The sequence below is a fragment of the Nocardiopsis tropica genome, assembly GCF_042660575.1.
GTDB classification, from domain to species: Bacteria; Actinomycetota; Actinomycetes; order Streptosporangiales; family Streptosporangiaceae; genus Nocardiopsis; species Nocardiopsis tropica.
In genome coordinates this window covers 228,673-286,343 of sequence record NZ_JBHSUF010000010.1, presented here as the reverse complement: position 1 = coordinate 286,343, position 57,671 = coordinate 228,673, and the positions used below count along the sequence as shown (strand labels likewise).

Sequence of the window (57,671 nt, the reverse complement as noted above, 5' to 3'; positions counted from 1 at the left end):
CTCGCATCCTCCGCCCTGCTCGCCCTGCTCGTCGTGGGCCACCTCGTCCTCGCGGGCTCCGACATCGGCCTGGGCATGCTGATGCCCCACGTGGCGCGCGATCCCGGGCAGCGCCGCCGCGTGGTCGCGGCGATCGCCCCCTACTTCCTCGCCTCGGAGGTGTGGCTGGTCGCCGCCGTCGGGGTCATGGCGGGGCTGTTCCCCGTGCTGGAGCACCACGTCGTCGCCGAGCTGCGGCCGGTGATCGCGGTCCTGCTCGCGGCGTGGCTGGTCCGGGACGCCGGTCTGTGGCTGCGCGCCCGCGTGGACCGGCCCGGCTGGCGCCTGGCCTGCGACGCCGCGGTCGTCGCGGGCAGCTGGACCGTCGCGGCGATGTGGGGCCTGGCGGTCGCGGGGCTGCTCACCGGCGGCCTCACGGCGAGCGCGTTCACCGTGCTGTGCACACTCGTGGTGACGGCCCTGTTCGCGCTGCGCGGGGCGGCCTTCGGCGCGGAGCGCCTGGTCGGTCCGACCGACGCGGAGAGCGCGGACGTGGCGGCACGGGTCACCCGCCCGCTGTCCCGGCTGGCCCTGGGCGCGACGGCGGCGGCCGCCGCGGCCGCACTCCTCCCGGGCGGTCCGGAGCCCGCCCCGGCCCTGCTCGCGGCGGTCCCGGTCGCGGTGCTCGCGGCGGCCCTGGCGGCGACCAGCGGCCTCGCGGGGCCGATGCTCTCCCGGCACACGTCGGCGCTCGCGATCGCCGTTCCGGGCCTCATGGTGGCCTGGTCCGCGCACCTCCCGTCGTCGCCGGTCCCGTCCGTGACCGGGATGTTCGTCTGGGCGATCCTCCTTCCCACAATTCCGGTCATGCTCATCGGCCAGGTTTGGCTCTACCGAATGACGCGCCGACCAGCGGCCGGGGGGACCTTCTTCGCCTGACCCCTGGCGCCGCTGCCTCCCAGCTCGCCGCGGTCGCGGACAGCCGGTGACGGACGTGTGCACGCCGGGTCACGCCCCGGCAGGGTCCCCGTGGCGGGTTGGGGAGGCCCGTGAGGGGGCACGCCAGCTTGCGGGAGACACGCCCGCGACGCCCCTCCCGTCCCGGGGGGATACCCGGCGTGATCGCGCGCGGGCGCTGCCGAGCCCCGAGGAGTGACTGTGACCCACCCCCTGACCACCCCCCCGGACCTGGCCGGATGCAGCTGCGGTACGGGCTGCGGATGCGGATGCCAGAGCGGCGGTTCCTGCAGCTGCGGCGGCGGCTGCGGCTGAGGACCGCCACGAGACAGCGGGCCGTCCCCTCGGGGGCGGCCCGCCCGCGTTTCCAGCGGGCCACACACCCCCGACAGGTCGCGACAACGGGCGACGCCGGAGATACGCTGTGTCACTACGTGAAGCTGCGTATCCACCCACCGGGGGAGATCAGCGATGTCACCGTTCACCACGCCGGCGCCGCGGAGGGGCGGCCTCTCCGAGCACGCGAGGCTGCTCCGGTGCGTACAGGGCATCCAGGAGCGCTCCGTGCGGGCGGTCCCCTGGGAGCCGGACACCGTCGGCCTCCCGGACGGCGGCTCCGACAGCGCCCTCGCCAGGATCAACGACGTCGCCTTCTACGCGAACGCCCGCGACGAGGTGGCCGCTCTGGCAGGCGTCTGCGCGGACCTGCTGCGGCTGCACCGGCCGGAGGAGCGGGAGGGCGCCGACGGGCACCGCTGCGGGGGGTGCCGCCAGACCTGGCCCTGCCCCACCTTCGCCGAACTCGCCCGCCTCCTGGGCTGAGCGGCGCCGCGACGGACGTCGCCCGCCGGCGTCGGGGCGCGATCCGACGTCGACGGGCGACGGTCCTCTCTCACCTGCCCGTCCGCTGACGACCGGCGACCGAACCGCCGGGCGCCCTCACCGGGCCAGGTATACGCAGAGGTTAATACTGGAACGCGTTCTACCGCAAGACCCGCGCGAAGAACTCGTGCAAGAAGGACATGGGGCCGACTCGACGGCCTGCCGGGTGCAACAGGATCTACCGACGACCGCGGGCGCGGCGGGGCCGGGGGCCGCACGGCGGGTGCCCCGGCCGCACCGCCGGACACGGGCACGACGCCGCGGAGAACGGGGCGGGAAGGGGGCGGGGCGGAGGGTCCGCCCCGGCGGGAGCCCTGTCGGCGCGGGGCGGGCGGGGCGGAAGGCGCGGCACCGGCCGGAGTGCGGGAAGGCCTGGCCGGAGGGCGGGAGGCGCCGGACCGGAGACGACCGGTCGGCGCGGGGTCGGCGCCGGCTCCCCGGGGGGCGGGGCGGCCGGGCCCAGGGGCGGGGGACAGCCCCTGGGACCGGCTTCGGGGGGCGGCAGGGCGCAGCGGCCCGGAAACCGCCGAGAGTGGTGCCCTCCCCGTGCGCCGAGGCGCGCCCTGCTCCACAGACGTTAACGATTCAGCGGTAACACGAACACCCTCCTTCAGATAACCGGAACGTCTCGATTCCTCCCGGCCATATCAGGAGACACGCGCTGAACTGCGGTGACACAGAGCCATGGCGCCGTTTCACTCCCGAAACCCCAGAAATCACAGAACTCACGGGAGCCCCGGCGGGGCACGCTGCGGCCCCTTGGGGCGGGCTCCACCGACAAAAGGCCGACATCCATAAAACCGGAAAGGGAAACAATCCGTGACTTCCCATGGAAAGGTTGCACGGGGTTGCGATTCCGGATCCGAGCAAGTCGTTTGCACCCCGGGCGTCCGCCCGGGCCGTGCTCAGCTTATTCGCGTGGCCAGCAGATAGGCGGAGGGGTTGTCCGCGTCAACGATATCGGTGACCCTCCACACCTGCCCTCCCACACTGAACACATCTCCTACGTGGACGTCGATCATGGGCGTGGGTCGCCACTCCTTCGGTCCGCCGATCTTGGCCACCGGTCGGCCTTCATCGTCGATCCAGAAGCTTCCCCCACCGACCGGGCCGCCCGCGAAGCGGTCGTTCCGGCCGTAACTGATCTTCTCCTGCGCGCCGACTTCGTGAACCACAGTGGATTCAGTCCCAACCGTCTCGGTTTCCGTTGAAAACGCAGCCATGTTAACGCGGTCCAGGCAATTGCGCATGGCGATTTCGCGTCTGGCCGACGTTTCAGAAGAATAGCTGACAAAGGTAATGCGCGGGCCGGGACCAAAGTCCCGACCCGCGCAGGAAACCGTCCTTGCCGAAAAACCTCAGTCCCGGTCGGCCGTGCCCCGTCCGCCCTTGAGCCGTCCCACCAGGGTCTCGAACGCCGAACTGAAGGGGTGGTCGTGCACCATGTAGGTCCACGTCATCGACGGGCGCTTGACCCCCACCCCGCTGACGTCGAGCTCGCCGTCCTCGGCCTCCAGCTCCTCGAAGCTCTCCGCGGCACGGGCGCGCGCGTCGTCCAGGAAGCCCTTGAACACCGGCACGGCGTCGCGGTTGAACTCGTCCAGGGGGTCACGGCGCCCGAGGAACCGGAGGTGGATGCCCTCCCGCAGCTCCGACAGGAACGCGTTGTGGTCGGTCCAGCCCCGGTCCAGGTGGTACAGGGTGATGAGCCGGGCCGCCTGGGCGACCTTCTCCTCCCCCACCTCCTCCACGAGCGCCCCGTGGTGCTTCTTGCGGTCCAGCCCGATGTGCCGGTCGCCCTGGTCCCCGGTCAGGACCATCTCGCGGTGCTCCAGGACCACGTCGCGCTGGACGTCGATCAGCTGGTTGTACCGCCAGGTGTTGCGGTGGATCTCCAGCAGCTGCCCCTCGGCGACCCGCTGCGCGTGGTCGACCATGTGCAGCCACCCGCTGTCGGTGATCTCGCCCTCGGCGGTGGTCTCGTACCCCGTGGTCTCGGGAGCGTTGTTCACCACCAGGTCGTCGTCCATGCTGACGAAGAAGATGGAGTCGCCCGGGTCGCCCTGGCGTCCCGCGCGTCCGCGCAGCTGCCCGTCCAGGCGGCTGCTGGGGTAGCGGCCGAAGCCCATCACGTACAGTCCGCCGGTCTCGACGACCCGTTCGCGGTCGGCCATGTCGCTGCCGCCCAGACGGATGTCGGTGCCGCGACCGGCCATCTGGGTGGAGACGGTGACGGCGCCGTGGGTGCCCGCCTCCGCGATGATCGACGCCTCGTCGGCGTCGTTCTTGGCGTTGAGGACCACGCAGTCCAGGCCGGCGTCGCGCAGGCGTTTGGCGAGCAGCTCGGACTCCGCGACGTCCTGGGTCCCGATGAGGATCGGTCTCCCGGACTTGTGCACCTCCTCCGCCTTCGCGACGAGGGCGTCCTCCTTCTCCTCGCGCGTGGCGTACAGGCGCGTGCCGTGGTCCTCGCGCACGTTGGGCTTGTTGGAGGGGATGACCGCCACCTCCAGCTCGTAGAACTCGCGGAGCTGCTCGGCCACGGCCATCGCGGTGCCGGTCATACCGCCGCGCGTGGGGTAGCGGAGCACCAGCGACTGGACCGTGATGGAGTCCAGGACCTCGCCGGTCTCGCTGACCGCGACCTTCTCCTTGGCCTCGACGGCGGCCTGGAGGCCGTCCGGCCACCGCTGGAGGAGGGCGATGCGGCCCCGGGACTCGTTGATGAGCCGGACCTCCCCGTCGCGCACCACGTAGTGGACGTCGCGCTGGAGCAGCACGTGCGCGTGCAGGGCCAGGTTGACCTGCGGGAGGACCGACGTGTCGTCCTCCGAGTACAGGTCGACCCCGCCCAGGGCCTTCTCGACGGCGTCGATGCCGGCGTCGGTGAGCTGGACGTTGCGTCCCTCGCCGTCGATCTCGAAGTGCAGGCGGGGCTTGAGCCCGCGGACGATGTCCGCCATCTCCACGTCGGCGGCGACGCTCTCCGCGGCCCCCGCGAGGACGAGCGGGACCCGGGCCTCGTCGACGAGGACCGAGTCGGCCTCGTCGATGATCGCGATGTTGGGCGGGGGCACGACGCGGTCGCCGATGTCGGTGACCATGCGGTCGCGCAGGACGTCGAAGCCGAGCTCGCTGACGGCGGCGTAGGTGACGTCGCAGGAGTAGGCGGCGCGGCGCTCCTCCTTGGTGGAGTCCTCGGTGATCCACCCGACGGTGACGCCGAGCATGTCGTAGACGGGGCGCATCCACTCGGCGTCGCGCCGGGCCAGGTAGTCGTTGACGCTCAGGAGGTGCACGCGCTGGCCTCGCAGTGCGAAACCGGCCGCGGCGAGGGCGCCGGCGAGGGTCTTGCCCTCACCCGTCGCCATCTCCGCGACGTGGCCGTCGAGCAGCGCCATGACACCGAGGAGCTGCACGTCGAAGGGACGCTCGTCCAGTGAGCGCCGGGCGGCCTCGCGGCCGACGGCGCACAGCGACACGAGGTCGTTGCGATCGTAGGGGAGTTCGGCGTTGCCGAGTTCGATGGCCTTCTCCGTCAGCTCGGTGTCGTCGAGCTCACGCAGACCATCCTCCTCGGCTTCGATCGCCGACAGGAGCTTGGTATAGGGCCGCAGGTCCACCGCACCGGGCTTGCCCAGTAGGCGGCGGACGCTTTCCGCCATTCGTCCGAACACCACCACAGGGTAACGCCGGACACAACCCCTTGGAGAACCCCGGGGCGCCCTCGTGCCGGGCGGGACCGGGGGCCCGGCCCCCGTGCACGGGGCGCCCGCGCGTCACACGAGCTGGCGGCGGGTGCGCTGGCGTGCCTCGACGGCCATGGCGTGCTTGACGAGGGTCATCAGGACCCGGACGACGGACTGCTTGTCGCGGGCGTCGCAGTAGACGACGGGCACCTCCGGGGTCAGGTCGAGGGCGTCGCGCAGCTCCTCCGCGCTGTACGGGGCCTCGGGGTCGAACTCGTTGACGGCGACGACGAAGGGCAGCCGGTACTGGCGCTCGAAGTAGTCGAGCGCCTGGAAGGTGTCCTCCAGGCGGCGCGTGTCGGCCAGGATCACCGCGCCCAGTGCGCCGCGGACCAGGTCGTCCCACATGAACCAGAACCGCTGCTGGCCCGGGGTGCCGAACAGGAACAGGGTCAGGTCGGTGTCCAGCGAGATCCGCCCGAAGTCCATCGCGACGGTGGTGCTCGTCTTGTCCGGGGTGTGGGAGAGGTCGTCGACACCGGCGCTGGCGGCGGTGACCGCGGCCTCGGTACGGACGGGCGGGATCTCCGAGACAGCGCCGACGAACGTGGTCTTCCCGACCCCGAAGCCCCCGGCGATGATGATCTTGGTGGACAACGCGGTGGGGGCGTGGACGTTGTTCGTGCTGTTGGCTGGATCGATCACAGTTAGTCCTAGCGAGAGTGCCGGGCCAGTACGGACGATACGGCTCACACGGCCCGGTCCTGAGGGGTGCGGTGTGCTCCCGGGGTCCGAACCCTCTCGGGAGGCGCCGCCCCTGGAACCTAACACCGGAAAGAGGCCGCTAACGGCGTTTTGGGAACAGTGGTGCAAGAGACCACATTCCCGGCTGCGCAAGGCCCTGCGGCCTCCGGGACAGCGGGAACGGCCACGGGGGCCCGAGCCGTCCCGTGGCGGCGGGTCCGCACCCCAGGACCGGCCGTAACCAGGTAAGCACAGACTTCTACCCCGGAAGGTCGACTTTACGACATTGTGAGCGGTCATTTTCGGCCGCTTTCGGCCGCGCCGATCCCTGTCCGGAGCCGTCCACGGAGTCTACGGTGGAGGACAGGGCCCCCGCGCCACGACGCTGTCGCGGTGCGGTCGCGGTACGGACTCCTGGCACGAGGACGCGACCGCCGCGGGAGCCCCCGCGGCGCCCCGGGGCGGCCGCGCACCGACGTCTCGCTCTTCGGCGTCGGTCCGGTCGACGCCTCAGGTCGGCGTTCCGGCGCCCCACCGGCCCACAACCGTCCACGTGGGCCGGTGGCGGCTGGACCGACCGCGCACGCCCCCGCCCCGCCCACCGCGAGGGCCCCGCCGCACGGGCCCCGGGGACCCGGCGCGCCCCGGCCGCTCCCGGGACCGCTTCCCCTGGTTGGCCGTAGGATGGGCTCGCCCTCCCCCCGCCGGACCCGCACGCGCGACCCCGCGCCGCCGTCCGGCCGGGGCGAGCCGAACCGACCCGACCCTCCCAAGGGAGCCGAGAAACCCACATGTCCGATCAGCGCGTCGTCCGCCCCACTCCCATCAGCGGTTTCCCCGAGTGGACCCCACAGGTCCGGGCCGTGGAGCAGCGTTGGCTGGACCATATCCGGGCCGGGTTCGAGTCCTTCGGCTTCGCGTCGGTGGAGACCCCCTCGGTGGAGAACCTCGACGTGCTGACCGCCAAGGGCGAGACCTCCCAGGAGGTCTACACCCTGCACCGGCTCCAGGCCGACGCCGAGGACGACTCCGACGCGCGGCTCGGACTGCACTTCGACCTCACCGTGCCCTTCGCCAGGTACGTCGCCCAGCACTTCAACGAGCTGACGTTCCCGTTCAAGCGCTACCAGATGCAGCGCGTCTGGCGGGGCGAGCGGCCCCAGGAGGGGCGCTTCCGCGAGTTCACCCAGTGCGACATCGACGTCATCAACGTCGACTCCGTCCCCCTGCACTTCGACGCCGAGCTCCCCCGCATCGTCCACCGCGTGCTCAGCGGGCTGGACATCCCCGCCTGGACGCTCAACGTCAACAACCGCAAGGTCCTCCAGGGCTTCTACGAGGGCCTCGGGGTCAAGGACCCGGTCGCCGTCATCCGCGCCGTCGACAAGCTCCACAAGATCGGCGACGGCGGCGTGCGGGACATCCTCCTGGCCGAGGGCCTCGGCGGCGAGCAGGCCGACGCCTGCCTCGCCCTGGCCCGCGTCAAGGGGTCCGGCGAGGAGGTCGCCGCCCGGGTGCGGGAGCTCGGGATCTCCTCCGACCTGCTCGACGAGGGGCTCGACGAGCTCGCCTTCGTCATGGGAGACCTCGCCGACCTGCCCGAGGGCGCCGTGGTCGCCGACCTGTCCATCGCCCGCGGCCTGGACTACTACACGGGCACCGTCTACGAGGCCTCCTTCGACGACGACCCCGGGTACGGGAGCATCTGCGCGGGGGGCCGGTACGAGGACCTCGCCGGGCAGTTCATCCGCCGCAGGCTGCCGGGGGTCGGCATCTCCATCGGCCTCACCCGCATCTTCGCCAAGCTCGTCGCCGAGGGGCGGATCACGGAGGGGCGGACCTGTCCCACCGACGTCATGGTCGTGGTCCCCGGCGCCGAGCGCCGACGGGACGCCCTGCTCACCGGCGAACTGCTGCGCTCCCGCGGGTTCAACACCGAGGTCTTCCACTCCACCGCCAAGGTCGGCAAGCAGATCCAGTACGCCGCCAAGAAGGGCATCCCCTTCGTGTGGTTCCCCCCGTTCGACGCCGACGGCGCCCACGAGGTGAAGGACATGGGGTCGGGCGTCCAGGGTCCGGCGGACCCCGGCACCTGGTCCCCCGACTCCGGCGCGGACAGCGCAGGGTAGTCGACCCGTAGCACCCCATCGACCGGCATGGGCGGTTTCCGGCCGCTCATGCCGGAACCGGCCATCAGCGAGACAGCCCGGGGCGGGGGATGCCAGACTTGGAACGGCTTTCTCCGCGTCGACGCGTCCCCGGGCGTGCCCCGCGGGCCGATTCGGAGTCCTACTGATCGAGGCCATGTCTCATCCTCGCCACAACCTGCCCCTGTCCGCCGGCGAGTTCATCAGGTTCGTCGGGCGCGAGCGCGACATCGTCGACCTGAGCCGCCTCCTCAACACCGCCAGGATGGTCACCCTGACCGGAACCGGCGGCATCGGCAAGACGCGCCTCGCCCTCCACCTGGCCGAACGCGTGATGCGCCGGTTCCCCGACGGCGTCCGCTTCATCGACCTCAGCGAGTCCTCCACCCACGACCAGGCACTGCGCACGGTGGCCAAGAGCCTCCAGGCGGTGGAGGACGACGAGCGCACGATGACCGACGCGATCATCACGTCGCTGCGCACCCGCGACCTCCTGCTCCTCCTGGACACCTGCGAGCACGCCGTGGGGCCGATGGCCCGGCTGTGCCAGGCGGTCCTGCGCGACTGCCCCCGGGTACGGATCCTGGTCACCAGCCGCCAGCCCCTGCACGTCCCCCAGGAGAGCATCTGGCGGGTGCCGCCGCTCTCGCTGCCCGCACGGGCCACGCCCACCGACCCCTACGCGGCCGACCCGGCGCCCATCCCCCGTCGCGACACCCAGCGCTACGAGTCGGTGCGCCTGTTCGTCACCCGCGCGCACGCCGCCCGCGCGGGGTTCGAGATGACCAGGGAGAACTCCGGCTACATCGCGGAGATCTGCCGGATGCTCGACGGGATGCCCCTGGCCATCGAACTGGCGGCCGCACGGGTGCGGGTGCTGTCGGTGCAGCAGATCCTGCGCCGCCTGGACGACCGGTTCCAGCTCCTGACCAGTGACGGCTCGGGCGACCTGCCCCCGCGCCAGCGCACCCTGCGCGCGGTCCTGGAGTGGAGCCACGACCTGCTCACCGAACCGGAGCGGCTCCTCCTGCACCGGCTGTCGGTCTTCTCCACCTGGTACCTGGAGGCCGCGGAGGACGTGTGCTCCGGCGAGGGCGTCGACGCCTCCGACATCCTGCCGCTGCACTTCTCCCTCCTGGACAAGTCCCTGGTGGTGGTGGACACCGAGATCGACGGCACCGCGCACTACCGGCTGACCGAGACGGTGCGCGCCTACGCCGCGGAGCGCCTGGCCGAGGACGGGGACCTGGACGCGCGCTGGGAGCGCTACCTCCGCTTCTCCGTCACGCGCCTGGAGGAGGGGGCCAAGAGCTTCCGGGCTCCGCTGGCGTGGAGCGAGCGCCTGTCGTACCTGAGGCTGCTCGACCACCACCGGGAGAACCACTCGCGCATGGTGGAGTGGGCGCTCTCCCAGGGGCGCGTGGACGACGCCCTGAGGGTGTGCGTGGCCCTGCGGCCGTACTGGATGGTGCGCGACCTGGCCTCCGAGGGCAGCCGCGTCCTGGAGCGGGTCCTCGCGGCCGACCCGGACGACCAGTCCCCGTCCCTGCGGGCGCGGGCCCTGGCCCTCCAGGCCGAGCTGCGGCTGGAGCTGGACCCCGCTCCGCGCGTGTCCACGCTCGCCCGGTGCGCGCTGGAGGCCGCGCGTGCCTGCCGCGACGCGGGGGCCGCCGCCTCCGCCCTCACGACCACGGCCTCCCTGGCCCTGCGGTCGGGCCGGCCGGACGAGGCGCTGGAGCACGCCGAACGCGCCGGACGCTGGGCCGAGCGGGTCGACGACCCGATCACCGAGGGGACGACCCTCGGGGTGCTGGCCCAGGCGGCCAGGCGGGGCGGGGAGCCCGACCGGGCCGTGGCCCACCTGGAGCACGGCATCACGCTGGCGGAGGGCCTCGGCGACCGGTGGAGCGTGGCCCGCGGCCTGCACGGGCTGGGCTCGATCGCCGCGGAGCGCCGGGACCTCGCCCGGGCGCGGGACCTGTTCACCGAGGCGCTGGCGGTCTTCGGCGAGCTGGAGGCGGCCCCGGCGACCGCCCGCTGCGCGCGGGACCTGGGCCGCCTGTTCCTGGCGGGGGGCGAGCCCCTCAAGGCGCGGGAGCCGCTGTCCACGTGCCTGCGGGTGAGCTTCACGTCCGGCCGGCGGATCGCGGTCGCCCGCGCGTTGGAGGCCCTGGCCGAGCTCGCGCTCGCCGAGGACGAGGCCGAGAGGGCCGCCGCCCTGGCGGGCGTGGCCGCCGGCCTGCGCACCTCCCTGGACCGTCCCTCGGCCGAGACGCTGCGGCTGCGCTCCTGTGTGGAGCGCCTCGTGGGCGGCGCCCGGACGTCCGAGGCCTGGAACGCGTGGCGGTCGCTGCCCCTGGAGCAGGTGCGCGACCGGGCCCTCGCCTTCCCCCGGCCTCCCGCCCCGAGGGCCTCGGGGCCGGAGTCGCTGACGCCCCGGGAACGGGAGATCGCCGAACTCGCCGAGCGGGGCCTGTCCAACCGCGAGATCGCCGAGCGGTTGACCATCAGTCAGGCCACTGCGGCCAGACATATAGCGAACATCTTCAGAAAACTCTCGATTTCCTCCAGGACGCAGTTGACCGGTTGGGCTGCTTCCCGCGACGGTGGCTGAGAGGGGCCCGATCGCCCGGTAGCACTTGCACAGTGCGCGTGCACCCGCTAAGACAGAAACCCCGACCTCCACCGCACCCCTCGATGACGTCCCCCTTGCCCACCGACCCCTCAGCCCTGGTGAGGAACCCCCCGACCGCCCCTACCTGTGAAGGCCATGGCACCTTTGACCGCGCCAGCGCGGCACAACCTCCCCCGACCGGGCACCGGCTTCGTCGGCCGTGAGCGGGACCTGAGCGACCTGCTCCGCCTGCTCGGCTCCAGCCGGTCCGTCACCCTGTGCGGAACCGACGGCATGGGCAAGACACGGCTGGCCCTGCGCCTGGCCGAGCAGTCGACCGTGTCCTTCCCCGACGGGGTGTGGCTGGCCGACCTCACCGACGCCCACACGACGCTGGAGGTCTACGCGCGGGTGTGCGCCGCGGTCGGCGTGATCGAGGAACCCGGGCAGCCCCTGGCGGCCACGGTGGCCGAGGCGCTGCGCTCCCGGCGCCTCCTGCTGGTGCTGGACTCCTGCGAGCACGTCCCCGACGAGGTGACGGAGGTCGGCGAGGCCCTGCTGGCGGCCTGCCCGGCGCTCTCCATCCTCCTCACCAGCGAGGAGCCCGTCCGGCTGGCGGGCGGGACCGTGTGGCGGATGACCCCGATGGCGCTTCCGGTGGCCGCGCGCAACGCCCCGCCGCCGGACCCCGCCGCGTCCGACGCGGTCCGGCTGTTCCTCGACCGCGCCCGGGCGCGCGACCCCCGCTTCTCCGCCACTCCGCAGGAGACGGAGACCGCGGCCGTGGTCTGCGACCTCACGGGCGGGGTGCCCCTGGGGATCGAGGTGCTCGGGGCGCTCGCGCCCGTCGTCGGGCCCGGCGCGCTCGCCGAGGGCCTGCGCGCCCACCTGGCCTCGCCCGAGTTCCAGCCGGGGCCGGGCCAGGCGATCTCGCGCAGCCAGGTGCTGCCCCTGGTGCTGGACTTCGTGTACGTCCACCTCCCCGAGCCGGAACGGGTGCTCCTGCGGCGCCTGTCGGTGTTCCGGGGCTGGGACCTCGAACTCGCCGAGCAGGTGTGCGCGGACGAGTCCCTGCCCGAGTCGGCCGTCCTGGATCTCCTGACGTCGCTGCTGGACCGCTCGCTGATCACCGTGACCGGTGAGTTCGAGGGCAGGGTCCGCTACAAGCTGCCGGAGGCGGTGCGCCGCTTCGCCGCCGGACGCCTGGCCGCGGCGGGGGAGGCCGACCTCTACCACGAGCGGCTGCTGGACCGGATGCTCCGCCTGGTCGAGGACCTGGGCCTCAAGCTGGAGTCGAGCCGGCCGATGCCCTGGAGCGAGCGCGACGCCGGCCGCCAGCGGGTGATCGCCGAGTACGACACCCTGCGCTCCCTGCTGGGCTGGACCCTGTCCCGCGGCGCTGCGGAGTCCGGGCTCCGGCTGTGCGTGAGCCTGGTCGCGCACTGGGTGAGCCACCAGTGCCACGCAGAGGGCGCCCACTGGATGGACCGGCTGCTGGAGCTGGAGGAGTCGGACAAGGCGCCCTCGCGGGCGCGGGCCCTGGTCGCCCGGGCCCAGCTCGCGCGCGTGCGCCGCGACCACGGCCTGGCCGTGGCGCTGGGCGAGGAGGGGCTGCGGCTGTGCCGCGAGGCCGGGGACGACGCGTTCGTGCGCACCGCGCTCAACGTGCTGGCCCTGGTGGAGGTGCGCGACCGCGTGTCGGACCAGGCAGCGGTGCGGGTGGAGGAGGCGCTGAGGCTGTGCAGGGAGGCCGGTGACCAGTGGGGCGAGGCGATCGCGCTGGGGACTCGCGCGGCCCTGGTCGCCCAGCAGGGCGACTACCCGACGGCGGACCACCACTACAACGCGGCCCTGACCCTGTTGCGGGGCATCGACCACCGGTGGGGCGTGGGCGTCACGCTCATCGGGCAGGCCCGGGCCGCGGAGGCCAACAACGACCTCATCACCGCCGACCGCTGCTACCGCGAGGCGCTGGACACCCAGCGGATGATCGGAGCGGCGGCGGAGGAGGCGCGCTGCCTGGCCGGGATCGGCCGTGTGGCGCACGCGCAGGGGTCCACGAGCCAGGCCTACGACTACCTGAGCGAGGGGCTGCTCCTCAGCCACTCGACGGGGCAGCGGGCCGAGGCCGCGCGTGCGCTGGTCGCGATCGCGCGGGTGGTGTTCGGCGCCGGGCTGCGGGAACCGGCCTGCCGCCTGGCCGGCGCCGCGACGGGTGTGCGCGGACAGCTGGGCCTGTCGGTGCACGAGGCCCCGTGGCCGTTCACGGACGTGGAGCGGGTCCGCCGGCGCCGCCGCCAGCTGGTGTCGTGGTGGGAGCAGGGCCGCGGGCTGGACCTGTCCGAGGTGGTCCGCGAGGCCGAGCGCCTGGCCGAGGAGGGTCGGCGTGCGCCGGCGCGCCGGCGCACGCCGACCGCACCGTCCGCCGCACCTCGGGCGCCGGGGCGGGGTCGCGCCCGCCGGCCCCCGGAGGGGCCCGTCCCGGCGCCCGAGTCGGTGACCCCGCAGCAGCGGTTGACCAAGCGGGAGCTGGAGATCGCGCGGCTGGTGAGTTCGGGACGGAGCAACCCCGAGATCGCCCGGACGCTGTTCATCACCCCGTCGACGGCGGCCAGGCACGTCGCCAACATCAACCGCAAGATGGGCTTCCACTCACGCGCGCAGATCACGGCGTGGATGGAGCAGCACAGAGCAGCGGGCTGATCGCCCGGTCTGCCCGCTTACGCCCTCTCTCGTGCGGGCGCTCTCTCCCCTGCGGCCAGAATCTACATATGCATCTGCATAGCAATATGCATGTGCATCTGACTGTGAACGCGCTAGGGTTCAAGCCATGGGACATCACGTTCGTGGCACTCTCGTGACACGGTTCCGTGAGTCCCAGAAGCGGCCGTCGGAGCCCGGGCCGAACACCGGGATCCCGGCGGACCGTCAGCCCCGGGAAGGTTCCCGGGGCCGGTGGGGAACCGCGCCGGAGCGGGGTGCGTCCTGGGGAGGGACGTCGCACCGACCGCCCGGGGCCGCGCTTCCGGGCTCGCCACGTGGAGGGGGCGTGACGAGCCCGGAATGCGGCACCACCGCAGGATGGGCCGACTGGGGGTACGTATGGGGGTAGGGCTGTCTTCAGGAACCGGGCGACCGGGACGCCATCTGCCGCGTAGGGACGACCCGATCGGATCCCTGACCGGCGGCCTGTGCGAGCGGCTGCGGCTGCGCTCGTCGCGGCCGGGGACGCTGCGGACCGCCGGACACCGGGTGGACGCGCTCACGTTCGCCGCCACCGTCGAGCAGGCCGCGGCCGGGCTGAGCCGCCGGGGCATGTGCTTCGGCGACGTGGTGGGGGTTCTCGCGCCGGTCTCACCCGACCGGTTCCTGGCCACCTACACGGTGATGGCCGTGGGCGGCCGGGCGCTGCCGCTGTCGACCGCGTCCGACCTGGACACCCAGTGCGCCGTCCTGACCGAGACCGACGCCCGGCTGCTGCTGGTCAGCCCCGAGCTGGCGCAGACGGCCCTCGAACTCGCCGAGCGCTCGCGGGTGCGGCAGATCATCTCCTTCGGCCCGTCCCTGGGGGCGACGCCCTTCGAGGACCTGTTGCAGCCCAGCCCCGACGGCAACGGGTACAGCCCGGCGCGCGGGCTGTTCGACAACGGCATCCTGGGCTACGAGCAGACCAGCGGCGGACTGCTGACCACCCTCTACCCGCACAACGACCTGATGGCCCGCTTCTCCGAGCTGCGGAACCTGCTGCACCTGACCGCCGACGACGTCGTTGCGGTGGACGAGCGGGGCGACGAGGCCACGCGGGTGGCGCTGGTGGCGCTGGCGCTGTGGACGGGGGCCTGCGTGGTGACCGGCGCGGACTGCCCCCCGCCCGAGGGGCGCCAGGTGACCGTGCTGTGCGCGCCCGAGCCGGCGCGGGTCGCCTTCCCGTACCCCGACAGCGCCGACTGAGGACCCCGAAGGGGCGCCGGGGCCGGGTTCCGGCCCCGGTGTGCGGCGTGCGCGCCGCCGGGGGGCCGGGGCCGCCCTGGGTCAGTCCCCGGACTCGGTGAGCTCCGCGACCGAGGACTCGCCGTCGAAGGCGGGGACGGGCACGTGGCCGTCCTCGATCTCGAACCAGGCCACGTGCGTGGCCTCGCTCCAGTACTCGCCGCTGCGGGTGGCGCAGCTGTCGACGATGAGCTTGCCCCGGCCGTAGTCGTCGCCGTCCTCCCGCGTGTGGACGCCCTCGCCGTCGCGCTCGCCCTGGTCGGCCACGGCGACGCGCAGGCGTCCGGCGTCGGAGCGGATGAACAGCGTCATGACGCCTCCGCTCTGCCCGGAGCGGGAGTGCAGCAGCGCGTTGGTCGCCAGCTCGCTGACCGACAGCTCGGCGTCGTCCAGTGCGCCCTCGGTGTGGCCCATGCGGGTGAGGAACTCGCGCACGCGCGCGCGGATCGACCGCACCGCGGTGAGGTTCCCGGCACAGCTCCACACCGTGTGGTCGGTGGACCCTCCCGTGAGGTCGCCCGTCTCGAACCCCGGTGTGGTCGGAACCGTGCTCCCCGGTACCTCCGCGGGCACGTATTCCCGGAGTTGCCTCGCCTCAGCCATCCGGTCACTCCAATCACCCGCGACGGGCGCGCGGGTTGCGCCGCCTGCACTCACCTTAGACAAGGGTGTGCTGGGTCCAGAACAGCACACCTGGGTTCACCCCGCCTGGTATTGGCCACAAAACCCCGTCACGTGTCATCCCCGATGAGGACAAAGGAAACAGTCCGGACCCCAGAGTCGGCCATGTGAGGTGTAACACGTTGGCAATGCGCTCGCGGGCGGCCCGTCCCCCCGACACGGACACGACCAGTAACGATATGCGCTCCCGCGCACCGGCCGGGACGCCGCCCGCCGCGGCGCCCGCAGCCGGAGGCGAGCGCGGGAGGCCCCTCCGCCCACGGTTTTCCGCCGGCACGGGGCGGCCCTCCCCGCCGCGCCCGGACGGGGTGGGCCGAAGGCGGCTCCGGCCGCACGGCCGGACCGGGACCCCACCCCGGACCGACCGCCTTCCGCTGAACAGACATATGGCTACATAAGCCAACAAAACGGAAATTGCTCGCACTAAACACCACGGTTTCGCTTCCCCGCGACATCGATTGGAACACAACCCGGACGCCCCCCGGAGCGTCGTTCGCCGCGAACCGGCGGTGGGCGCCATGCGCACACCGCCGCTCGGAGCGCACACCGAACGGCGCGGAAACCCGCAGGCCAGAGCTGGTTCCGGCGGGACACCCCCCTCTCTCCGCCGTTACGGCCCCGCAACACGGCGTTCACGGCCCGCACCGCCTCCGACCTCGTTTGACGCTCCGTGAAGGGCGAACAAGTATCGATCAGGTCCGATGCCGGGCCGCGCCCCTCCCCGGGTGCCGCCCCTCCCGGCCTCGAACGCCCTGCGGTTCCCGTCCCCACACGAGGTGTCCCTTGTCGTCCCTGTCCGAAGGCCCCCGCCCCACCCTTCTCTCCGCCCCCAGCCGTCGCTCCCTCCTCAAGGCCTCCGCCGCCGGCGCCGTCGTCGCCCCGGTCCTGGCCGCCTGCGGAGGGGACTCCGGCTCCGGGGGTTCGGGCGGGGGTGAACCCCAGCGGGGCGGGCGCCTGCGCGTCGGCGTCGCAGGAGGCGGGGTCAACGACACACTGGACGCGCACGACCCCACCGACAACGTGGACATCGCCCGCAACTTCGCGCTCTACGCCGGGCTGCTGCGCTACGCCGCCGACGGCGCCATCGAGAACAACCTGGCCGAGTCCGTCGAGCCCAACGAGGACGCCACGGAGTGGACCGTCGTGCTCAAGGAGGGCCTGACCTTCCACGACGACTCCCCCGTCACCGCGGACTCCGTCGTCTTCTCCCTCCGGCGCATCCTGGACCCCGACAACCCGCTGCGCGGCGCCGGCGACATGGACGGCGTCGACGCCGACGGGCTGGAGGCCCTGGACGGGCGCACGGTGCTCATCCGCTGCACCGAGCCGACGGTCACCCTGCCCGAGGCCCTCGCCGAGTACTACAACTGCGTCGTCCCCGAGGGGTACGACCCCGCCGACCCGGTCGGTTGCGGCCCGTTCCGCAGCGTCGAGTTCGTGGCGGGCGAGTACAGCCTCTTCGAGCGGCACGAGGGCTACCACGAGGAGGGCCTGCCCTACGCGGACGAGCTAGAGATCGTCGACTTCCCCGAGGACGACGCACGCGTCAACGCCCTCAACAGCGGCAGCGTGGACCTCATCACCCAGGTCCCGCACGCGCAGGTGGCCGTGATCGAGGGCAACCCCGACCTCGCCGTCATGGAGTCCGAGACCGGCATGTGGCTGCCGTTCACCATGCGGGTGGACCAGGCCCCCTTCGACGACGTCCGCGTCCGCCAGGCGTTCCGTCTCATCGTGGACCGCCAGGAGATGATCGACCAGGCCCTCGCCGGGTACGGCCAGGTCGGCAACGACATGTACGCGCGGATGGACCCGTCCTACCCGGACGACTTCGAGCAACGGGAACAGGACATCGCGGAGGCCAGGCGGCTGCTGGCCGAGGCCGGGCACGGGGACGGCCTGGAGGTCGAGCTGGTCACCTCCGACATCAGCGCGGGCGTGGTCGCCGCCGCCGAGGTCTTCCAGGAGCAGGCCCGTGAGGCCGGGGTCACCGTCGAGCTCCGCCGCGTCAACCCCAGCGACTACTGGAACGAGGAGGAGGGCTTCCCCTACGCCTTCGGCCAGGACTTCTGGAGCGCGCGCAACTACATCACCCAGGCCGCGCAGGGCTCGGTGGTGGGAGCCCCCTACAACGAGACCATGTGGGGCGAGAACGAGGAGTGGCTCGGCCACCTGGAGGAGGCCCGCCGCACCGCGGACCCCGACGAGCGCAACGAGCTGATCCGCCGGGCGCAGCGGGTCGAGTACGAGGAGGGCGGCTACATCGTGTGGGGCTTCGTGAACCTCCTCGACGGCCACAGCACCGCCGTGCACGGCCTGGAGCCCGCCGTCTCCGGCCACCCGCTGGGCTCGTACGCGTTCCACCGGGCCTGGCTGGAGCAGTAGCGGCTCCCCGGACCCGACCGACCGCTACCGAAAGCTCACCATGACCCGACTCATCGTCGTCCGCCTCCTCTTCGGCGCGCTGACGCTCTGGGCGGTGTCCCTCGTGGTCTTCGCGGCCACGCAGGCACTGCCCGGCGACGCCGCCCAGATGATCCTGGGCCGTGACGCCACGCCCGAGCGCGTGGAGGCCCTCCGCGACCAGCTCGACCTGCACGAGCCGGTGGCCGTGCAGTACCTCAACTGGCTCCAGGGGATCGTCCAGGGGGACCTGGGCACCTCCTACTCCAACCGGACCGAGGTCACCGAGGTCCTCTCCGGGCCGGTCCTGAGCTCGCTGACCCTGATGGGGCTGGCGGCCCTCGCCGCCACCCCCGTCGCCCTCCTCGTGGGCGCGGTCAGCGCGCTGCGGCGGGACCGCGCCTTCGACCACGCCTCGTCCATGGGGACGCTGGTCGTGGCGTCCATCCCCGAGTTCGTGGTCGGCATCCTGCTGATCCTCATGCTGGGGCCCGGCGGACTCGGCTGGTTCCCGTCCGTGTACTCCCGCGAGGGCGGCCCCGACCAGTGGGTGCTGCCGGTGCTGACACTCGCCTTCGCGGTGGCCCCGCCCATCGTCCGCATGATGCGGGCCACGATGATCGAGGTCCTGGAGAGCGAGTACGTCCAGCAGGCCCGGCTCAAGGGCGTGGACGAGCGCGCGGTCCTGTGGCGGCACGCCGCGCCCAACGCCATCGGGCCGGTGGCCCAGGTGGTCGCCCTCCAGCTCGCCTGGCTGGCGGGCGGCGTGGTGGCCGTCGAGTTCCTGTTCAACTTCCCCGGTGTCGGCAAGATCCTCATGGACGCGATCGAGAACCGCGACGTGCCCCTGGTCCAGGCCGTGGTCCTGCTCATCGCCGGCATCTACATCCTCGTCAACCTGATCGCGGACGTGATCGGGCTGGCGGCCAACCCGAAGGTGAGGGTGGCGAACCGATGAGCGCTCCCGTGAACGCGGGCGTGGAGCCCGTGACCGTGGTGCCGCGGGGACGCGGCGCCGGCCTGTTCCGGACGGCCTGGGGGTTCGGCCGGACGAAGGTCGGCGCCGCCCTGACCGGCCTGATCGTCCTGATCGCGGTGGTGGGGCCCTTCGTGGCCCCGTACACACCCACCGAGTTCGTGGCCAGACCGTTCGAGACCGGGGTGGACGGCACGCTGTTCGGCGGTGACAACCGCGGCCGCGACGTGCTGACCCGCTTCCTGTGGGGCGGCTGGACGCTGCTGCTCCTCGCGGGCGCCTCCGCGGCGATCGGCGTGGCGGCGGGGACGGTCGTCGGCGTGGTCGCCGGGTACCGGCGCGGCTGGCTCGACGACGTCCTCATGCGCGTTGGCGACGTGCTGCTCGCCTTCCCCCAGCTGATCGCCGCGCTGCTGGTGATGTCGATCGTGGGCCCGAAGGTGTGGCTGATCGTGGCCGTCATCGCGGTGTCGCACATGCCCCGCGTGGCCCGGGTGATCCGCGAGGCGACGCGCAAGGTCGTCGAGCAGGACTACGTGAAGGCGGCCGAGGCCGTCGGCCTTCCGCGCTGGCGGATCATGGCGGTGGAGATCCTGCCGAACGTGACGAGCCCGCTGCTGGTCGAGCTCGGCCTGCGGCTGACCTACTCCATCGGGGTGGTCGCCGTGCTCGGCTTCCTCGGCATGGGGCTCCAGCCGCCGACGGCGGACTGGGGACTGATGATCAACGAGAACCGGCAGGGCATGGCCGTGCAGCCGTGGGCGGTGGCGCTGCCCGTGGCGGCGATCGCCGTCCTGACGATCGGCGCCAACCTGATCACCGACGGACTGTCCCGTGCGGCGATCGGCATCGACCGAGGGGTGGAGAAGTGACGCGGGACGCCGGACGGGAAGCGGACTCCGGAGGCGGCCGGGACACCGGGGCCGCCGTGCTGTCGGTGGAGGGCCTGACCGTGATCGGCCGCCCCTCGGACGTGGAGATCATCAGCGGCGTCTCGATCACGGTGGCGCGGGGCACGATCCTCGGCCTGGTCGGCGAGTCCGGCTCCGGGAAGACCACCCTGGGCCTGTCGCTGCTGGCGCACTGCAAGCGCGCGACGGAGATCTCCGCGGGACGCGTGGAGGTGGCCGGGAAGGACCTGGCCTCGCTCTCCGAGCGGGGCGTGCGCGAACTGCGCGGACGGGCGGTGGCCTACATCCCCCAGTCGCCCGCCTCGGCGCTCAACCCGGCCCTGCGCCTGCGCACCCAGCTGCGCGAGGCCCTGCACGACGCCTCCCTGTCGGCGGCCGACGCCCAGGCCCGGGTGCGCGAGGTCCTGGGCGAGGTCGCGCTCCCCGACGACGACGGGTTCCTGGCCCGCTACCCCCACCAGCTGTCCGGCGGACAGCAGCAGAGGGTGGCGATCGCGATGGCGTTCGTCGGCCGCCCGGACGTGATCGTGCTGGACGAGCCGACCACCGGCCTGGACGTGACCACGCAGGCGCACGTCCTGGAGACCATCCGCCGGATGACCCGCGACTACGGCACGGCGGGGGTCTACATCAGCCACGACATGGCGGTGGTCGCCGACCTGGCCGACGAGATCGCGGTGATGTACCGGGGCGAGGTCGTCGAGCGGGGGCGCACGGACCGGGTGCTCGCGGACCCGCGCCACTCCTACACCAGGCGCCTGCTGACGGCCGTGCCGCTGCTGCGGACCACGGGCCACGAGGAGGGCGGCGAGCCGGAGGGCGAGCCGCTGCTGAGGGTCGCGGGGCTCGACGCGGGCTACGGGCGCACGAGGGTCCTCGACGGGATCGACGTGTCGGTCCACCGGGGCGAGTGCGTGGCCCTGCTGGGCGAGTCGGGGTCGGGCAAGACGACCCTGTCCCGCTCGGTCGCGGGCCTGCACCGCCAGTACACCGGTGAGGTGGTGTTCGACGGGAGCCCGCTGGCCGCCGGGAGCTACCGGCGCACGGCCGAGCAGAGGCGCCGGGTGCAGTACGTGTTCCAGAACCCCTACGAGGCGCTGAACCCGCGCAGGCGGGTACGCGACCAGATCCTGGGTCCCTACCGCCACCTGGTGGGCAGGCCCCGGGACCCCGGGGCGGTGGTGGCCGAGGCCCTGGAGCGCGCCGCCCTGTCCGCCTCCTACGCCGACCGCTACCCGGAGCAGCTCAGCGGCGGCGAGCGGCAGCGGGTGTGCATCGCCCGCGCGGTGGCCACCCGACCCGACCTGCTGATCTGCGACGAGATCACGTCGGCGCTGGACGTGTCGGTGCAGGCGGAGATCGTGAAACTGCTGCGCGGGCTCCAGGACGAGGGGATGGCACTGCTGTTCGTCACCCACAACATCGCCCTGGTGTCCAACATCGCGCAGAGGGTGGCCGTGCTCCACCGGGGCGTGATCGTGGAACAGGGACCGGTGGGCCGGGTGATGTCGGCCCCGGAGCACGAGTACACCCGGGCGCTGATCGCGGACACCCCGGACTTCGAGCTGTCCTTCGCGGGGACCCCCGAGCGGCTGGGCATGGCCGCGCAGGACCGGCCCGTCACCGGGGCGTAGCCGGCTGCGGCCGGCCGTGCGCCCGCGGGGGGACGCCCCCCGCGGGCGCACGGCCGGGGCGGGGGCGTGCCCCGTCAGGCTCCGACCGCCGGTTGGCGCCTGCGCTCGGCGGTCGTGCCGACCAGGACGAGCAGGCCCAGGGACGCGGTCCCGAACAGGACCGCGCCCATCGGCACGGCGGTGCTCTCGTCCAGTCCGACGAGGGGCGCGGCTCCGGCGCCGATGAGCATCGGCAGCGCGCCGAGCAGCGCGCCCGCGCTTCCGGCCCTTCCCTCCTGCCCCTCCATCGCCAGGGCGAAGGAGCTGGTCAGGATCATGCCCATGCACGTCATGTAGACGAAGATCGGCACCACCAGCGCGGCCAGCGGGCCGCCGAGCAGTGTGGCGGCCAGCAGCACGCCGGTGGCCACGACCGCGGTGACCACGGCGAACCGCAGCAGTGCCGGCTCGGTCACCCGTTCCCCGAGGCGCCCCACCACCGCGCTGCCCAGGATGATGGCGATCCCGTTGACGCCGAACAGGACGCCGAACGCCTGCGGTGAGACCCCGTGGAGGTCCTGGTAGACGAACGGCGTCCCGGCGACGTAGGCGAAGCTGCCGCCGTGGAGCAGGCCCACGATCAGCGCGTACCCCATGAAGGCGCGGTCCCGCAGGAGCGCGGCCATGGTGCGCAGGGAGCCGCCGGGCGAGCTGGGGACGCGGCGTTCCGGGGGCAGCGTCTCGGGGAGCCCGAGCATGACGACCAGGACGATCACGACGCCGAGCAGGGCGAGGAACAGGAAGACCGTCTCCCAGGTCGCGAAGGGCAGTGCGAGGACGGCTCCCCCGGCGACCGGCGCGACCATGGGGGCGACGGCGGTGACGGCCATCAGCAGCGCGAAGAACCTCGTCAGCGCGGAGCCGTCGAACACGTCGCGCACGACGGCCCGGGAGAGGACGGTGCCGGCCGAGGCGGTGAACCCCTGGAGGAAGCGGCCCGCCACCAGTGTCGTGATGTCGGGCGCCGCGGCGCACAGCAGCGAGGCCAGGACGAAGAGCAGCAGCGACACGGCGAGGGGGCCGCGACGCCCCCGTGCGTCGCTGACCGGGCCGACGACCACCTGGCCGACCGCGAGCCCGATCAGGCAGCTGGTGAGGCTGAGCTGGACCTGGGAGGCCCCGGCGTCGAGGTCGGCGGCGATCTGCGGGAATCCCGGGAGGTACATGTCGATGTTGAGGGGACCGAGCACCGACAGGAGGCCGAGGAGGAGGGCCAGGCCCAGGCGTGCGCGTCCGGTCGGGTTGTGCCGCATCGTGGCTCTCTCGGGGTCGTGGCGGGGGCGCGCGGGACTTCCGGCGCCGACGCGCCGGAACGGGGCCGCGGGGGCGGGGTGCGGCGCGGAGTGCGTCGGGGCGGGCGGGGACGGTGCTTCCCGGGCCTGGAGGGGCGCCGGCTAGAAGAGCACCGACATGACCTCTCCCACCTGGCGGAATCCGACCCGCTGGTAGGTGGCGCGTGCGGGGGCGTTGAAGTCGTTGACGTAGAGGGTCACGCGGGGGGCGATCTCGGCGAGCGCGTGCTCGACCACCGCCGCCATCCCCGCCGAGGAGTGCCCCCGGCCCCGGAGCTCCGGGTGCACCCACACGCCCTGCACCTGGCAGGCGTGGCGGGTGACCGCGCCGACCTCCGCCTTGAACACGACCCTGCCGTCCTCGATCCTGGCGAACGCCCGGCCGGTGCGCACCAGCTCCTCCACCCGCGCCCGGTAGAGCGCGCCGCCGTCACCGGAGTCCGGCGGGACGCCGACCTCCTCGGTGAACATGGCCACGCAGGCGGGCACCAGGGTGTTGAGCTCGGAGAGGCGGACCCGGCGCACGAGCGGGTCGGCGGGCACGGCGGGGGGACCGTCGATCTCCAGGACGGGCTGGCTGGCGCGGATGGCCCGGGCGGGCCCCCACACGGGGGCGACCTGCTCCCAGAAGTCGCTGACCGCCGCGACGGGGCCGACGATGGACGAGCACCGGCGGCCCCGCCAGCGGGCGTGGTCGGCGAAGCTGCGGATCGCGGCCGGTCCGGCGTTGACCGGGACCAGGTTGGCCCCGGAGTAGCACATCGCGGTCAGGCGGCCCCGCTCGACGTGCCCCCACACCTCGGCGCCGTGGGCACTGGCGGCGAGACCGGTGGCCATCAGGCGCGAGGCGACGAAGACGTTGCCCACGGGGTCGGCGTCCAGGAGCGCGCGGACAGCCTCCCGGTCCCGTTCTCCGAGGATCCGTACCGGCGAGGTCCGCAGCATCGCATCTCCCCCCTCTGCCCGGGCCCTCCGGGCTCCGGGACGACTGGCCGAGCCTGTTCGCGCCGGTTCCAGCCTATTGGACCGGTTACTCGGATGACCCGGGCTTCCCGGGACTTTCCATGCCGACCGGGCCGAGGCGCTCCACCATCGTCTCAGGTGCGGCCCGGGAGGTGCGCGGCCGGGGCTCGGGACGCCCCTCGCAGACGACGTCGGCGCCCTCGCCCCCGTCCCTGACGGGGACCTCCCCGTCGCGCAGGTAGGCGGTGACGAGCTCGTCCACGCACGTGTTCCCGGTGAGGGAGACACCGTGGGTCAGCCCTCCCTCCTCGATCACGAGGCTGGCCCCGGGGAGCCGGTTCCGCAGGGCGTAGGCGCCCTCGACGGGGGTGGCCCCGTCCCGGGTGGCGTGCACGACGAGCACGTCACCGTCGTAGGCGGGGTGCTCGCCGCGGCCGTCGCCCACCTGGAACCAGTCGTCGGAGTCGCCGTCCCAGGTGGCGCACGGAGCGTTGTACCACATGTTGTGCCAGCCCATGAAGGGCGCCTCCGCGTGGAGCCTCTCGGCGTCCGCGCGCCAGGTGGACCAGTCCTCGGGCCACCGGGCGTCCGTGCACTGGACCGCGAGGTAGCCGCCGTAGCCGCGGTCGGACCCGGCGTCGTCCCCGTAGTCCTCGTGCAGGGAGAGCAGCGGGGCGTCGTCCCCGTCGTTGATCCGGGCGGCGAGCGCCTCGGCGACCCGCGGCCAGGTGCCGCCGCTGTACGCGACGACGATGACGGCGCCCTCCAGTTCGGTGGGGCCCACGGTGCCGGCCGCCGGCGTCGCGGCCAGCTCCGCGCGCAGGGAGTAGTACGCCTCGGAGACCGTGTCGCCGTCGGCGCCGAGGCCGTAGGCGGCGTCGTTGCGGGCCACCCAGTCGAAGAAGTCGTCCGCCGACCTGTCCAGGGCCCGGCTCTGCTCGATGTTGCTCTCGTACCAGGGGTTGTCCGGGTTGACGACGCTGTCCAGGACCAGGGCGCGGACCCGGTCGGGGTAGAGCGAGGAGTAGACCGTGCCGAGGTAGCTGCCGTAGGAGTAGCCGAGGTAGTCGATGGTCTCCTCGCCGAGCGCGGCCCGGATGGCGTCCATGTCGTGCGCGGTGTCCTCGGTGCGGACGTGGTCGAGGAGGCGGCCGGTGTTGGCCCCGCACGCCTCGGCGTAGTCCTCGGCTCCGGCCCGCAGTGCGGCCTCGGCGTCCGCGTCCGACGGGACGGTGTCGCGGCGGACGGGCGCGAAGAAGGCGGGGTCGCAGGTGATGGAGGGGGTGGACGCCCCGACGCCGCGCGGGTCGAAGGAGACGACGTCGTAGGTCTCGCGCAGCTCCGCGGGCATGCGGCGGTGGGTGTGGGCGGCCCACATGCGCCCGGCGCTTCCGGGGCCGCCGGGGTTGACCAGCATCGTGCGCTCGGCCCGGCCGGTGGCGGGGACCCGGGACAGGGCGAGTTCCACGGTGTCCCCGAGGCCGTGGATCCGCGCGCCGCCGTCGGTGCGGGCCAGGGGAACGGTGAGCGTCGCGCACTCCAGGGTCTCTTCCCCGACGGGTGCGATGTCCTCACAGGGGGCCCACACCAGTCCCCCGGTGTCGGCGGGAGCGGCTCCGGCCGCCGTACCGGTCTGCTCCGCCTGCGCGGGGACCCCCGCGGCGAGGGAGGCCAGGAGCGCTCCGGCGGAGACCGCGGCCAGGGTTCGTGCTCGCACTCGTCCACTCCCTCACACTGTGTGTTCGACCTCATGCATTGTCACTGTTGCGCGACGTGACGGAGGGAAGCGACACGGACCCCAGGGAGGTATACCCCGGTAACATGTGCCCTGCCTGGATCAGACGTGGACAAAGGGGCACAATGCGGCTGGATCGTGTCGATGAGCGGATCATCGCGATTCTCGGCGCGGACGCGCGGATGAGCTTCGCCGAGATCGGCGGCCACGTCGGACTGAGCCCCTCGGCCGTCAAGCGGCGCGTGGACCGGCTGGTGGACTCCGGCGCCGTGCGAGGGTTCACCGTCGTCGTCGAGCCGCAGGCCGTCGGGTGGACCACCGAGGCGTTCATCGAGCTGTACTGCCGCGCCCGCACCTCTCCCGGCGAGATCCGCTCCGGGCTCGCGGGCTACGCCGAGATCACCTCGGCGTGCACGGTCACCGGCGAGGCCGACGCCATCGTGCAGGTGCGCGCACGCGACACGCACCACCTGGAGGAGGTCATCGAGCGCCTGGGCGCCGAACCCTTCGTGGTGCGGACCAAGAGCACACTGGTCCTGTCCCGGCTCGTGGACCAGCCGATCCTCGCCGGGACCGCCGACCTGCCCTGAGCTCCGGGCCCGGCGACCGGCGGACCGGACGCCCCGGGGAGCCCGGAGCCGCACCCCCGCGGGAGCGGGTCCCGGGCAGCCGCCGCGCACGCGGCCTGGGGCGCCCGCCCCGGAAAGCCGCGGCGTTCGCCCGCCGGCACGGAAACTCCCGGGTCCCTCCGTTCGTTGGAGGGAGTGGCGCCCCCTGATCCCGGGCGCCAGCGGGGCCGTCCGCCGCGAGGCGGGCGGCCCCTTCCCCGTCCGGCCCGGGCAGGGGTTCCGGGCCCGGCCGGAACCGTTGCCGGTGTGCCGCCAGGGGCACCGCCCTGGACGGTCCCGTCCTTGTGGCCGATCCCGGCGCCCGGCCCCGCCACGGATACGCGATCACGGCGGAGGGGGAGGACAGCGACCCCTCCGGTCACCGCGTCAGCCCAGGACCCCCGCGATCACCGTCGCGGTCTCGGCGATCAGCGCGTTGTCGAACTCGTCGTCCTCCTCGTACCGCATGGACATGATCGCGATGACCACGGGGTCGCCGCCCGGGGGACGGACGACGGCGATGTCGTTGCGCGTCCCGTAGCTCCCGCTGCCCGTCTTGTCACCGACCTCCCAGTCCCCGGGGAGGCCCGCGCGGATCACCTCGTCGCCGGTCGTGTTGTCGCGCAGCATGCCGTTGAGCACGGCGCGCCGGTCCTCGGGAAGGGCGTCGCCGAGCGTGAACTCCTCCAGGCTCGCGGCCATGGCGCGCGGCGTGCTCGTGTCCCGGGTGTCCCCGGGGGCCGTCCGGCTGAGGTCGGGCTCGATCCGGTCGGCCTCGATCACGTCGTCGCCGATCTCCTCCATGGCCTCCTCGAACCCGTCCGGGCCCCCCAGCTCCTCGAGGAGGAGGTTGGCCGCGGTGTTGTCGCTGTAGCGGACCGCGGCGTCGGCCACCTCCAGCAGGGTCATCCCGGTGTCCACGTGCGCCCCGGTGATCGGCGTGTGGCCGACCAGGTCGTCGGCGGTGTAGGAGACGACCTCCTCCATCTCCTCCAGCGTGTTCCGCCGCAGCACCGCGCCCGCGGAGAGGGCCTTGTGGGTGGAGCAGTAGGCGAAGCGCTCGTCCGCCCGGTGGGCGATCTCCTCGCCGGTGCCCGTGTCCACCGCGTAGACGCCGAGCCGCGCGTCGAACCGCTCCTCCAGCCGCTCGAACTCCCGGAACAGCTCCGGCGCCGCTTCCGGGGCGGCCGACTGCTCCCGGGCGGGCTCCTGCCGGGGTTCCGTCCCGGAGGCCGCGCAGGCGGTGACGGAGGTGAGGGCCAGCGCGGCCAGGGCCGCGCCTCCGGCGCGCAGGGTCGGTGAGGGGGTCATGGTCGTGTTCAGCTCCTGTTCGGGGGGTGCGCGGCCCGGCTGCCCGGCCCGCGCGGGCCGCCCCGGCGGGCGGCCCCACGCCAGAAGTCTGGCCACCGATCCCGATGCCGTCCAAGACGGAAACCGCCGCTCCCATGCACGAACGGCATGATGCGTGCTCGGCCCCGCCGCCCGGGACCGGAGCGGTCGCGGGGGCGGGGCACGGCCGGGCTCAGTCCTCCGGGAGCTCCACGGGGGCGAGTGCGTCGAACAGGTCGCCCGGCCCGGGGTTGGACGCGTCGGCGCCGCCGCCGAAGTGGTGCGCCACGCCCCACACCGCGTTGAGCGCGGTCTGCACCGCGCCCTCCGCCCAGCCCGCCGTCCAGGAGATGTCGTCCCCCGCCAGGAAGAGGCCCCGGTGGCGCTCCGCCAGGCCCTCCTGGTGGAAGTGCGTGAACAGGCGGCGCTGGTAGCGGTAGTGGCCCGGCAGGTTCGCCTTGAACGCGCCCATGAAGTAGGGCTCGTCCTCCCACGACACGGTGACCGGGTCACCGGTGATGTGCGAGCGTACGTCCACCCCGGGGTAGATCTTGGACAGCGAGGAGAGCATGACCTCCAGGCGCTCGCCGGCCGACAGCGGCAGCCACTTGAGCGAGTCGTCGCACCAGGTGTACGACAGGCAGATCGCCGCGGGGCCGTCCGGGTCGGAGCCCTCCAGGAGGTAGGTCCCCCGGGTCATGCGGTCGGTGAGCGTCATGCTCATGGTGTCGCGGCCCGTCTCGGGGTCCTTGTCGCGCCAGAAGGCGCGGTCCACGGGGACGAACAGCTTCGAGGACTCCATGTAGTGGGTGCGCTCGATCGCCGTCCAGTGGTCGATCGGCAGCAGGTCGTCGTCGCAGTCGATCTTGGACAGCAGCATCCAGCTCTGCGCGGTGAACACGGCCGCCGGGTAGGTGCGGACGGAACCCGACGCGTCGGTGACCGTGATGTTCCCCGACGGCGAGCCCTTCGCCGCGGTGCGGCGCAGGGCGGTGACGGCCGGGCGCGGACCACTCCCGTGCAGCGACTCCAGCGTGGTGCCCTGCGCCCAGTGGACGAGCTTGTCCGGGGCGTCCTCCCAGAGCCGCCGGGGAAGCTGCTGGACACCGCCGCGGATGCCCATGTGGTCGTCGTCCGCGCCCGTGTAGGTGACCCGGAGGATCTCCAGGATGGAGTTGGGGAAGTCCGTGTCCCAGCCGCCCGTGCCGAACCCCACCTGCCCGAAGATCTCGCGGTGGCGGAAGGACGCGAACGCCGGTGACCCACAGAGGAAACCGTAGAAGGTCTGGTTGTCCAGCCCCCGGACGAGATCGTTCCAGATCTCCTTCTGGGTCGCGGTGTCGCGTTCGCGGATCGCGCGCTGCATGCGGCTGTGCTGTGCGCCCTCCTCCAGCGTCCGCTCCCAGGCGCGGGCCACCTCGCGGTAGACCTCGGGCAGGTCGGCGAGGGTCGTGGCGTAGTGGGACTCGCCCTTGAGGTCGACCACGGTGCTCGGGGTGGCCGGGGAGAGCGGGTTGGGGAAGGGGGTCGTCTCCAGGCCGACCCGGTCCACGTAGTGGAGGAAGGCGGTGGAGGAGGGCGGGAAGCGCATCGCGCCCATCTCGGCGACCACGTCGTCGGGGCAGCCGGGGAGCTTCTCGGTGCGCAGGCGTCCGCCGATCCGGTCCGCCTCGTACACGACCGGGCGCAGCCCCATCTTCATCAGCTCGTAGGCCGCCACGATCCCGGAGAGTCCGCCGCCGATGACGGCGACCTCGGTCCCGTGGTGCTGCGGGGGGACCTGCCCGAGCCCGGCCGGGTGCTCCAGGTAGGAGTCGTAGGCGAACGGGAAGTCCGGCCCGCACATGTTCAGCGGCGGCGTGCCGGGCGTGGACGGGGTGCCTGCGGCGGTGGGCACTGCGGACGTCATGGAGCCCCTCCTTCGGGTGGTCGGTGATCGGGCTGCGGGGGGCGGGGCGGCGGTCCGGGCGGCCGGGCGCCCCGGACGGCGGCCCCTGCCGCGGTCGGCACGGCCGGCGCCGGGGACGCGTGCGCCCCGGGGAGCGGGTCAGGCGGTGAGCGCCCGGTAGAGGTCGGGCCGGCGGTCGTCCAGGTAGGAGTGCTCCCGGCGTGCGGCGGCGACGGCGTCCGGCGCGACGTCGCCGACCAGGAGCTCCTCGCCCGGTCCGGCACGCAGCGTCTCGGTCCCGTCCGGCCCGATGAGCGCGCTCAGGCCCGCGTAGGACAGGTCGCCCTCGGTGTCGCAGCGGTTCACGTAGGCCACATGGAGCTGGTTCTCCAGGGCGCGCACGGGCACCACCCGGGTGGGGACCTCCGTGAAGGGGAGCATCAGTGCGGTCGGCACGACGAGGAGCTCGGTGCCCGCGAGGGAGTGTGCGCGCACGGCCTCGGGGAACTCCACGTCGTAGCAGATCAGGAGGCCGACGCGGAACCCGTCGAGGTCGGCCTGGACGACCGGGTCGGCCCCCGGGGAGAACGCGTCCCGGTCCAGGTCGCCGAACAGGTGGGCCTTGCGGTAGGCGGCCAGGCGCGCACCGGTGCCGTCCACGAGCTGGACGGTGTTGTACACGGCGCCGTCCGCGCGCTCGGGGAATCCGTAGACGAGGGCGACGCCGGTGTCGGCGGCGATCGCCGCGACGGCGTCCGCGAGGGGCCCGTCCGCGGGTTCGGCCATCCGGGCCACCGTCCCGGCTCCGAGGGCGTAGCCGGTGAGCGACATCTCGGGGCCGACGAGCAGGCGGGCCCCGGCCTCGGCGGCCTGTGCGGCGCGGCCGGCGAGCCGGCCGAGCGCGTCGGCGACGTCGCCGCTGCGACCGGCCCCCTGGTCCAGGGCCACACGCAGTGGTCCGCGCGTCATGGGCCGCCTCCCCCTCGGTCGTTCTCGGGCCGCGTCCACTCTAGGCGGGAGATCGTGTCGGAACGGTGCGCCGGAGCAGTGGAAACGTGCGTCTTTCCCCCGTGACTCCGCTCTTCCTTGCGTGTTGGGGCGCGTTCGTGCGCGCATCGCCGCGTGGGCCCGTCCCGGCGGCGGACACGGCGCCGGGGCCGGGGAGGGTCCCCGGCCCCGGCGCGGGCGTGCGGTGCGGCCTTCCCGCCCGGCCTAGACCCCGGACGCGGGCACGCGCTCCAGTGCGGAGCGGCGCATGCCGTAGCCGAAGTAGACGGCCAGTCCAACGACGAGCCAGGCCCCGAAGGCCGCCCACACGCTCGGCGACATGCTGAACATGAGGTAGGCGCAGGCGAGCACCCCCAGGACCGGCGTGACGGGGGCGCCGGGCACGCGGAAGGCGCGCGGGAGGTCGGGGCGGGTGCGCCGGAGCACCAGCACGGCCACATTGACCAGGGCGAACGCGAAGAGGGTGCCGATGGAGGTGGCGTCCGCGAGCGGCCCCAGGGGGACCAGCGCGGCGAGGAGCGCGATGAACACGGAGGTGATGACCGTGTTCGCGCGCGGGGTGCCCTTGGCGTCCACGGTGGAGAACGCCTTGGGGATGAGCCCGTCGCGGGACATCGCGTAGAGGATGCGGGTCTGGCTGTAGAGCACCACCAGCACCACGCTCGCCAGGGCGAGGACCGCTCCGGCCGCGAAGACGACCGCCCACACCGGGGTGCCCGTGACCAGGGTGAGGATCCCCGCGAGGGACGTCTCGCCGTCCACGAAGCCGGTCCAGTCGAGCGCGCCGACGGCGGCGAAGGCGACCAGGCAGTAGATGGCGGTCACCAGGACCATCGAGAACATGATCGCGCGGGGCAGGTCGCGCTGGGGGTTCTTCGCCTCCTCGCTCGCGGTGGAGACGGAGTCGAAGCCGATGTAGGAGAAGAACAGGGTGGCGCCCGCGGCGCTGACCCCGGCCATGCCCATCGGCATGAACGGGGCGAAGTTGCCGTCCTGGACGGCGGTGATCGCGATCGCGACGAACATGACCAGGATGGCGACCTTGACGGCGACCATGACCGCGTTGACCCGGCTGCTCTCGCGCACCCCCGCGAGCAGGGCGAACATGGACAGCAGGACCACGATCGCGGCGGGCAGGTTGACCACGCCGCCCTCCAGCGGCCCGGCGAGCACCGCCCCCGGCAGGGACAGGCCGGTGGTGAGGTGGAGGAGCTCGTCGATGTACTGCCCCCAGCCGACGCCGACGGCGGCGACGGACACGCCGTAGGTGAGCATGAGGCACCAGCCGCACACCCACGCCATGAACTCGCCGATGGTGGCGTAGCTGTAGGAGTAGGCGGAGCCGGAGGCGGGGATCATCCCGGCCATCTCGGCGTAGGCGAGCGCGGAGAACAGCGCGGTGACGCCGGCGAGCACGAAGGCGAGGACGACGGCGGGACCGGCCACGGGGACGGCCTCGCCCAGCACGACGAAGATGCCCGTGCCGAGGGTGGCGCCGATGCCGATCATGGAGAGCTGCCAGAAGCCCATGTGCCGCTGGAGGCCGGTGCCGTCGCTGGTCTCGGCGACGAGCTTCTCGACCGGCTTGCGCCGGGTCAGCCGCTCCCTCAGTGCGGGCACGCCGACGGGCGCCGCCGCGTCCGCCGGGGTCTTCTGGTCGACCACGTGACTACTCCTCGTTGCTGTGGGCGGGCACACCTGTCCCCCGGGAAGGGATGTGGGAGGTGAAGGGGCGTTTCGTGCCGGAATCAGCCCGAAAACGCCCTCAGTAACCGTAGCTGCGTTACCCAGGTAACATGACCCACATTCGTTGCGTCTGTCCCCGGGAAGCGGCGCATCCTTGCGCTTCCGCGCAAGAAAACGCGGGCGGGTGTGAGCGATGGCACACGCGCGCACTCCGCGCGGCGGGGCTCCCGCCGCGTGCCGCCGCCCGGGTCCGGACACGCGAACGGCCGCGCCGCACCCCAGGGGGTGCGGCGCGGCCGTCGTCGGAAGATCCGGGTCAGCCCGCCACGGCGACGGTCGGCCGGCCGGACTCGGCCCCGGCCTCGCCCATCTCCTCGGCGATGCGCATGGCCTCCTCGATGAGGGTCTCCACGATCTGGGACTCGGGCACGGTCTTGATGACCTCGCCCTTGACGAAGATCTGGCCCTTGCCGTTGCCGGAGGCCACGCCCAGGTCGGCCTCGCGGGCCTCGCCGGGCCCGTTGACGACGCAGCCCATGACGGCCACGCGCAGCGGCACCTCCATGCCCTCCAGGCCGGCGGTGACCTCCTCCGCGAGCGTGTAGACGTCCACCTGGGCCCGGCCGCAGCTCGGGCAGGAGACGATCTCCAGGCCGCGCTCGCGCAGCCCCAGCGACTCCAGGATCTGGGCGCCGACCTTGACCTCCTCGGCGGGAGGCGCGGAGAGGGACACGCGGATGGTGTCGCCGATGCCCTCGGACAGCAGCGCCCCGAAGGCGACCGCGGACTTGATGGTGCCCTGGAACGCGGGGCCGGCCTCGGTGACGCCCAGGTGCAGCGGGTAGTCGCAGGCGGAGGCCAGCTGGCGGTAGGCGTTGACCATGACCACGGGGTCGTTGTGCTTGACCGAGATCTTGATGTCGCGGAAGCCGTGCTCCTCGAAGAGGGAGCACTCCCACAGCGCCGACTCGACGAGGGCCTCCGGGGTGGCCTTGCCGTACTTCTGGAGCAGGCGCTTGTCCAGCGAACCGGCGTTGACGCCGATGCGGATCGGGGTGCCCGCCTCGTTGGCGGCCCGCGCGATCTCGGCGACCTTGTCGTCGAACTTCTTGATGTTGCCCGGGTTCACGCGCACGGCGGCGCAGCCGGCGTCGATCGCCTGGAACACGTACTTGGGCTGGAAGTGGATGTCGGCGATCACCGGGATCTGCGACTTCTTCGCGATGATCGGGAGCGCGTCGGCGTCGTCGTTGGTGGGCACGGCCACGCGGACGATCTGGCAGCCGGAGGCGGTGAGCTCCGCGATCTGCTGGAGCGTCGCGTTGATGTCGGAGGTACGGGTGGTCGTCATCGACTGGACGGACACCGGGGCGTCCCCGCCGACAGGGACGTTTCCGACCATGATCTGCCGCGTCTTGCGCCGGGTCGCCAGCGGGCGCGGCGGGGTGGCGGGAATACCGAGATCGACGGTCACGCTTGATTCACCTCGTCTGCCGCCGGAGGGGGGCGGCACTTGATTCGTCGGTTATCGGGAAAGGGCGTCCGGCGAGCGCGCGGCGCCGCGTCCGGGGTCACCTCGCGCGGCTGCCTCCGCTGCACCGTCGTTCCCGGATCGCGATCTCCAGGTTACCCGCCCGTGGAAGGGCGCCCCTCGCGAAGCGCGGAACCGGTGCGCCAGCTGAAGATTACCGGCCTCCGGGGGTGGTCGGCGTCACGCCGGAACCGCCCCGCGACCGGGGTGGACGGCCGGTGTCGGCCGGCCGTCCGCCCGCCGTCGCGCAGGTGTGCGTCAGCCGAAGAGTCTGACCGGGTTGAACAGGTCGGCGACGAGCAGGACCACGCTGAACACGAGGAAGCACGCCACCACGACGTAGGCGACCGGTGTCAGCATCGCCACGTCCACCGGGGCGGGCTCGGGTCGTCGGAACAGCTTGGCCCAGCCGCGCTTGAGCCACTCCCAGAGGGCGCCGGCCATGTGGCCGCCGTCCAGCGGCAGGATCGGGAGCATGTTGAAGGCGAACAGGAACAGGTTCACACCGGCCAGGATCTGGAGCATGATCGCCGCGGTGTCCGCGACGGGCAGGCCCTGGGCCATGATCTCGCCGCCGATGCGGGAGATGCCGACGATGCCCACCGGGGAGTCCTGGTTGCGCTCCTCCCCGAGGAACGCGGCGGCGAACACCTCCGGGACCTTGCTGGGCAGGGAGATGAGCGCCTCGCCCACGCCGACCATCATGGTGCCCATCTCGGCGGCGGACTCGCCGACGGTGAGCGGGGCGCGCTCCTGGGCGAAGACGATGCCGAGGAAGCCCACGGTCTCGGTCTGGTAGACCCGGTAGCCGTCCGCGTCGTACACGGGCTCGCCGTCGGCGTCGGTCTCGTAGAGGATCTCGCCCTCGGCGTCGCGGGCCGGGAGCTCGTTCTCGACGACGTCGACGTCGAGCGGGACGCGCTCGCCGTCGCGCTCGACCACGACCTCGGTGCTGCCGAGGGACTCGCGGATCTGCCGGTTGGCGGTGTTCCAGTCCGGGGTGGACTCGCCCCCGACGGAGACGATGACGTCGCCGGGCAGCATCCCGGCCTCGGCCGCCGGGGTGGGCGGCACGTCGGTGCAGTCGGTGACGGAGCTGCCGACCGGGACCATGCACTCGTTGACGAGCCCGATCTCGGTGGTGCTCCTCGGGACGCCGATGCCCATGAACAGGACCGCGAGCAGGATCGCGGCGAGGACCACGTTCATGCCGGGGCCGGCGAACATCACGATGAGCCGCTTCCACGGCGCCCGCTGGTAGAACTGCCGGTCCTGGTCCTGCGGGGAGAGTTCGACGTAGGAGGCCTCACGGGCGTCCTCGGCCATGGCGCGCCAGCGGGACAGCTTGCGCGAGCCGCCGTCCGCGCTCCGGCGCGACGGCGGGAGCATGCCGACCATGCGCACGAAGCCGCCCAGCGGCACCGCCTTGATCCCGTACTCGGTGTCGCCCCGCCGGAAGGACCACAGGGTCCTGCCGAAGCCCACCATGTACTCGGTGCACTTGATCCCGAACATCTTGGCGGTGGAGAGGTGGCCCAGCTCGTGCCAGGCGATCGAGAACAACAGCCCGAAGACGAACAGGACGATCCCGACCACGGTCATCAGGGCGACCATGCAACTCTCCTCTAGGCGGTGTCAGGCCTGGCGCGCGAGGAGCTCGCGCGCACGTGTGCGGGCCCAGGCGTCGGCGGCGTACACGTCGTCCAGGCTCAGTCCCACGCTCTGGTGCGACGCTCCCCCGGGGCGGTCCGTTCGCCGGTGCTCCGAGACTACCCGGGAGACGGTGTCCATGATGGACGGGAACGCGAGGTTTCCGCGGAGGAAGGCGTCGACGGCCTCCTCGTTGGCGGCGTTGTACACCGCGGGGGCGGTGCCTCCCGCGGCGCCGACCTCGCAGGCGAGCCTGACGGCGGGGAAGGCCTCGTGGTCCAGCGGCTCGAAGGTCCAGGTCTGGGCCCGGGTCCAGTCCATGCCGGGGGCGGCGCCCGGGACCCGGTCGGGCGCGCCGAGCCCGTAGGCGATGGGGATCATCATGCTGGGCGGGCTCGCCTTGGCGATGGTGGAGCCGTCGACGTACTCGACCATCGAGTGGACGATCGACTGCGGGTGGACGACGACGTCGATCCTGTCGAAGGGCATGTCGAACAGCAGGCTGGCCTCGATGACCTCCAGCCCCTTGTTGACCAGGGTGGCGGAGTTGACGGTGATGACCGGCCCCATGCTCCAGGTGGGGTGGTCGAGCGCCTCGGCCGGTGTGACGCCGGCCAGACCGTCGCGGTCGCGGCCCCGGAACGGGCCCCCGCTCGCGGTGACGACCAGGCGGCTGACCTCGTCGCGGCGGGCGTGCACGTGGCCCTGCGCCGGACTGGCGAGCTGCCCCTCGGGCAGGTACGGGAAGCACTGGGCGATGGCGAAGTGCTCGGAGTCGACCGGGACGATCTGGCCGGGCCTGGCGAGGTCGCGCACCAGCGGCCCGCCGATGATGAGGGACTCCTTGTTGGCCAGGGCGAGGGTGGTGCCCGCGCGCAGCGCGGCCAGGGTGGACTCCAGGCCCAGGGCGCCCGTGATGCCGTTGAGCACGACGTCGCAGGGGCTCCCGGCGAGCTCGGCCACGCCCTCGGCGCCGACCAGGACGGCGGCCCGGCTGCCGTGCTCGGCGAGGGAGCGCGAGAGGTCGGCGGCCCGCCCGGGGTCGGCGACCGCGACCAGCGGCACGTCGAGCTCGGCCGCCTGCTTGGCGAGCAGGTCGGCCCTTCCGCCGCCCGCGGCCAGGCCCACCACGCGGAAGCGGTCGGGGTTGCGCTGGACGATGTCCACGGCCTGGGTCCCGATCGAGCCCGTGGAGCCGAGGATCACTACTGTTCGCTGCTGTTCTTCTCGCACGGCTCCATTGTCCCGCACCGGGCGGGCCTCCGGAGGTGCCTGTGGACAACCCCGGACGGGCCGCGCGGGCGCCGCCCGGCGGACCCCGGAGTCACCGGGTCTTTACAACGCGTGCGGGTTGGCCTAACTTAACCCGTGAGTAAGTTACCTCACGGTTGCGTGAGGCGCCGATCACCCCCTCGGCGCCCGCGGACACCGGCCTCCCGATGGCGACACGGCGCGAGGACCCATCGGCCCTCCCCCGCCCCCCTCACCCCCGAGGTCCCCCCATGCGCCCTGTGAGAAGCGCCCCCCGTCCCGTACCGCCGGAGGACGGAGGCCCCCCGGCCCCGACCGCCGCGCGAGGACCCGCCCGCCTGCTGTCCTGCGCGATCGCGGCGGTCCTCGCCGCCGCCGTCCTCCACCCCGCGCCCGCCTCCGCCGCCGTGGGCGCCTCCGTCTCCTACGAGACGATCGTCAGCCACGACGGCACCGAGCTGAGCGCGAAGGTCATCACACCGACCGGTGTCGAGGGCCCCCACCCCCTCCTCGTGATGCCCTCCGCCTGGGGGACGCCCCAGATCATCTACGTCGGGGCGGCGGCCAGGCTCGCCATGGAGTCCGGCTACCAGGTCGTCGCCTACACCTCGCGCGGCTTCCTGGACTCCGGAGGGGAGATCGAGGTCGCCGGCCCCGACGACCGCGCCGACGCCGGCGCCGTCATCGACTGGGCCCTGGAGAACACCGAGGCCGACCCCGACCGCATCGGCATGGCCGGGATCTCCTACGGAGGCGGCATCAGCCTGCTGACCGCCGCCGAGGACGACCGGGTCAGGGCCGTGGCGTCCCTGAGCGGATGGGCCGACCTGGCCGCCTCCCTGTACCCCGGCGAGACCGTCAACAGGCAGGCGGCCGAGCTGCTCCTGCTGGCGGGCAACCTCACGGGCCGCCCCGGCGAGGACCTGTCGGAGATGGAGGAGGAGTACAGGCGCGGCAACATCCGACCCGCCCTCGACCTGGCCCCGGACCGCTCCGCCGCCACCAAGGTCGACGCGCTCAACGCCAACGGCACGGCCGTGATGATGGCGCACGCCTGGAACGACGGCATCTTCCCCGTCGGCCACGTCACCGACTTCTACGAGGAGCTGGAGGGCCCCAAGCGCCTGGTGCTCGCCCCCGGCGACCACGCCACGCAGGAGGCGTTCGGGGCGCTCGGCCTGCCCGACGAGGTGTGGGAGTCCCTCGGCGACTGGTTCGACCACCACCTCCGGGGACAGGAGAACGAGGTGGACGCCGACGGCCCCGTGCACGTCAGGCCCAACAACGGGAGCGGCGGGTGGACCTCCCACCCCGACTGGCCCTCGGTGACCGGCGGCTCCGACGAGTACTACCTGGCCGAGCCGAGCGGCGACTGGTTCCGCTGGCAGAGCAGCGGCGCCATGGGGACCGAGCCGGCCACGGGGTGGGACTACCGCTTCCGGACCGGGATCGGCACACCGGCGGAGAGCGGCACCGTCCTGCTCTCCGGCGCGCTCCAGCAGTTCTTCGACATCCCGACCGGGGTCCTGCTGCCGACGGTGGACCGCTACCGCGCGGCCGTGTGGACCAGCCCCGCCTACCCGGACGGGGTGCGCGTGGCGGGCACCCCCGAGGCGACGTTCACGTTCACCCCGACCGCGGAGGACCAGTCGGTCTTCCTCCACCTCTACGCCGTCGACGGCAACGGGGCCGGTTCGCTGATCTCCCACACCCCCCACACCCTGCGCGGCGCCGTCCCGGGCGAGCCGGTGACGGTCACCGCCGAGCTGGAACCGGTCGTCTGGGACGTCCCGGCCGGGCACCGGCTGGCGGTCGTGGTCGACAGCCGGGACGCCCGCTACACGAGCGAGAGCGCCCTCGGGGACCGGGTGGACGTGACCTCCCCCGAGGACGCCCCCACACGGGTCACGGTGCCGCTCGCCTGACCGGCGCCCGGTCGGCACCGCCCCCGCTGCGCCGACCGGGCGCCCCCGGGCCGCCTCCGGCACGGCCCCCGCGCCGGAGGCGGCCGACCGCACTTCCCCGCCCTCCGAGACACAAACTCAAAGTAGCCGTTGAGTTACCCAAAGTGTGCAAAGATCGTGGGCATGACCTCGTCCACCTCACACAAGATCCTCGCCCCCCTGGCCGCCGTCGCGGTCGCCCTGGGAGGACTGGCCCTCGTCGAGAGACTCCCCGCACCGGCCTCCGCCGTCACCCGGGCCGCCGGGACGCCGCAGCACGCCGCGCCCGCCCGCGCCAGTGGTGAGGCGACGACGCGCGTGGACGGGATCTCCCACCAGACGGCGGCCGTCACGAGCACCCAGCACCGGGCCGTGCTGGACTACTGGACCGCCGAGCGGATGGCCGCGGCCCAGCCCATCACCAGCATGCTGGAGGGAGCCCTCCTGCCGCCCGCGGCGCACCCCGCCCCGGACGGCGTCGACCACCAGGCGTCCCCGCGCGCCGACAGCCGGGGGGAGCGCTGGACCGCCGGCGGCCTGGTCACGAAGACCACCGGCAAGGTCTACCTGACCATGGACGGCCGCGACTTCACCTGTTCGGCCTCGGTCGTGGACTCCGCCAACAAGAGCACCGTGGTCACCGCGGGCCACTGCGCCAAGGACGGCAAGGGGTCGTGGGCGCGCAACTGGACCTTCGTGCCGGGCCACGACGCCGGGAAGGACCCGTACGGCAGGTTCACCGCCCGCGACATGCTCGTCGCCCCGCAGTGGTCGCGCGAGGCCGACGACAGCTACGACTTCGCCATGGTGGTGCTGAACAAGAGCGGCGGGACCGCCGTCCAGGACGAGGTCGGGTCCCAGCGGATCTCGTTCGGCTCCTGGACCGCGGACAAGGTCCGCGACGGCGTGCAGGTGTACACGTTCGGATACCCCTCGGCCTCGCCCTTCGACGGCCAGGACCTGCACTACTGCTCGGGCCGCACCAGGCCGGACACGGGCGGCACCACCGCCAACGGCGTGCGGTGCAGCATGACGCAGGGGTCCAGCGGCGGGCCCTGGTTCACGGGCTTCGACACCTCGACCGGACGGGGCACGATCTCCTCGGTGGTCAGCTTCAAGTACGCCGACGACCGCTCCACCCAGTACGGCCCCCGGCTGGGCGCGGAGGCGCGCAAGCTGTACGACCACGCCGCGGGGCTCTAGGACGTGGTCCGCGGGCGCTTGCGGTCGGCCCGGCGCCTGCGCCGATCGCCGCGAGCGGTCGCCGGGCCCTCTCCCGCGGGACGAGCGGCCAAGGTCGGCCCGGGTTGCGGCCGTCCGGGCGCGGTCGGCGCGGTGGGAGGCGGCCCGACGGCCGCCTCCCCGGCCCGGGCCGGGGAGGCGGTGGCCGCCGCTCCGGCGGGCGTACGGGAGGGGTCCGCGACCGGGCGCCGCCGACGGGGCGGCGCCCGGCCCCGCTACAGGTCGATGCCGGTGAGCACCAGGACCCGCTCGTAGGTCAGGTCCGTCATGGCGGCGCGCACGCCCTCCTTGCCCACGCCCGACTGCTTGACACCGCCGTAGGGCATCTGGTCGGCGCGGAAGGTGGGGACGTCGCCGATCACCACGCCGCCGACCTCCAGTTCCCGGTGCGCACGGAACGCGGTGGGCAGGTCGCGGGTGAACACCCCGGCCTGGAGGCCGAAGTCGCTCTCGTTGACCGCCGCGAACGCGGCGTCGGTGTCGGCCACCCGCTGGACGACCAGCACCGGTCCGAACACCTCCTGGCGCACGACCTTCGCGTCGGCGGGCGCGTTCGCGAGCACCGTCGGCGCGACCGTCACCCCGTCACGGGTGCCGCCGGTGAGCAGTTCGGCGCCGTCGGCGACGGCCTCGTCGATCCAGGCGGCCACGCGCTCGGCGGACGCCTCGTTCACGAGCGGGCCCACGTCGGTGGCGGGGTCGGAGGGGTCCCCGACGCCGAGGGCCTCCACGCGCTCCACCAGCCGCGCCACGAACTCGTCGTGGACGGAGTCCTCGACGATCACGCGCTGCACGCCGATGCACACCTGCCCGGCCTGGTTGTTGCCGAACAGCGCGACCCGCTGCGCCGCCCAGTCCAGGTCCGCGTCGGCGAGGACCACGGCGGCGGCGTTCCCGCCCAGCTCCAGGGTGACGTGCTTGCGCGGCGCGAGCCGGGGAAGCTCCCAGCCGAAGGCCCCGCCGGTGAAGGAGATGACGGGGAGGCGCTCGTCGGTGATCAGCGACGCCGCGCGGTCGTTGGGCATGGGGAGCACGGAGAGCATGCCGCCGGGCAACTCGGTCTCCGCGACGATCTCGCCCAGGATCAGGGCCGTCATCGGGGTGGCCGGCGCGGGCTTGAGGACGACGGGCGCGCCGACGGCGAGGGCCGGGGCGACCTTGTGGGCGACCAGGTTGAGCGGGAAGTTGAACGGCGAGATGCCCAGGACCGGCCCCTTGGGGACTCGGCGGACCACGGCCATCCGGCCGACGCCGCCCGGGTCGGTGTCCAGCCGCTGGAGCTCGCCGCTGTCGCGCCGGGCCTCCTCCGCCGCCCAGCGGAACACGGAGACGGCGCGGCCCGCCTCGGCGCGGGACCACTTGAGGGGCTTGCCGCTCTCCGCGGTGATCGTCCGGGCGATCTCCTCGGACCGCTCGCCGATGCGCCGGGAGATGTGGACGAGGGCGTCGGCCCGTACGTGCGCGGGCAGGGCGGCGGCCTCGGCGGCGACGGCGTGGGCCGCGGAGACGGCCTGCTCGATCTGCTCGGCGGTCGGCACGGCGACCGCGCCGACGGACTCGCCGGTGTAGGGGTTGACGACAGGGATCTCGGTGTCGCCGGTCGCGGCGGTGCCGGCCAGCCAGAACGGGTGCGTGGACATGCCCGTGACGCTAGTGCCCGCGCCTCGCCGCCCGCTTTGTCCATTTTTTCCACTGGAGTGTCGTTCCTTGGCCACAGTGGCGCAACCGGCACGGAGCGCCCCGGTGGGGCGGCCTGAGACTCCTGGGATCCTTGGGATGCGGTCGAGGGATCTTTGGTCAACCGACTGGCGCCGGAGGTCTCCTTCGTCCAAAGTGGGGAGGAGGGCTCTGCCAGCGTGTTCGGGCGGACCCTCGGGTCCGCCGCCGCCGTCGGGAGCCCGGGAGTGCTCATTGCCACTTGTCTACCGCACGCTCGTCGCCGTCCCGGAGCACAACGGCGACCTCATCGACACCACCTCGACGGTGTTGTCCCGCTGGCTCAGCAAACGCGGCAACTCGGGCGCGCGGGTGGACTTCTCGGCCTCGGGGCGCCACGATCTGAGCAACCGCTCCCGGGCCCTGGTGGTCCGGCACGACAACGACGACGAGGGACTGCGCTTCCTCCGGCTCACCACGGAGTCCGACAAGCCCGACGGGGTGTGGCGGACCGTCGCCACAGCGGTCGTGGACCCCGAACTCGCACCGTGGCGGTACGTGTGGATCGACATGGCCGTCGACCCCGCCCCCGCCGAGCGCGCCGCGGCGGACCCTCCCCGCCTGGACGTCATGCCCCCCGAGGCCGCCCGCATGCTCCTCGACTCCGTGGACGCCCACGACGGCGAGCACCCGATGCCCCCCGCCCCCCTGATCGTGCGCGGACGCGACGACGCCCTCATGGACACGCTCGTGTCGGCCATCCGCGACCCCGTCAGACGCATGGCGGTGGTGGCGACCGGGGCTCCCCGGGACGTCACCGTCGCCGACTGGCGCGACGCCATGGCGGGTGCCATGGCGCGCTGCACCGGGATGTGTGCCGCCTACGTGCTCGACGCCGCCGCCCTGGAGCGCGTCGGCTCCCTCCTCCCCCGGGGGCTGGACGTCCCCCCGGGCGGGGTGCGCACGTTCTTACCGGGCGTCGACCTGCTCGACGAGGACGACGCCCCCCGCCACCCCCGGATGAGCCCGGCCACGCTCGACACCGCCCGCGACGGCGAGCGCATCCGCAACTGGGTGGGCGCGGCGCTGTCGCGCCGGGTACGCGACAACGCCCTCGACGTGAGCCTCCCCGACCCCCTCCTCGCGGTCGACGCGCTCCTCTCCGAGGAGACCGACGACCTGCGCGCGGCTGTCCGGGCCCCCTCCCCCGGCCCCGTCCGCGCCGCCGCGCACCGGGCGGTCCCCGGCCCCGCCGCCCTGGCCTCCGAGCAGGAGCGCGAGGCCCAGGAGCAGCAGGTCCAGCGCCTGAGGGAGGAGGTCACGCGCCTCAGTACCCGGGTCGCCGAACTCTCGGAGGAGCGCCAGGGCCTCCTCGCCGAGACGGCCGACCTCGCCGAGGAGCTCGACAGCGCGCGGGACCACGCGCGCGCCGCCGCCTACGAGGTCCGGTGGCTGCGCGACCGGGCCCGCGAGGCCGGGCAGTTCCGGCTGGCGGCGGCCCCGGCGCCGCGCGACCCGCGGCGGCGTCCTCCCCGGAGCGTGCGCGAACTCCTGGAGCGCGTCACCGACGGAACCGCGCTGCCCCACCTGTTCTTCACCATCGAGGCGCAGACGGTGTACGAGCTGTCCGACAGCCGCAAGGAGGCCCTGTGGGTCACCCGCGCCTGGGAGGCCCTGCTGGCCCTGAACGACTACGCGCGCTACCAGTTCGACAACCCCGGCAGCGGGCTCGGGTTCCACTCGTACCTGAAGGAGACGCCCGACGGCTACGAGGTGATCCCGGTCAAGCGCCTGGCCTCGCAGGAGTCGGACCACGTGCGCAACCGGGGAAAGCTCAACGACAAGCGCCTCTTCCGGGTGCCGGAGGAGGTGGAGCCCGGCGGGCGCGTCCCGATGTACGCCCACATCAAGCTGGACATCGAGTACGGGATCTGCCCGCGGCTGTACTTCTACCCCCACCTGGGGCCGGGCACGACCAACCGCGTCTACATCGGCTACCTGGGTCGCCACCTGCCCGTCCAGCAGTCCAACTGAGCCCGTCACCGCGCCGGTACCGCGGGCGCGGAAGGGCGCTCCCCGCGCCCGCGTACCCTGGGGGCCGTGACGGGAACGAGTACCGGGGCGCCGACAGCCCTCGCCGAGACGGAGTGGCGCGGGCGCGCCGAGAGGCACGAGCGGCGCGTGGACGCGCTGGTCGCCGACCACCTGCGGCGGCGCCGCGAGGGCGTGCCCCACCCGGTGGAGGACTTCCTGTTCACCTACTACAACCTCAAGCCCTCGCAGCTGCGGCGCTGGCACCCGGGCGCCGGGACGGCGCTGCTGGGCGAAGGGGCCCGCGCCCGCCTGTCCGAGCGGTTCTACACGGAGCTGCCCGACGGGGCCGTCGCCGTGGACGCCGGGGAGTTCCTGGCGGCGCGGCCCGTGCTGGGCTTCGTGGAGAAGCTCCTGTCGTCGGTCGCCTCCCGCCCCGCCCACCTGGGCTGCTTCGGCCTGCACGAGTGGGCGATGGTGTACCGCGCGGGACGTGTGCGCCACGGCCAGGTGCCGCTGCGGCTCGGCCACGAGGGCACCGACCGCGTCGTGGAGTCGCACCGGATCCAGTGCTCGCACTTCGACGCGTTCCGGTTCTTCACCGAGGCCGCGCGCCCCCTCAACGCGCTCCGACCGACCCGCGAGCGGCAGTCGGAGCTGGACCAGCCGGGCTGTCTGCACGCCAACATGGACCTGTACAAGTGGGCGTACAAGCTCTCCCCCGCGGTGCCCTCCGAGCTCGTGGTGGACTGCTTCGAGCTCTCGCGGGAGATCCGGACCCTGGACATGCGCGCGTCCCCCTACGACCTGGCGGACTGGGGCTACGAACCGGTGCGCATCGAGACGGCCGGGGGCAAGGCCGCGTACATGGAGGCGCAGAGGGGCTTCGCCGAGCGCGGCGCCGTGCTGCGCGAGCGGCTGCTGGACGCCTGCCGGACCCTGCGGGCGGCCTGACCCCGGGCGGACCGGGGCCGGGACGGGAGGCGCCGGGCGGGGGCGGCCCGGCGCGTCCCGGCTCCTCGGGCGGGACGGTCCGTGCTCAGCCCACGCCGTGCACGATGCGCTCGGCCAGCTTCTCGTCCGGCCGGATCTCCCCCGCCAGGATCTGCTCCGCGTAGTGGCAGGCCACACGGTGGGTGCTGCCCTCGGCGGCGCCCCTCACCGGGCGCAGCTCCGGGCGCTCGGTGTCGCACAGCTCCTCCTGCCGCCACGGGCAGCGGGTGTGGAAGCGGCAGCCCGACGGCGGGTTCGCCGGCGAGGGCAGGTCGCCGGAGAGCAGGATGCGCTCGCGGGCGTCCTCCACCTCCGGGTCCGGAACAGGCACCGCCGACATCAGGGACCGCGTGTACGGGTGCATCGGCGTCTCGTACAGCTCGTCGCTGGAGGCCTCCTCCACCAGCGCCCCCAGGTACATCACCCCCACCACGTCGCTGACGTGGCGGACCACCGCCAGGTCGTGGGCGATCACCAGGTAGGTGAGCCCGAGTTCCTGCTGGAGGCTCTCCAGCAGGTTCAGGACCTGTGCCTGGATCGACACGTCCAGGGCCGACACAGGCTCGTCGCAGATGATGAGGTCGGGTTCGAGCACCAGCGCCCGGGCGATCCCGATGCGCTGCCGCTGGCCCCCGGAGAACTCGTGCGGGTACCGGGTGAGCGCCTTCGAGGACAGCCCCACCCTCTCCAGGGCGTCCACGACCCTGCGGTGCTGGTCCTCCAGGACCAGCTTCCGCCGCTCGGACCTCCCGGCGGGCGCCCCGGGGCCGTCGCCGCCCCCGTCGGGGCCGCCGATCCCGTGGGTCTGCAGCCCCTCCAGGAGGATCGAGCCGATGTTCTGCCTGGGGTTGAGGCTGCCCAGGGGGTCCTGGAAGACCATCTGGAGGTTCCTGCGCTCCCGGCGCATCGACTCGGCGTCCAGGCCGGCCAGGTCGCGTCCGCCGAACAGCACCTCCCCCTCCGTGACGTCCACCAGCCGCAGCACGGCCCGGCCCAGGGTGGTCTTGCCGCAGCCGGACTCGCCCACCAGGCCGTAGGTCTGGCCCTCCTGGATCTCCAGGCTGACGCCGTCGACCGCGCGCACGTGGCCGATCGTGCGGTCGAACACCACCCCGCGCCTGATCGGGAAGTGCACCTTGAGGTCGTTGATCCGCAGCAGGCTCATCCCTGCGCCTCCTCGTCGTCGCCGACCACCGCCGGGCTCTCCAGTACCGTCCGGTCCACCACGTCCGCGTGCCGGACGGGGTTCACGCAGCGGTACGCGTGGCCGGCTCCGGCCGCCCCGTCCGCCGCGCCGCCGTCCGCCGCCGCGGCCCCGCCCCCCGCTCCCGCGGTGACCAGCTGCGGCGGGCCCTGGAGGCACTCCATCGTGTAGTGGTCGCACCGGGGCGCGAACGCGCACCCGTCCGTCCAGGCGATGTTGTCGTTGACCGAGCCGCGGATGGGGGTGAGGGCCTCGCCCCGGGGGGCGTCCAGCCGGGGGATGGAGCCCAGCAGGCCGACGGTGTAGGGGTGCGTCGGGTCGGCGAACAGCGGCGCGCGCCGCGCCGTCTCCACCGCCCGGCCGGCGTACAGGACGTTGATGTCGTCGCACAGGCCGGCGACGACGCCCAGGTCGTGGGTGATCATGAGCAGGGAGGTGCCCTCCTCGGTGACCAGGTCCTTGAGCAGCTCCAGGATCTGCGCCTGGATGGTGACGTCCAGGGCCGTGGTCGGCTCGTCCGCGATCATCAGGCGGGGCCGGCAGGCCACCGCCATGGCGATCAGCGCCCGCTGGCGCATGCCCCCGGACAGCTGGTGCGGGTACTCGCGGAGCCTGCGCGTCGGGTCGGGGATGCCCACCCGGTAGAGCAGGTCGGCCGCCTCCTTCGAGGCCTTCGATCCCCGCAGGCCCCGGTGGCGCCGGAGGATCTCGGTGACCTGGCGGCCGATGGGCACCACGGGGTTGAGGGAGCTGAGGGGGTCCTGGAAGATCATCGCCAGCTGGGATCCGCGCAGGTCGCGCATCCGCCTCTGCGAGAGCTTCAGGAGGTCGGCCTCCCCGCCGGGCAGCCGCATCACCGCGCTGCCGCCGACGCTCACCCCCCTGTCGGGCAGCAGGCCCATGAGGGCGAGCGAGGTGACGCTCTTGCCGCAGCCGGACTCGCCGACCAGGCCGGTGACCCGGCCCTCCTCCAGGGTGAAGGACACCCCGTCCACGGCCCGGACCTCTTCCGGGTCGGAACCGCGCCCGCGGAACACCACGGACAGCTCGTCCACCGCCAACAGCGGCGTGCTGGAACTCATGGTCACTTCCTCAGCTTCGGGTCGAGCGCTTCCCGCATCGCCTCACCCAGGAGGGTGAAGCCCAGGGCGGTGACGATGATGGCCAGGGCCGGGTACACGGCCAGCTGCGGGGCGCTGGACAGGAAGCGCTGGGCGTCGGCGAGCATCGTCCCCCACTCGGGGAAGGCCGGGTCCGGGTTGCCCAGACCCAGGTAGGACAGGGCCGCAGCGTCGATGATGGCGGTGGCCAGGGTGAGGGTGGACTGCACGATCACCGGGCCCAGCGAGTTCGGCAGGATGTGCGTGAGCGCGATCCTGCGCTTGCGCACCCCCAGCGCGCGTGCGGCCAGGACGTAGTCGCGGTTGCCCTGGGAGATCATCGCGCCGCGCAGGAGGCGGGCGAAGACCGGGACCTGGGCGACGCCGACGGCGATCATGACCGTGGTGAGGCTCGGCCCGACGAGGGCGGCGACGGTGACCGCGAGGAGCAGCGTCGGCAGCGCGAGCATCATGTCGATGACGCGCATCACCACGTTGTCGAGCTGGCGGCCCCAGCGCCCGCCGAGGACCGACGCGGCCCCGGCGGCGCCGCCCAGGAGCGCGCCGGCGCCGAAGCCGACCAGGGTGGCGACCACGCCGACCATGAGGGTCTGGCGGGCGCCGACGACCATGCGGGAGAACTGGTCGCGGCCGAGGTTGTCCAGCCCCAGCCAGTTCTCGCCGCGCGGGCCGACGAAGATGTTCTGGTTCGGGAACACCTCGTCGCCCCAGGCCTGCGAGGTGGGCGAGTAGGGCGCGATGAGCGGTGAGAGCAGGGCCACGGCGACGAACACGACGACGATCACGGCGCCGGTGATCGCCATGGGGCTGCGGCGCATCCGCGCGAAGGCGGTGCGCCAGATCCCCGAGCCGTGGCCGCTCTCGTCGCGCTCGCCCATGAGCTCGGCGAGGCGGTCGACGCGGGCCGCCTTCCGTCCGAGGAGCGGGCCCCCGGCGTCCGACGCGTCCTCGGCCCGGGACGGGTTCTGGGAGCTCGGTGTCGTTGGCATCACTGGGCCCGCACTCTCGGGTCGAGGAGGCTGTAGGAGATGTCCACCAGGAGGTTGATGAACACGTACATGGTGGCGATGAGCAGGATGAACCCGGTGAGGACCGGGTAGTCGCGGGTCTGCGTGGCCGCGTACACGAACGAACCGATCCCGGGGAACGCGAACACGCTCTCGGTGAGGACCGCGCCGGCGAACAGGCTTCCGGTGAGCAGGCCGATGGACGTGACGACGGGGAGCATGGCGTTGCGCATCACGTGGCGGGTGCGCACGGTGTTGCGGTGCAGGCCCTTGGCGTTGGCGGTGCGGACGTAGTCCTCCTCCAGCACCTCCAGGACACTGGCGCGGGTCATGCGGACGATCACCGCGAGCGGGATCGAGGCGAGCGCGAGCCCGGGGAGCACCAGGTGCGCGAGGGCGTCGGCGACCACGTCGAACTCGCCGGTCCGCAGCCCGTCCAGGACGGCGAACCCGGAGAGGTCCGTGCGGCTGATGCCCGGGGAGAGCCGGAACGCGGACGGGAACCAGCCCAGCCGCTCGGCGAAGACCACCTTCAGGATGAAGGCGAGGAAGAAGACCGGGGTGCAGATCCCGAGGAGGGACCCGCCCACCGCGGCGAAGTCCAGTACGGACCCGCGCCTGCGCGCGGCCAGGTAGCCGAGCGGGATGCCCACCGCGGTCGCGATGAGCATCGCGGTGACGGCGAGCTCGAAGGTGGCCGGGAAGCGGGTGAAGAACTCTTCGAGGACCGGTCTGCCGGTCTGGAGGGAGGCGCCCAGGTCTCCCTGGAGGATGCGGCGCAGGAAGGCCAGGTACTGGACCGTGATCGGTTCGTCCAGGCCCAGGGAGCGCCGCAGCTGGGCTCGTTGCTCGGAGGTCGCGTCGTCGGGGAGGAGGGCGTACTCGGGTCCGCCCGGCAGCCGTTGCAGCCAGACGAACAGCAGGATCGACAGGCCGCCCAGTGTCGGGATCAGCTGAAGGAGACGCCTGACGATGAATCGCAGCACCTTCGCCGCCTTTCGCCAGTGTGGGAACGATGGACGCGAAGCGTCCCCGCCGGGGTGTGGCGGGGGTTCGGGTTGTACGGGTGTCCCGGTCGGCGCGGAGCCGCACGGTCGGTGCGGTCGGGGGGCGCGGCGGCCGTTGGAGGTCGTGCACGTGTGCGGGGATCCGGCCTCCGGAGGCGGAGGCGGCGGCCGGACGGCCCCACGGGCTTCCATGGGGCGTTCTCCCGGTGGCGGCCGGCCCGCGCGGTGCGGGCGGCGGCCCCGGACGGGCCGCGGGCCCGACCGGCCGGTGAGGGCCGGTCGGGCCCCGGTCCCCTCCCCCTGTCAGGGGGCGGGGCGGGCTACTGCCAGGAGGCCTCGAAGAACTTCTCCTGGGTCAGCGGGCTGACCTGGGGAGGGTTGACGTTCTCGGCGAAGGCGATGGACGGCGGGGAGCTGGAGAGGGGCAGACCGGGCAGGATCTCCATGATCTGCTCGTTCAGGTCCTGGTAGGCGGCGACGCGCTCCTCGTTGTCCGGGTTGCTGCTGGCCTCGGCCATGGCGTCGAACAGCTCGGGCTCGTCCATGCCCCAGGCGTCGTTCTGGGTCGAGAACCAGGTGCCGATGAAGTTGTAGGCGTCGTTGTAGTCGCCGGTCCAGCCGAGCAGGTACATCGAGCAGTTCCCGCTGTCGGTCTGCGGGACGTACTCGGTCCACTCGAAGGACTTGGCCTCGACCGTGACGCCGACCTCCTCCAGGTCCGAGACGATGACGTCGAAGATGTCGCGCGGCGCGGGCATGTAGGGGCGGGTGACCTCCGTGGGGTAGCAGAAGTCGACCTCCAGGTCCTCCTGCCCCGCGTCGGCGAGCATCTCCCTGGCCAGTTCCGGGTCGTAGTCGTAGGTCTGGACGTCGGGGGACCAGCCGTCGAGGGTGTCGGGGTGGAACTGGGTCGCCACCTCGCCGCCCTCGGGGAGGATGGTGTCGACGATGCGCTGGCGGTTGACCGCGTGCGAGAGCGCCTGCCGGACCTCCAGGTCGGCGAGGGCCTCGTTGGTCTCCTGCTGGTAGGCCAGGTAGAGGACGTTGAACACGTCCCGGGTGGGCACCTGGAATCCGGCCTCCTCCAGGGGCTCCACGTCGGCGGGGGCGACGAGGTCGTAGCCGTGGATGTCCCCGGCCTCCAGCGCCTGGCGGCGGGCGGTCTCGTCCGGGATGGCCCGCAGGATCATGGTCTCGAAGCCGGCCTCCGTGCCCCAGTAGTCGCCGAAGCGGGAGAGGGTGACCTCGGCCTGGTCGCGGTTCCACTCCTCCACGGTGAACGGGCCGGTGCCGGCGACGGTGCCCACGTTCTGGGTGTAGTCGGGCAGCGAGTAGTTGCCCTCCTCCCCGGTGATCTCCTCGTCGGCGATGGCCTCCAGCGTGGTGGGGCTCATGATGCCGAACGCGGCGAGGCTGAACCCGCCGGGGAAGATCGAGGAGTACTCCGAGATCGTGATGACCGCGGTCAGGTCGTCCTCGGCCTCACAGGAGACGTAGCGGGACTCGGGGGTGTCCTCGCTCTCGTTCTCCGCGAAACCGCCGAAGACCGTCTGCCAGTAGTACGAGTTGTTGGAACTCTGCCAGGCGCCGGTCAGATTGTGCCACCGGTCGAAGTTGGCGCACACCGCCTCGGCGGTCAATTCGTCGCCGTCGTGGAACTGCACGTTGTCGCGGAGGTTGAAGGTCCAGACGGTTCCGTCTTCCGACTGTTCCCAGGTCTCGGCGAGTCCGCCGACGATCTCGCTCCCACCTGATTCGTGGTCGAGAAGGGTTTCGAAGACCTGGCGGCTGTAACGGAAGGTTTCCCCGTCACTGGTGAGGAAGGGGTCGAGGGTCCTGATGTCGCCTGCGGAGGCGAAGACGAACGGGGCGGATTCGTCTGTGCCGCCGCCCTCGCGCGTGCTCTCCGCGCACGCTGTCGCCACCAGCGTGAGCGCCGCCGCGGTGGCCACGAGGGCCAGCGGCTTTCGGGAAGACTTCGTGAACATGGTCCACCTCAATGTGGGGCGGGGGTATGAGGCCCGAGATCGATTGAGTGGACCCTAGACCGGGGGGAGACCGGCAGGGAAGGTAGACGGCTGGGTATTAATACAACCGTTTCAGATCTGTGCCGTGATCCATAGGCGCGTTTTGGCGTGCGCGCTGTCCAACGGACACCCATTACCACGGGAGGCCGCCGTGACGACACCCGTCCCGCTTTCCCCGGGGCTCCCGTGGAATTGCGGAACGCATTAACCGATCATCGGATGAATTAACGTATGCGACACGAAGTCCGCATCGGGACGTTGGTCCCCGATACTCGGACGCCCCCTCGGCAGCCCTATGATCTCCGGATGACCACACCCCTTGACGACGCGGCCCTGACCGCGTTCCTCGAAGGCCAGGAGACCGCCTGGCTCGCCGAGCAGCTCATGCTGATCGCCGACGAGGACCCCATCACCAGGATCCGGCTGACCGGGGCCGCCGGCTCCGAGAGCGCCGTGGACGACGCCCGCGCGGCCGTCCTCTCCGCGGTCGCCGACCACCGCCCGGATGAGGCCGCCGAGGACTCCGACGACGACGCCCTGCACCGGGTGCTCGACCTGCTCGACGACCTCGCCGACTACGGTTTCGAGGACGAGACCTCCGACATCGCCGACGAGGCGCGCGAGATCTACCTGACCCGCCACGGGGAGGACGACAGCGAGCACCTGGCGCGCCTGCACTCCCTCGCGGACGCCGAGGACGAGGAGTAGGAGGCCCCGGAGCGGGTCTGGGGCCCGTGCGCCCCGGCCCCGCTCCCCCGGCCCCGCGGGCGGGTCCTCCCGCCCGTCAGGCGTCCGCCGCCCGCATGCACTCGCCGACGTACTCCAGCGCCTGCTCCGTGAGGGTGTCGACGTCGCTCCGCACGTCGAACTCGCGGCCGGGCTCGTCCGGGCCCAGCCTCTCCAGGGTGGCCAGCTGCGACTCCAGCAGGGCGGGCGGCATGAAGTGGTCGGCCCTGGCCGCCATCCGCTCCAGGATCACCTCGGCGGGCCCCTGCATGTGCAGGAAGCACACCCCGGGCGCCCCTTCGCGCAGGACGTCGCGGTACTCGCGCCTGAGCGCCGAACACGCCATCACCGTCGACTCCCCGAGGGCGTCGTGCGCCGAGATCCACGCCGCCAGGTCGCGCAGCCAGGGCCATCGGTCGTCGTCCGTCAGGGGGACGCCGGCCGCCATCTTCTCGATGTTGGCCCTGGGGTGGAAGGCGTCCGCCTCGGCGAACGGCAGACCGAGGCGCTTCGCCACGTACTCGGCGACGGTGGTCTTGCCGCTTCCGGCGACGCCCATGAAGACAAAGTGCATGGTCTCTCCGTGTCCTGGTGCTCCTGCGGGGACGCAAGCGCCACCACTAATAGTGATATCAATCAATCCGGCTAGGCTTCAGGCTGGAACCCGGCCGGTTGTGGCCGGACCGGACGAGCGCGGAGCACAGGGAGCACGATGGGCACCGACCACCGCACGCTGCACAACCGGGTGCTGGCGGTCCTCGGGCCCGCGATCGCCGCGGACGAGTACGCGACCGGCCACACGTTCACGCTCCAGGGGCTCGAGCAGGACTTCGGGGTCTCCCGGACCGTGGCGCGCGAGGCCGTACGCGTCCTGGAGTCGATGCGCCTCGTGGTCAGCCGCCCGCGCACCGGGATCCGGGTGCGGCCCCGGCGCGACTGGAGCGTCTTCGACCCCCAGCTGATCCGCTGGCGCCTGGCCGGTCCGGGCCGTATGGAGCAGCTGCGCTCGCTCAACGAGCTGCGCGCCGCCGTCGAGCCCGGGGCCGCCGCGCTCGCCGCCGCGCGGGGCGGCGAGGAGGAGCGGGCCCAGCTGGTGGTGGTGGCCGACCAGATGGTCCTCACCGGTCGGGCCGGGGACCTCGCGACCTTCCTCGAGCTCGACATCACCTTCCACCGCCGCATCCTGGAGCTCTCCGAGAACGAGATGCTCGTCGGGCTGGCGCAGGTGGTGGCCGAGGTCCTCGTCGGCCGGACCTCCTACGACCTGATGCCGCGCAACCCGCGCCCGGAGGCGCTGCGGCTGCACAAGACCGTCGCCCAGGCCATCCGGGACGGCCTCCCCGACGTGGCCGAGGCCGCGATGCGGTCCATCGTCACCGAGGTCTCGGACGCCCTGGAGCACGACCCGAAGGCGTACCCGGCCCCCTGAGGGGCGGGCGGGCCGGAGCCCGCCCGCCCGCGCGTCACAGCACCAGGCTGAGCCCGAAGGCGAGACCGAACCCGATGAAGCCGATGAGGGTCTCCATGACGGTCCAGGTCTTGAGCGTGGTCTTGACGTCCATGCCGAGGAAGCGCCCGACCAGCCAGAAGCCGGAGTCGTTGACGTGCGACAGGGCCGTGGCGCCCGAGGCGATCGCGATGACGATCAGCGCCAGGTCGATGGAGGTCAGCCCCGGCGCCGCCTGCACGGCCGGGGCGATGAGCCCCGCGGCGGTGGTGATGGCGACGGTCGCCGACCCCTGCGCGACGCGGAGGGCGAGGGCGATGACGAAGGCGGCGACGATCACCGGCAGGCCCGTGGCCTCCAGCGAGCCGGCCAGCGCGTCGCCGATGCCGCTGGTGCGCAGCACCATGCCGAACATGCCGCCGGCGCCGGTGATGAGGATGATGGCGCAGACGGGGCCGAGCGCCCCTCCGACGATCTCCTCGACCCTCTGACGGGTGAAGCGGCCCCGGCGGAGCACCGTCATGGCGACGAGCACGGTGATGAGCAGGGCGATCGGGGTCTGGCCGATCAGCTGGAAGACCTGTACCCACAGGGCGTCCGCGGCAACGGTACCGGTGGCGGCGAAGGCGGAGACGCCGGTGTTGGCGAAGATCAGCACCATCGGCAGCAGGAGGATGCCCAGGACCGTGGCCAGGTGCGGCGGGTCGTCGTGCTTGACGGTGCCGTCGGACATGACGTCCTCGGGGACCGGGATCTCGAAGCGCTTGCCCGCCCAGAGCCCGTACAGGTAGCTGGAGAGGTACCAGGTCGGGATCGCCAGGAGGAGGCCGACCAGCAGGGTCAGGCCCATGTCCGCGCCGATCTCCACGGCGGCGGTCACCGGGCCGGGGTGCGGGGGCACGAAGGCGTGCATGACCGCGAAGGCGCCCGCGGTGGGCAGGGTGTAGGTCAGGACCGACCCGCCGACGCGCCGGGCCACGCTGAAGACGATCGGCAGCATGACGATGAGGCCGACGTCGAAGAACAGCGGGAAGCCGAACAGCAGCGAGGACACACCGAGGGCGAGCGGGGCGCGCTTCTCCCCGAAGAGCCTGATGAGCGCCCCCGCCAGCACCGCGGCGCCGCCGGTGATCTCCAGCAGGCGCCCGATCATGACGCCGAGGCCGACCAGGAGGGCGACGTTGGCGAGCGTGCCGCCGAAGCCGTCCAGGAGGGTCGGCATGACCCCGGACACCGGGATGCCGGCGGCGAGGGCGGTCAGGACGCTGACCAGGACGAGCGCGATGAACGCGTGCATCCTGAAGCGGATGATGAGGAACAGCAGGAGCGCGATGGCGCCCGCCGCGATCCCGAGGAGCGGACCCGTCCCGTAGACGGGCTCGAAGTTCTCCACGACGGAGCCTTCCAGTGGACTGATGGGGTGGCACACGACCGCAGCATGAAACGGCCTTGACCTGCGCTTGAAACAGGCCTCGGCAATGGTAATACCATTTGTGAGCTTCTGTGAACCACCCGTGCGGTTCTGTTACTCCCGCGAGACACGCGTCACCCCCGCCCGCGGACCCTCCCCGCCCGCGCAGGTGGGAGCACACCCCCTCCCGGACGTCCCGCCGCACGGCGAACCCTTGCCAAACTCCCCCCGCCCCGGTAGGAGTTCCTGGCCGGGACGCCCCCGATTCGCCCGGACAAACCGCCGCTCCCCACTCCCGCCGGGACGAACCTCCCCGAAGGTCCGGTGACATGCCCGCATTGCGGGCCGCCCGAAAACGGTGGCCGCACAGACGGGGGCGACGGCGCCCCGCCCCGGGGCCCCGCCCCGGCCAGGCGTCCGATTCCATTGACAGCATCCTGTCCAAATGACAGCATGTTGTCATGAGTGCAGAGAACAGGAAGACCGTTCACCTCGCCGTCTACGACGACCTCGCCGACTGGGAGATCGGCCACGCGGTGGCCACCATCCGCGGTGGCGAGTGGCAGCACGACCCGGGCCGCTACGACGTGGTCACCGTCGGCCTCAGCGGCGCGCCCGTCACGACCATGGGCGGGATCACGATCCTCCCCGACCTCGCACTGCCCCAGCTGGTGCCCTCCGCCAGCTCCATGCTGATCCTGCCCGGCGCCTCGGGCTGGGACGCCGACCCGGAGGCGCTCGCGCCCTTCGCGTCCGCCGCGGGAATCTTCCTCGACGCCGGGGTGCCGGTCGCCGCCATCTGCGGCGCCACCGCCGGGCTCGCCCGCGAGGGCCTGCTCGACTACCGCGACCACACCAGCGCCGCGCCCGAGTACCTTCTCGGCACCGGATACGCGGGCACCGGCCGCTACCGCTCCGAGCTCACCGTCTCCGACGGCGGCCTCATCACGGCCGGTCCCACCGCGCCCCTCGAGTTCGCCCGCGCGATCTTCGCCGCCCTCCACCTCTTCACGCCGCGCGTCCTCGACGCCTGGTACAGGCTGCACGCTCAGCACGACCCCGACGCCTACCACGTCCTGCTGGAGGGGTCCTGAGCATGGCGTCGACCGCCGACAGACACTCCGAGCTGTTCACCGGCACGGCGCTCACCGTCTTCCGCCTCAACGGGCAGCTCCTCTCGGTGGCGGAGGAACTGGCCCGCTCGGCCGGTCTGACCGCGGCCCGCTGGCAGGTGCTCGGCGCCGTGACCGACGAGCCCCTGCCGGTGTCGGCGGTGGCCCGCAGGTTCGGCACCACCCGGCAGAGCGTCCAGCGCATCGCCGACCTGCTGGTGGAGAGGAGGCTGGCCGAGTACCGCCCCAACCCGGCGCACAGCCGGGCCAAGCTGCTCGCGCCCACCGAGGAGGGCCTGGAGGCCCTGCGGCGGATCGACCCGGACCACGGCAGGGTCGCCGACGCACTGGTCGCCGAACTGGGTGAGGACGGCGCCGAGCGCGCCCTGGAGTCCCTGCACCGGCTCTCCCGGGCCCTGGACCGGCTCGGGGAGGGGTGAGGGCGGGGCAGTATCGTCCCTTCCACGGCCCGTCCCGCGCTCCGCCGGGCCGCCCCGCCGTCCGTGTCCCGGGTGCCGCGCGCCCGGGACACGCCTCCGCCCCCGAGAGCCGGGGGCGCCGTACCCAGCCGAAGGAAGCCGCCATGATCGACCTGCGCTCCGACACCCTCACCCGCCCCACCCCCGCCATGCGCCGGGCCATCGCCGAGGCGGAGGTCGGCGACGACGTGTGGGGGGAGGACCCGACCGTCCGAGCCCTGGAGGAGGAGACCGCGGACCTGCTCGGCAAGGAGGCCGCGCTGTACGTGCCCTCGGGGCACATGGCCAACCAGCTGGGCCTGTACGTGTCCACCCGCAGCGGCGACGAGGTCTGGGCGCACGAGCACCACCACCTCATCGGCGACGAGCAGGGCGCCACGGCGGTGCTGGCCCGCGCCCTCCCCCGGCTGTACTCCGACGGGATCTTCCCCACCGACGAACTGCTGGAGTCGTGGATCGCCGGCCGCGGCGACGTCCACCGGGCCGAGCCCGCCCTGGTGTGGCTGGAGAACACGTTCACCGGGCGGGTGGTCCCGCTCGCCGAGCAGGCCCGGGTGACGGGGTTCGCGCACCGGCACGGGCTGCGCGCCCACCTGGACGGCGCCCGCCTGTGGAACGCGGCCGTCTTCCTCGGCACGGCCCCCTCCGCGGTCGCCGACGGGTTCGACACCGTCTCCGTGTGCTTCTCCAAGGGGCTGGGCGCCCCGGTGGGATCGGCCCTGGCCGGCGACGCCGACACGGTGGCGCGCGCCCGGCGCGGGCGCAAGATGCTCGGCGCGGGGATGCGCCAGGCGGGCGTCATCGCCGCCGGGGCGCTGTACGCGCTGCGCCACCACAGGGAGCGGATGGCCGAGGACCACGAGCGGGCCGCCGTCCTGGCCGCACGGATCACCGAGCTGTCCGGGCTGCCCGCCCTGGCGCAGACCAACATGGTGCTGGTGCGGACCCCGGCCGGGGAGGCCCGCCGGTACGCCGAGGCCTTCTCGCGCCACGGTGTCACGGGGCTGGGCAGCGGCGCGTCGATCCGCCTCGTGGTGCACCTGGAGATCACCGACCGCGACGTCGAGGACGCGGCCCGGAGGATCGCCGAGGCCGTCGAGGAGCTGTGACCTCACCCGCGGCCCAGGTCGGGGCGGGACGGGCGGCTACACTGGCCCGATCCCGCATGCCGCCGGACGACCGTTCCCCTGCCGGGCATCACATCGCGTAGTAGCATTTCGCGTATGACATTGTCGTACTAGAGAGTGGTAGCACCTCAATGCCGGGAAGAATCCAGTCGATCGAACGCGCGGCGGCCATCCTCCGGATCCTGGCCACCGGCGCCCGGGGGCTGAGCCTGGCGGAGATCTCCCGGTCACTGGAGCTGCCCAAGGGCACCGCCCTCGGGATCCTGCGCACCCTCCAGCACGTGGGGTTCGTCGAGCAGGACCCCGAGTCCGGCCGCTACCGCCTGGGCGGGGGCATGCTCAGCCTGGGCACCCGCTACCTGGACGGCAACGAGCTGCGCACCCGGGCCCTGAACTGGGCCGACAGCCTGGCCTCCCGCAGCGGTGAGAGCGTGCGCATCGGCACCCTGCACAAGCACCAGGTGCTGGTGGTGCACCACGTGTTCCGCCCGGACTCCTCGCGCCAGACGCTCGACGTGGGCACCCTGCTCCCCCTGCACGCCACCGCCATC

At 72.9% G+C, this 57,671-nt stretch carries 43 protein-coding genes (2 of these 43 only partly in view); 21 read left to right on the top strand and 22 right to left on the bottom strand.

All coding sequences use genetic code 11. The features are described 5' to 3' along the window. Together ACFQBR_RS18380 and ACFQBR_RS18375 are read left to right on the top strand one after the other, a co-directional pair. Window positions 1–918, top strand: partial view of a cytochrome d ubiquinol oxidase subunit II gene (locus ACFQBR_RS18380; protein WP_344181489.1) — the 3' portion only. Its footprint begins 15 nt before the window's first position; 918 of the gene's 933 nt are visible here — the last part of the coding sequence; its start codon lies beyond the left edge, outside the window; the stop codon is at window positions 916–918. A 489-nt stretch (window positions 919–1,407) separates the two neighbouring features. Further along, window positions 1,408–1,758 carry a hypothetical protein gene (locus ACFQBR_RS18375; RefSeq protein ID WP_267948434.1) on the top strand — a complete coding sequence of 117 codons (351 nt, stop codon included), beginning with the start codon at window positions 1,408–1,410 and terminating at the stop codon, window positions 1,756–1,758. 965 nt (window positions 1,759–2,723) lie between these two features. Here the strand turns inward: ACFQBR_RS18375 and ACFQBR_RS18370 are convergent. From ACFQBR_RS18370 to ACFQBR_RS18360, 3 genes are all read right to left on the bottom strand, one after another. Continuing rightward, window positions 2,724–2,993 (bottom strand): DUF6406 domain-containing protein, encoded by a 270-nt coding sequence (locus ACFQBR_RS18370; protein ID WP_267948433.1) that lies wholly within the window; start codon window positions 2,991–2,993, stop codon window positions 2,724–2,726. Window positions 2,994–3,176: 183 nt separating this feature from the next. Further along, entirely contained in the window at window positions 3,177–5,483 is a 2,307-nt protein-coding gene (gene secA2, locus ACFQBR_RS18365) for an accessory Sec system translocase SecA2 (RefSeq protein WP_267948432.1), read from the bottom strand. A gap of 114 nt (window positions 5,484–5,597) precedes the next feature. Further along, window positions 5,598–6,212 carry a GTP-binding protein gene (locus ACFQBR_RS18360; protein WP_267948431.1) on the bottom strand — a complete coding sequence of 205 codons (615 nt, stop codon included), beginning with the start codon at window positions 6,210–6,212 and terminating at the stop codon, window positions 5,598–5,600. Between the two features lie 830 nt (window positions 6,213–7,042). On the opposite strand from ACFQBR_RS18360, the gene hisS reads away from it, so the two are divergent. The 4 genes from hisS (at window position 7,043) to ACFQBR_RS18340 (ending at window position 14,963) form a co-directional block, all read left to right on the top strand. Continuing rightward, on the top strand, window positions 7,043–8,380 hold the full coding sequence (gene hisS, locus ACFQBR_RS18355) for a histidine--tRNA ligase (protein ID WP_344181487.1): 1,338 nt from the start codon (window positions 7,043–7,045) through the stop codon (window positions 8,378–8,380). A gap of 175 nt (window positions 8,381–8,555) precedes the next feature. After that, window positions 8,556–11,012, top strand: coding sequence for an ATP-binding protein (locus ACFQBR_RS18350; RefSeq protein WP_344181485.1), 2,457 nt, complete (start codon window positions 8,556–8,558; stop codon window positions 11,010–11,012). Window positions 11,013–11,177: 165 nt separating this feature from the next. Continuing rightward, window positions 11,178–13,715 (top strand): LuxR C-terminal-related transcriptional regulator, encoded by a 2,538-nt coding sequence (locus ACFQBR_RS18345; protein WP_344181504.1) that lies wholly within the window; start codon window positions 11,178–11,180, stop codon window positions 13,713–13,715. 399 nt (window positions 13,716–14,114) lie between these two features. Beyond that, entirely contained in the window at window positions 14,115–14,963 is an 849-nt protein-coding gene (locus tag ACFQBR_RS18340; RefSeq protein ID WP_267948427.1) for an AMP-binding protein, read from the top strand. Window positions 14,964–15,044: 81 nt separating this feature from the next. Here ACFQBR_RS18340 and ACFQBR_RS18335 read toward each other — a convergent pair whose 3' ends face one another. Next, window positions 15,045–15,605 (bottom strand): ATP-binding protein, encoded by a 561-nt coding sequence (locus tag ACFQBR_RS18335; RefSeq protein WP_344181481.1) that lies wholly within the window; start codon window positions 15,603–15,605, stop codon window positions 15,045–15,047. 861 nt (window positions 15,606–16,466) lie between these two features. On the opposite strand from ACFQBR_RS18335, the gene ACFQBR_RS18330 reads away from it, so the two are divergent. Genes ACFQBR_RS18330 through ACFQBR_RS18315 form a run of 4 tightly spaced genes read left to right on the top strand, consistent with a single transcriptional unit; the run spans window position 16,467 to window position 21,607 of the window. Then, window positions 16,467–18,068: an ABC transporter substrate-binding protein gene (locus ACFQBR_RS18330; protein WP_267948425.1), complete on the top strand. Its 1,602-nt coding sequence runs from the start codon at window positions 16,467–16,469 to the stop codon at window positions 18,066–18,068. A gap of 40 nt (window positions 18,069–18,108) precedes the next feature. Beyond that, window positions 18,109–19,044 (top strand): ABC transporter permease, encoded by a 936-nt coding sequence (locus ACFQBR_RS18325; RefSeq protein WP_344181479.1) that lies wholly within the window; start codon window positions 18,109–18,111, stop codon window positions 19,042–19,044. Beyond that, complete coding sequence (locus ACFQBR_RS18320; protein ID WP_267948423.1) at window positions 19,041–19,934, top strand: ABC transporter permease; 894 nt, start codon at window positions 19,041–19,043, stop codon at window positions 19,932–19,934. The genes ACFQBR_RS18325 and ACFQBR_RS18320 overlap by 4 nt, the downstream gene beginning before the upstream one ends. Next, on the top strand, window positions 19,931–21,607 hold the full coding sequence (locus ACFQBR_RS18315; RefSeq protein ID WP_344181477.1) for an ABC transporter ATP-binding protein: 1,677 nt from the start codon (window positions 19,931–19,933) through the stop codon (window positions 21,605–21,607). The genes ACFQBR_RS18320 and ACFQBR_RS18315 overlap by 4 nt, the downstream gene beginning before the upstream one ends. A 74-nt stretch (window positions 21,608–21,681) precedes the next feature. On the opposite strand, the gene ACFQBR_RS18310 is transcribed toward ACFQBR_RS18315, so the two are convergent. The 3 genes from ACFQBR_RS18310 to ACFQBR_RS18300 form a co-directional block, all read right to left on the bottom strand. Continuing rightward, entirely contained in the window at window positions 21,682–22,899 is a 1,218-nt protein-coding gene (locus tag ACFQBR_RS18310) for a Bcr/CflA family efflux MFS transporter (RefSeq protein ID WP_344181475.1), read from the bottom strand. Window positions 22,900–23,040: 141 nt separating this feature from the next. Next, window positions 23,041–23,883, bottom strand: a complete 843-nt coding sequence (locus ACFQBR_RS18305; protein ID WP_267948420.1) for a GNAT family N-acetyltransferase — start codon at window positions 23,881–23,883, stop codon at window positions 23,041–23,043. 85 nt (window positions 23,884–23,968) lie between these two features. Beyond that, window positions 23,969–25,618, bottom strand: coding sequence for an alpha/beta hydrolase (locus tag ACFQBR_RS18300; RefSeq protein WP_344181473.1), 1,650 nt, complete (start codon window positions 25,616–25,618; stop codon window positions 23,969–23,971). Window positions 25,619–25,761: 143 nt separating this feature from the next. Between ACFQBR_RS18300 and ACFQBR_RS18295 the strand changes: the two genes are divergently transcribed. Then, window positions 25,762–26,226: an Lrp/AsnC family transcriptional regulator gene (locus ACFQBR_RS18295; protein ID WP_267948418.1), complete on the top strand. Its 465-nt coding sequence runs from the start codon at window positions 25,762–25,764 to the stop codon at window positions 26,224–26,226. Between the two features lie 405 nt (window positions 26,227–26,631). Here the strand turns inward: ACFQBR_RS18295 and bla are convergent, their stop codons facing one another. The 7 genes from bla to dxr all read right to left on the bottom strand — a co-directional run bounded on the left by bla (window position 26,632) and on the right by dxr (window position 36,542). Further along, window positions 26,632–27,555: a class A beta-lactamase gene (gene bla / locus ACFQBR_RS18290; RefSeq protein ID WP_344181471.1), complete on the bottom strand. Its 924-nt coding sequence runs from the start codon at window positions 27,553–27,555 to the stop codon at window positions 26,632–26,634. A 211-nt stretch (window positions 27,556–27,766) separates the two neighbouring features. Then, the gene (locus tag ACFQBR_RS18285) at window positions 27,767–29,482 is read right to left on the bottom strand and encodes a flavin monoamine oxidase family protein (protein WP_344181469.1); all 1,716 of its coding nucleotides are present in this window, start codon (window positions 29,480–29,482) and stop codon (window positions 27,767–27,769) included. 138 nt (window positions 29,483–29,620) lie between these two features. After that, window positions 29,621–30,430, bottom strand: a complete 810-nt coding sequence (locus ACFQBR_RS18280) for a carbon-nitrogen hydrolase family protein (RefSeq protein WP_267948415.1) — start codon at window positions 30,428–30,430, stop codon at window positions 29,621–29,623. Window positions 30,431–30,673: 243 nt separating this feature from the next. Further along, window positions 30,674–32,134, bottom strand: a complete 1,461-nt coding sequence (locus ACFQBR_RS18275; RefSeq protein ID WP_344181467.1) for an amino acid permease — start codon at window positions 32,132–32,134, stop codon at window positions 30,674–30,676. 337 nt (window positions 32,135–32,471) lie between these two features. Beyond that, window positions 32,472–33,629, bottom strand: coding sequence for a flavodoxin-dependent (E)-4-hydroxy-3-methylbut-2-enyl-diphosphate synthase (ispG, locus tag ACFQBR_RS18270; protein WP_267948413.1), 1,158 nt, complete (start codon window positions 33,627–33,629; stop codon window positions 32,472–32,474). Between the two features lie 315 nt (window positions 33,630–33,944). After that, window positions 33,945–35,300 carry a M50 family metallopeptidase gene (locus tag ACFQBR_RS18265; protein ID WP_267948412.1) on the bottom strand — a complete coding sequence of 452 codons (1,356 nt, stop codon included), beginning with the start codon at window positions 35,298–35,300 and terminating at the stop codon, window positions 33,945–33,947. A 21-nt stretch (window positions 35,301–35,321) separates the two neighbouring features. After that, window positions 35,322–36,542, bottom strand: coding sequence for a 1-deoxy-D-xylulose-5-phosphate reductoisomerase (gene dxr / locus ACFQBR_RS18260; protein WP_344181502.1), 1,221 nt, complete (start codon window positions 36,540–36,542; stop codon window positions 35,322–35,324). Between the two features lie 296 nt (window positions 36,543–36,838). On the opposite strand from dxr, the gene ACFQBR_RS18255 reads away from it, so the two are divergent. Together ACFQBR_RS18255 and ACFQBR_RS18250 are read left to right on the top strand one after the other, a co-directional pair. Continuing rightward, window positions 36,839–38,512 carry a CocE/NonD family hydrolase gene (locus ACFQBR_RS18255; protein WP_344181464.1) on the top strand — a complete coding sequence of 558 codons (1,674 nt, stop codon included), beginning with the start codon at window positions 36,839–36,841 and terminating at the stop codon, window positions 38,510–38,512. A 162-nt stretch (window positions 38,513–38,674) separates the two neighbouring features. Continuing rightward, a complete protein-coding gene (locus ACFQBR_RS18250) occupies window positions 38,675–39,733 on the top strand; it encodes a trypsin-like serine peptidase (RefSeq protein ID WP_344181462.1) in 1,059 nt (352 codons plus the stop codon). Between the two features lie 254 nt (window positions 39,734–39,987). On the opposite strand, the gene ACFQBR_RS18245 is transcribed toward ACFQBR_RS18250, so the two are convergent. Then, window positions 39,988–41,412 (bottom strand): aldehyde dehydrogenase family protein, encoded by a 1,425-nt coding sequence (locus ACFQBR_RS18245; protein WP_267948408.1) that lies wholly within the window; start codon window positions 41,410–41,412, stop codon window positions 39,988–39,990. A 271-nt stretch (window positions 41,413–41,683) separates the two neighbouring features. Between ACFQBR_RS18245 and ACFQBR_RS18240 the strand changes: the two genes are divergently transcribed. Beyond that, the gene (locus ACFQBR_RS18240) at window positions 41,684–43,462 is read left to right on the top strand and encodes a hypothetical protein (protein ID WP_344179622.1); all 1,779 of its coding nucleotides are present in this window, start codon (window positions 41,684–41,686) and stop codon (window positions 43,460–43,462) included. A gap of 66 nt (window positions 43,463–43,528) precedes the next feature. Continuing rightward, complete coding sequence (locus tag ACFQBR_RS18235; RefSeq protein ID WP_267948406.1) at window positions 43,529–44,413, top strand: 3-methyladenine DNA glycosylase; 885 nt, start codon at window positions 43,529–43,531, stop codon at window positions 44,411–44,413. An 85-nt stretch (window positions 44,414–44,498) separates the two neighbouring features. On the opposite strand, the gene ACFQBR_RS18230 is transcribed toward ACFQBR_RS18235, so the two are convergent. The 5 genes from ACFQBR_RS18230 to ACFQBR_RS18210 form a co-directional block, all read right to left on the bottom strand. Next, on the bottom strand, window positions 44,499–45,617 hold the full coding sequence (locus ACFQBR_RS18230; protein WP_267948405.1) for an ABC transporter ATP-binding protein: 1,119 nt from the start codon (window positions 45,615–45,617) through the stop codon (window positions 44,499–44,501). Continuing rightward, on the bottom strand, window positions 45,614–46,738 hold the full coding sequence (locus ACFQBR_RS18225; RefSeq protein WP_344179698.1) for an ABC transporter ATP-binding protein: 1,125 nt from the start codon (window positions 46,736–46,738) through the stop codon (window positions 45,614–45,616). Before ACFQBR_RS18225 ends, ACFQBR_RS18230 begins: the two co-directional genes overlap by 4 nt. A 2-nt stretch (window positions 46,739–46,740) precedes the next feature. Then, the gene (locus ACFQBR_RS18220) at window positions 46,741–47,766 is read right to left on the bottom strand and encodes an ABC transporter permease (protein ID WP_267948403.1); all 1,026 of its coding nucleotides are present in this window, start codon (window positions 47,764–47,766) and stop codon (window positions 46,741–46,743) included. Beyond that, window positions 47,766–48,770 (bottom strand): ABC transporter permease, encoded by a 1,005-nt coding sequence (locus ACFQBR_RS18215; RefSeq protein ID WP_267948402.1) that lies wholly within the window; start codon window positions 48,768–48,770, stop codon window positions 47,766–47,768. The genes ACFQBR_RS18220 and ACFQBR_RS18215 overlap by 1 nt, the downstream gene beginning before the upstream one ends. Window positions 48,771–49,111: 341 nt before the next feature. Beyond that, window positions 49,112–50,779, bottom strand: a complete 1,668-nt coding sequence (locus ACFQBR_RS18210; RefSeq protein ID WP_344179702.1) for an ABC transporter substrate-binding protein — start codon at window positions 50,777–50,779, stop codon at window positions 49,112–49,114. A gap of 345 nt (window positions 50,780–51,124) precedes the next feature. On the opposite strand from ACFQBR_RS18210, the gene ACFQBR_RS18205 reads away from it, so the two are divergent. Continuing rightward, entirely contained in the window at window positions 51,125–51,526 is a 402-nt protein-coding gene (locus tag ACFQBR_RS18205; RefSeq protein ID WP_267948400.1) for a hypothetical protein, read from the top strand. Window positions 51,527–51,602: 76 nt separating this feature from the next. Here the strand turns inward: ACFQBR_RS18205 and ACFQBR_RS18200 are convergent, their stop codons facing one another. Continuing rightward, complete coding sequence (locus ACFQBR_RS18200) at window positions 51,603–52,118, bottom strand: gluconokinase (RefSeq protein ID WP_267948399.1); 516 nt, start codon at window positions 52,116–52,118, stop codon at window positions 51,603–51,605. Between the two features lie 138 nt (window positions 52,119–52,256). Between ACFQBR_RS18200 and ACFQBR_RS18195 the strand changes: the two genes are divergently transcribed. Next, window positions 52,257–52,973 (top strand): FadR/GntR family transcriptional regulator, encoded by a 717-nt coding sequence (locus tag ACFQBR_RS18195; protein ID WP_267948398.1) that lies wholly within the window; start codon window positions 52,257–52,259, stop codon window positions 52,971–52,973. Window positions 52,974–53,007: 34 nt separating this feature from the next. On the opposite strand, the gene ACFQBR_RS18190 is transcribed toward ACFQBR_RS18195, so the two are convergent. Next, window positions 53,008–54,384: a GntP family permease gene (locus ACFQBR_RS18190; RefSeq protein ID WP_344179705.1), complete on the bottom strand. Its 1,377-nt coding sequence runs from the start codon at window positions 54,382–54,384 to the stop codon at window positions 53,008–53,010. A gap of 479 nt (window positions 54,385–54,863) precedes the next feature. Here ACFQBR_RS18190 and ACFQBR_RS18185 point away from each other — a divergent pair, with 479 nt between their 5' ends. From ACFQBR_RS18185 to ACFQBR_RS18170, 4 genes are all read left to right on the top strand, one after another. Next, window positions 54,864–55,496: a DJ-1/PfpI family protein gene (locus ACFQBR_RS18185; protein ID WP_344179707.1), complete on the top strand. Its 633-nt coding sequence runs from the start codon at window positions 54,864–54,866 to the stop codon at window positions 55,494–55,496. 2 nt (window positions 55,497–55,498) lie between these two features. Further along, window positions 55,499–55,954: a MarR family winged helix-turn-helix transcriptional regulator gene (locus ACFQBR_RS18180; RefSeq protein WP_267948395.1), complete on the top strand. Its 456-nt coding sequence runs from the start codon at window positions 55,499–55,501 to the stop codon at window positions 55,952–55,954. Window positions 55,955–56,097: 143 nt separating this feature from the next. Further along, complete coding sequence (locus ACFQBR_RS18175) at window positions 56,098–57,102, top strand: threonine aldolase family protein (RefSeq protein ID WP_344179709.1); 1,005 nt, start codon at window positions 56,098–56,100, stop codon at window positions 57,100–57,102. A 149-nt stretch (window positions 57,103–57,251) separates the two neighbouring features. Continuing rightward, window positions 57,252–57,671, top strand: the 5' portion of a protein-coding gene (locus tag ACFQBR_RS18170) for an IclR family transcriptional regulator (protein ID WP_344179711.1). 372 nt of this gene lie beyond the right edge of the window; 420 of the gene's 792 nt are visible here — the first part of the coding sequence; it begins with the start codon at window positions 57,252–57,254; its stop codon lies off the right edge, out of view.

Coding starts and splice junctions, on each gene's coding strand:
- ACFQBR_RS18375 (WP_267948434.1), top strand. CDS start 1,408: ATGTCACCGTTCACCACGCCGGCGCCGCGGAGGGGCGGCCTCTCCGAG.
- secA2 (WP_267948432.1), bottom strand. CDS start 5,483: ATGGCGGAAAGCGTCCGCCGCCTACTGGGCAAGCCCGGTGCGGTGGAC.
- hisS (WP_344181487.1), top strand. CDS start 7,043: ATGTCCGATCAGCGCGTCGTCCGCCCCACTCCCATCAGCGGTTTCCCC.
- ACFQBR_RS18350 (WP_344181485.1), top strand. CDS start 8,556: ATGTCTCATCCTCGCCACAACCTGCCCCTGTCCGCCGGCGAGTTCATC.
- ACFQBR_RS18340 (WP_267948427.1), top strand. CDS start 14,115: ATGGGGGTAGGGCTGTCTTCAGGAACCGGGCGACCGGGACGCCATCTG.
- ACFQBR_RS18335 (WP_344181481.1), bottom strand. CDS start 15,605: ATGGCTGAGGCGAGGCAACTCCGGGAATACGTGCCCGCGGAGGTACCG.
- ACFQBR_RS18325 (WP_344181479.1), top strand. CDS start 18,109: ATGACCCGACTCATCGTCGTCCGCCTCCTCTTCGGCGCGCTGACGCTC.
- ACFQBR_RS18320 (WP_267948423.1), top strand. CDS start 19,041: ATGAGCGCTCCCGTGAACGCGGGCGTGGAGCCCGTGACCGTGGTGCCG.
- ACFQBR_RS18310 (WP_344181475.1), bottom strand. CDS start 22,899: ATGCGGCACAACCCGACCGGACGCGCACGCCTGGGCCTGGCCCTCCTC.
- ACFQBR_RS18305 (WP_267948420.1), bottom strand. CDS start 23,883: ATGCTGCGGACCTCGCCGGTACGGATCCTCGGAGAACGGGACCGGGAG.
- ACFQBR_RS18295 (WP_267948418.1), top strand. CDS start 25,762: ATGCGGCTGGATCGTGTCGATGAGCGGATCATCGCGATTCTCGGCGCG.
- bla (WP_344181471.1), bottom strand. CDS start 27,555: ATGACCCCCTCACCGACCCTGCGCGCCGGAGGCGCGGCCCTGGCCGCG.
- ACFQBR_RS18285 (WP_344181469.1), bottom strand. CDS start 29,482: ATGACGTCCGCAGTGCCCACCGCCGCAGGCACCCCGTCCACGCCCGGC.
- ACFQBR_RS18280 (WP_267948415.1), bottom strand. CDS start 30,430: ATGACGCGCGGACCACTGCGTGTGGCCCTGGACCAGGGGGCCGGTCGC.
- ACFQBR_RS18265 (WP_267948412.1), bottom strand. CDS start 35,300: ATGGTCGCCCTGATGACCGTGGTCGGGATCGTCCTGTTCGTCTTCGGG.
- ACFQBR_RS18255 (WP_344181464.1), top strand. CDS start 36,839: ATGCGCCCTGTGAGAAGCGCCCCCCGTCCCGTACCGCCGGAGGACGGA.
- ACFQBR_RS18250 (WP_344181462.1), top strand. CDS start 38,675: ATGACCTCGTCCACCTCACACAAGATCCTCGCCCCCCTGGCCGCCGTC.
- ACFQBR_RS18245 (WP_267948408.1), bottom strand. CDS start 41,412: ATGTCCACGCACCCGTTCTGGCTGGCCGGCACCGCCGCGACCGGCGAC.
- ACFQBR_RS18230 (WP_267948405.1), bottom strand. CDS start 45,617: ATGAGCCTGCTGCGGATCAACGACCTCAAGGTGCACTTCCCGATCAGG.
- ACFQBR_RS18225 (WP_344179698.1), bottom strand. CDS start 46,738: ATGAGTTCCAGCACGCCGCTGTTGGCGGTGGACGAGCTGTCCGTGGTG.
- ACFQBR_RS18220 (WP_267948403.1), bottom strand. CDS start 47,766: ATGCCAACGACACCGAGCTCCCAGAACCCGTCCCGGGCCGAGGACGCG.
- ACFQBR_RS18210 (WP_344179702.1), bottom strand. CDS start 50,779: ATGTTCACGAAGTCTTCCCGAAAGCCGCTGGCCCTCGTGGCCACCGCG.
- ACFQBR_RS18205 (WP_267948400.1), top strand. CDS start 51,125: ATGACCACACCCCTTGACGACGCGGCCCTGACCGCGTTCCTCGAAGGC.
- ACFQBR_RS18200 (WP_267948399.1), bottom strand. CDS start 52,118: ATGCACTTTGTCTTCATGGGCGTCGCCGGAAGCGGCAAGACCACCGTC.
- ACFQBR_RS18195 (WP_267948398.1), top strand. CDS start 52,257: ATGGGCACCGACCACCGCACGCTGCACAACCGGGTGCTGGCGGTCCTC.
- ACFQBR_RS18185 (WP_344179707.1), top strand. CDS start 54,864: ATGAGTGCAGAGAACAGGAAGACCGTTCACCTCGCCGTCTACGACGAC.
- ACFQBR_RS18180 (WP_267948395.1), top strand. CDS start 55,499: ATGGCGTCGACCGCCGACAGACACTCCGAGCTGTTCACCGGCACGGCG.
- ACFQBR_RS18175 (WP_344179709.1), top strand. CDS start 56,098: ATGATCGACCTGCGCTCCGACACCCTCACCCGCCCCACCCCCGCCATG.